The following is a 57,671-nucleotide window of genomic DNA, read 5'->3' on the forward strand; positions in this document are numbered from 1 at the left end:
GAGCCTGGCCAGGGAGTCGTCGAGGGACTCTCCGCGGCGTTCGATCAGGCCGTCGGTGAACAGCAGCAGGGTGGAGTGGGCCGGCAGCGGATCGCGTGCGGACGGGCGTGGCAGGTCGGGGTCCATGCCGATCAGCAGCCCGGCGCCTTCTTCGAGGTAGCGGGTGTCGCCCTCGGCGGTGGTCAGCAGCGGCGGCAGGTGCCCGGCGGACGCGTGGTGCAGGTGCCACGGACCGCCCGTAGGTCCCTTGACCAGGGCGTAGATGCAGGTGGCGGTGGCCCGCGGGTACAGGGTCTGACTCGCCAGATCCAGGCGGCGCAGAACGTCCCCGGGCGGTTGCCGGCGGTCGACGGCGATACCGCGGAGCATGTTCCGCAGCGCGCTCATGGCGACGGCCGCCCGCAGGTCGTGGCCGGTCACGTCGCCGATCACCAGCACGGTGTCGCCGCCCGGCAGGACGAACGCGTCGTACCAGTCCCCGCCGACCTGAGCGGTGGTGGTGGAGGGCGCGTAGCGGGCGGCCAGCTGAAGGTGCTCGATGCGCGGCAGGTCCGGCAGCAAAGAGCGCTGGAGGCGTTCGGCGGTGTGCCGGGTCTCCTGGTACAGGCGGGCGTTGTCCACGCCCAGCGCGATGCCGCGGACCAGGTCGGAGATCAGGGGGAGGTCCGCTTCGGTGAAGGGGCGCTCGGCATCGGTACGGACCACGGTCAGGGCCCCGAGGACCTCCCGGCGGGCCCGCAGCGGCGCGATGATGGCGCTGTTCCCGCCCAGTTGCTCGAACAGCTCCAGTTTGCGGGCGTCCAGGGGACTCGCCGCCCGGCTCGGCGGGGGGAAGTCGGTGAGCAGCAGCGGACCCGCGCCGCGCAGCACCCGGGGGAGGGGGCCCCGCGAGGCTTCGGACACCGGCGGGAGGCGGCCCATGTACACCCCGGAGGCCAGCGCCGTCGGGTCGCGGTGGACGACGCACACGCGTTCCACGTGACCGTGCTCGGCCAGCAGGTCCACCACGCACCAGTCGGCCAGCCGCTGAGCCAGGACCTTGCACACCCGGAGCAGCCCCTCCTTGAGATTCAGGGTGCTGCTCAGCGCGCTTCCGGTGTCGGCCAGCAGGGACAGCCGCTCCATCGCCGCTCTGCCCGTCTCGTCATCGCCTGTTCGGCCCGCCCGCTTCGGAGCGGCCGACACGTACCGCGCGCCGAACTCCGGTCGCGCCGCGTGCCGGTGTTCCCGCGGAGTGCGTGGCGCGGCCGGTACGGCCGTCCTCGGGATGAGCTGGGCGACGAACACGGTGCGGCCGTCGACCGCCTCCTGGGTCTGGATGTTGACGCGGACGGGGATCAGCCGGCCGTCGTGGTGCAGCGCCGGAAGCGGTATGGAATGGCCTAGGACGCGGGGTTGGCCGGTCAGCAGCAGCGAACTGAACGCCCGAATATGGCGCTCCCTCAGGTGCTCGGGGATCAGTACGGTGATCCGCCGCCCGACGAGGTCGTCCGCCTGCCAGCCCAGCAGGTCCGCCGCGGGACCGTTGACCGCGATGATCCGGTTCCCGTCGTCGGCCGCGATCGTCGGGACGGCGCTGGTCTGCAGGTCACTCACGTCCCACGGAGCCAGCTCGAGAGGCCTGGCACTCGGCGTGCCGGGGGTCAGCGTCCACGCGGTGGGGTGCTCACCCGCGACCTGGTCGGCGATCTGATCGAGCAGCCACCGCCGGAAGGCGCGGATCTGCGGAAGAGCCGGGAGCGTGAGCAGGCTCTCCTGCTGGGCCGCCCCGTCGGCGATCTCGAGCACTCGGCGCAAGGCGGCCAGATCCCCGGCGGAGTCCGCCGGGATCGCCACGAGGAGGGAGATCGTGTCGGCGTCGGAGAACCTTCTGCCCATCGCGGCGCCCATGCCCGCACTGATCGCGTTGCTCATGTCGTGCGCGGCGAGAAGGTCCTCCGTCCGCACGGGCATCCCGATCCGATCTCCGGCGGAGCTCATGAGCAGCAGCTCGCGCAGGAGCGCGTCCCGGTGCTGCCGCCCCGCCGAGTACAGCGCGTACGGCAGGTCGATCAGCCGCACGGTCACCGTCGGGCCGGAGCACGACGTGGTGTCCCATTCGGAGGTCGGTGGTGGCGGGGTCTCGGGCCACAGTTCGAACCAGACCGTCTTGCGGTCCTCTCCGATCTGCACGCCGTGACTGGAGGCCAGGCTCTCGACCAGTGCCAGGCCCCATCCGGTGCCGGCGTACGAATGGCGCTGGTGCGGCACCAGCCCGCGGCTGGGCCGGTGATCGCTGACCCACACCTGGACCCGGCCCGCGATGCTGCGGGCCCGCACCTCGATCTCGGTCCGCGCGTGCATGACCACGTTGGTCACCAGCTCGCTGACCAGCAGTTGCGCGGTGTCCACCAGGTCCGGCGCGACACCCTGCAGCGCCGACCGTACGAATCGTCGGGCCATCGCGGCGCTTTCCGGGCGAGGGGGTAGTCGTCGCGACGGCACCCCCGGCGAACTGGGGCTGCCCATGCCCCCACCATGCCAAAGGCCGGGCGGACGGCCGAGGGCGCGGTCGATGTACTACGGCTTGTAGTTATTGTGAAGTCGTGCGCCCTCCAGCATGGTTCCGTCTGATGCGCGCCGGGGTCTTCGCCGCGGTGTGCGTCATGCTGTCCGTGGCGGCGCACGGCCTGATGCATCCGCGGCCGCTGCCCGCGTACGCCGGCCCGGGCGCCTTCGCGGCGCTGACCGGCGTCGGGTTCTTCCTGGCCGACCGGCGGCGATCGGTGTGGTGGCTCCTGCTCGCGGTCGAGGTCGTCCAGGGCGGCCTGCACCTGTGGTTCAGCGCGGTCTCGGCCGGACCCGCCGTGGAGTGGGACACCGCGCGGACGCACATGCCGGGCATGCACCACCTCGTTCCCGGACCCGGCCGGCCGGCCACGGCCCACGGCGGCTGGGGAATGCTGATCGCGCACCTCTTGGCCGGTGTACTGGTCGCGGTCTGGCTGTCGGCCGGTGAGCGGGCCGCGTGGCGCGCGCTCACCGCGGTGACCCGGCTGCTGCTCGCCCCCGCCCTGCGGATGCTCGCCCTGCTCCTGGGCGTCCCGATCACCCCGCGGCCCGGAGGAGCGCAGGCCGGCGGCGCCTCTCGAACGGGCCCGCGGCCGCAGATCGGCGCCCTGCGTCACACCGTGGTGCGCCGGGGGCCGCCCGCGTACGAGCGTCGTGAACCCACCCGTCTCGCTGTGACCGCGGCGGGTTGACGCCGGCCTGGAGATCGCTCGGAGGCGGAACGCGCAGCCGACATCGGCCGAGGCCGGGTCAGCCGTGGTCTCAGAGCCGATCTCGTCTGCCCTTCCCGAGGACCTGTCATGCCGTTTTCTGCCTTCACGCGGCGCGGTACGCGACCGCGCCGCGCCCGCGCCCGTACCCGGCCCTTCGCCCGTCCCTCCCGGCTGATCGCCGCGTCCCTCGTCCTGGCCGCGGCGGCCACCGGGTGCGCTGGAGCGTCGGGCGACCGGTCGTCACCGCCGGTCCGGATCTCCACGCCCGCCTCCGACCTGCACGCCGCGACGCTCGGCACCGCGCTGCGCGAGCCCGACGTGACCCTCACCGGCGTCTCCGGGGCGCCCGTGAACCTGAAGGAGGCCACCAAGGGCAAGCTGACCTTGGTGTACTTCGGCTACACCCACTGCCCCGACGTGTGCCCGACCACGATGGCGGACCTCGCCGGCGCGCTGCGGCTCCTCACGCCCGCGCAGCAGGCCCGCATCGCCGTCGTGTTCGTCAGCACGGACCCGTGGCGGGACACCCCGAAGGTGCTGCGGTCCTGGCTGGCCTCCTTCAACTCGTCCTTCATCGGCCTGACCGGCGACTACGCCAAGATCCAGGCGGCGGCGAAGTCGGTGGGGATCGCCATCGAACAGCCCAAGCGGACCGGCGCGGACTACGAGGTCGGCCACGGCGCGGAGGTGCTGCCGTTCGGGACCGACCACCTCGCCCACGTCCTCTGGACGGCGGGCGTGTCCTCCCGTGACTTCGCCGCGGACCTGACCAAGCTGCTGGCCCGCATGCCGGCCGCGACCACCCAGGGCGGCGGGGCGTGACCGCCGGTCCGCGCGCCGCGGCGGCCCTGCTGCTGACGGCCGTCACGGTGGCCGCCTGCTCGTCCGGGCCCAGCGGGCCCCGGCTGAAGGTCACCGGCGCGTACGTGCCCCGGCCCGCCTCGCCGGACGTCGCCGCCGCGTACTTCACCGTCACCGACTCCGGGGACACGGGCGACGAGCTCACCGGCGTCACCGCGGACGTCTCCGCCGAGGCGATGATGCACCAGAGCACCGGGCAGATGATGCGGATGGTCGACCGGGTGCCCGTCCCCGCCCACGGACGCCTGACGTTCGCGCCCGGCGGGTACCACGTGATGCTCGAGCACCCGGTGCGGACGCTGCGGGAGGGCGACCACGTACGGCTCACGCTGCGGTTCCGCCGGTCCCCGTCGATCACCGTCGAGGCTCCGGTCGAGCCGATGGGCCACCGGCCGGAGGCGGCGCGGTGACGGGTTCGCCTGACCGCCCGGGGAACGCCGGCGCGGACCGTACGGTGAGCCGGCGCCGGCTGCTCGCGGTGACCTCGCTGGTCGGCGCCGCCGCCGCGGCCACCGCGGGCGCCGGCGCCGCCTCGGCGGTCGCGGGGGAGGCCGCCCGGGAACGGGGCGAGCGCCGGATCCCGTTCGACGGCGACCACCAGGCCGGCGTCCTCGCCCCGTACGCGGCGCACGGCTGGTTCGCCGCCTTCGACGTCGAGCCGAAGGTGCGCGCGGCCGGCCTGACCTCCCTGCTGCGGGCGTGGACCGACGCGGCGAGGCGGCTGACCGCCGGCCGGCCGGCGCCCGGCGACGACGCGATGACGACCGGCTACGGACCCGCCTCGTTGACCGTCACGGTCGGGTTCGGCGCGTCCCTGCTCCGCCACCTCGGCGCGCCGGTGCCCGCCGCGCTCGCCCCGCTGCCGTCGTTCCCCCGGGACGAGATCGACGAGGGCCGCAGCGGCGGTGACCTCGGCGTCCTCTTCACCGCCGACGACGCGATCGTCGTCGCGCACGCCCTGCGGACCTTCACCCGGCTGGCCCGGGGGGCCGCGCACATCCGCTGGCAGATGAGCGGGTTCAGCACGAGCGACGGCGCGGTGACCGGCCGGGACGCCACCCCGCGCAACCTCATGGGCCAGCTCGACGGCAGCGGGAACCCCCGGCCGGGCGACGCCGGGTTCGACCGGAACATCCTCGTGGGCCCGGCCGGTGACCCGGCGTGGATGCGCGGCGGCAGCTACCTGGTCTTCCGCCGCATCCGCATGCTGCTCGACGAGTGGGACACGCTCTCCCGGAGCCGGCAGGAGCAGATCGTCGGGCGGCGGAAGGACACCGGGGCGCCCCTGTCGGGCGGGTCGGAGTTCACGCCGCTCGACCTGGCCGCGCAGCACCCCGACGGCGGGCTCGCCATCGGGCCCGGCGCCCACGTACGGCAGGCGGCTCCGGAGTCGAACGAGGGCGCCGTCATCCTGCGCAAGGGGTTCTCCTACTTCGACGGTGTGCTGCCGGACGGGAGTCCGGACGCGGGACTCCTGTTCATGGCGTTCCAGTCCGACCCCGGCTCGGGCTTCACCCGGATCCAGCAGCGTCTCGCGCTCGCCGACGACCTCAGCCGGTTCATCCGGCACACCTCCAGCGCCCTGTTCGCGGTCCCGCGCGGCTGCCGGCCGGGGCGCCACCTCGGCCAGGACCTCATGGAGTCACTCTGATGCACGACATGCACGGCATGCGCGACATGCTGGCGCCCCTCACGTGGGCGCGAGCCCTGACCACCTGGCGGTTCGCGCCGGTCACCGCCGTCCTCGTGGCGGTGGCCCTGGCCCTCTACCTCGCAGGGGTCCTCGCGGCACGGCGGAACGGCAGGGCGTGGCCGGTGGCCCGGACCACGGCGTTCACCGCCGGCCTGGCCGTGGCCGTCGCCGCCCTCATGGGCAGTCCCGCCGTGTACGGCGACGGGGGACTGTTCTGGGTGCACATGATCCAGCACCTCATGCTGATCATGGTCGTGCCGTGGCTGCTGTGCCTCGGGCACCCGCTGAGCCTGCTGCGGGCGGCCACCCGTGGCCGCGCCCACGAGCGCGTCGAGCGGATCCGCGAGTCGAAGGCCGCGGCGTTCCTGACCTCACCGCTCACCGGCCTCGTCGTCTACGCGGGCGTGCTGTTCGGCGTGCACCTGTCGGGGTTCATGGACGCGATGATGGGCTCCCCGGCCCTGATGGCGCTCGAGCACGTGCTGTACGTCGGCGGCGGGTACCTCTACTTCTCCCAGCTGCTGACCCAGGACGCGCCGCCCCGCGAGCTGTCCTACCCGCTGCGGCTGTTCGCCCTGTTCATGGGCATGTCGGCCGACACGATCGTCGGCATCGTCCTGCTGCAGGCGACCGAACCGCCCTTCCCCGCGTACGCCCGGATGCACCCCTCCTGGGGACCGGGCCCGCTCGCCGACATCCACGGCGGCGGCGCGGCCATGTGGATCGGCGGCGACGGCCTGATGTTCGTCATGATGATCATCGTGATGCTCCGCTGGCTGTTCGACCGGTCTCCGGAGGCGGCCAAGGCGGGCCGGTTCTTCGAGTCCGTCCGGCAGGCCACCCTCGCCGCCACTGGAGACGAGGCCGCGCCCGGTACGGGCGAGGCCGACCGGGCCCGCTTGCGGACCAGCGCGGACGTCGACGAGGACGACGCGGCCCTCCAGGCGTACAACGCGCTCCTGTCCCGGCTCAACGCCCCGGAGACCGGCCGGCCGCGTACGGGCTGAGGCGCCGCTCAGGACCGCCGCAGCGCGGCGGCCGCCGCGCCGGCGAGGCCGCTAGACGACGACTCTGCGCGAGATGACGCCGTGGCCCACCTTGTGGTGCTTCCACAGCTCGAAGTGCTCGCCGGGCGTCAGGAACTCCGTCGCCTCTTCGTCGGTCACCGTCAGGGTGACCCGGCGTTCCCCGGAAATCCGGCCCGTATCAGTGCCCGCTTCCACGACTGATCTCAGGAGTCACCTGGATGACATCAGTCTCTTTTTTCGCTTCGTCATGGGCGGAAACAGGGGTCACCGATATCGCGGTCGGGCTTGCTACCTTGCAATATGCGTTTTGGCGCGCCGGAGGTGGCGCGCCATTGTCGGCCAAGGCGCCCGCGGACGAACGAAGCGTGTCGCCTGAGGTGGAAGCCGCAAGGAGTTTCCCGTGTCCCCAGCCCCCCGATGCGGACGCATCCCTTTCCGAGGACGTCTCGTCAACCCTCTCGCAGGCGTCGCGGCGGTCGCCATGGCCGTGATCATTCTGCTCGCGGCGGTCCTGATCGGCCTCCGCCTGCACAGGTCGGCCACCGCCGACGACGCGCTGAAGGTCGCCCTGTCCCAGGTCGGCACCACCGAGGACGCCGCCGGCGGCAGCAAGTTCAACCAGTGGTTCATGGCCTCGCCGTACGCCAAGGCCGGGGTGGAGCGCGACGGCGGGTCGATCGGCGACTACGCCAATGCGTCCTGGTGCGACATGTTCGTCACGTGGGTCGGCGCCAAGGCGGGCGTCAAGGGCATCGGCGGTGACGCCTTCACCCCCGCGCACGCCAGGTGGTTCAAGGAGCAGGGCCGCTGGGGCGACGTTCCCAAGCCCGGCGCCGTCGTGTTCTTCTCCTGGAACGGCGGCAAGGACATCGGCAGCATCGACCACGTCGGCCTCGTCATCAAGGACGATCAGGATGGCACGATCCGGACCGTCGAGGGCAACACCGACGACGCCGTGAAGGTCCGGACCCGCAGCAAGGACTCCGTCGTCGGCTACGGCTACCCGCAGTACGGCCACTAGTCGCGTACGCCACAAGGTAAACCGGTTCTTAACTCAAAGCGTCACTTCTCTGCCGCGCGTTCTCTCCGGCGCGGCGGTTCTTAGGAGGCTCTTTGAGAACTGGTGTCACGCGTGCCCTGGCGGTGTCCGCCATCACGGCGATCGGAGCCGGGCTGGCCGGCGTCGCCCACGCGTCTCCACTCCCCAGGGCGGCAGCGCCCCTCAAGGTCGTCCGGCCGTACGATTTCAACGGCGACGGCTATCCCGATCTCGCGCTCGGCAACCCGTACGGCACGGTCAGCGGCCACGCCGGCGCCGGCTTCGTCACCATCGTGTACGGCTCCTCGTCCGGTCTGAACACGGGCAAGAAGCAGGTCTTCAGCCAGAACAGCAGCGGGGTGCCCGGCGCCGCCGAGGCCGGCGACCACTTCGGCTACTCGGTCACGTCACTGGACTTCGACCACGACGGCTACGCCGATCTCCTCGTCGGCGCGCCCGACGAGGACACCTCCGCGGGCGCGAACGCCGGCTCGGAGACGATCCTCTGGGGCTCGAAGTCCGGGCTGACCGGCTCGGGCTCGGACGCGATCTCCGAGCCGTCGGGGTACGCCGGCGCGAATCACCGCTTCGGGTACGCGCTGGCGGCGGGCGACCTCGACGGCGACGGTTACACCGACTGGGTCGACACGGCGCCCGGCGACCGTTACTTCTGGACCTACACCTCGGCCCCGAACACCGCGCAGGTCAAGGCGCAGCGCTTCCGCCCGTCCGGCAGGCCGCACCAGGTCCCGGCGGGGAAGAAGGGAACCGCCTCCGCGGCGGCGGCGCGCACCTTCACCGCGATGATCCCGGCCATCGGCGACATCAACGGCGACAACAAGGCCGAGCTGGCCCTGGGCTGGATCGCCACCGCCGCCCCGACGTCCGGCATCGACGTGTGGAACTTCACGTCGACGGACATCACGCTCGCCAACTCGGTCACCACCCGGGTGGACAGCCTCGCCGTGGCCGACTTCGACGGCGACGGGTACGCGGACATCGCCGCGGGTGGCGCCGACGAGAGCGCTGGTACGGGCGGTCACGTCACCATCTTCGCGGGCGACGCGAACGTCGGCCTGGCGACCGGCAAGACGATCACCCAGAGCACCTCGGGCGTGCCGGGCGCGGCGGTGGCCGGCGACCGGTTCGGCTACTCGCTGTCGGCGGGCGACGTGAACAAGGACGGCAAGTACGACCTCGCGGTCGGCGTGCCGTACCGCACCGTCAGCTCCCAGGCGCACGCCGGCGAGGCGGTCGTGCTGTACGGCTCCGCGTCCGGGCTCACCGGCACCGGCGCGCAGGCCGTGTCGCAGAGCTTCCCCGGCGTGCCCGGCGCAGCGGAGAAGAACGACGCGTTCGGCTGGACGGTCACCATGCTGAACGTCAACACCGACGGCTACGCCGACCTGATCGCCGGCGCGCCCAAGGAGAACGGCACCGACGGCGCGGTGAGCCTGCTGAAGGGCACCGCGAACGGTGTCACCGGAACGGGCTCGGCGACCATCGGGGCCTCGACCCTCGGAGTGAACGGCAAGGACGCGCAGGTGGGCGTCCGCCTCGGCCGCGTCGGCTGACTCATGCGGTGAACGGACCGGCCGCCGGACTCCCGGCGGCCGGTCCGGCGTCTCCTCGGCGAGCCCGGTTCAGGGGCGGGGCCAGGGCCGGCCGCTGAGGCGTTCGATGCTCGTGTTGAAACGGCGGAGGTACGCGGCGAAGGCGGCGATGTCCTCGTCCGGCCAGTCGGACATGACCTTGTCGAGGTTGCCGACGAGGCTCTCGCGCTCCTCGTTGAGCATCTGCTCGCCCTTGTCGGTGATGCGGAACTTGCGAGCCATGCCGCCTTCGGGGTCGGGGATGCGCTCCACCAGGCCGATGCGCATGGCCGCGGTGGTCTGGCGTTGCAGAGTCGAGAAGTCGAGCCCGAAGGCGTCGCTCAGCTCGCTGATCGACATCGGCCCCTGGACGCGGATGCGGCTGAGCAGGACGTAGGCGCTGCGGTCCAGCGTGCCGGCCCCATGCTTGCCCCTGCCGAGCCCGTGCCGGCTGAGCAACATGTGCTCGTACTCGATGTCGTACGTGGGCCTGCTCATCTGCCTCCGCCTCCTGGTTCATGCCCAGGCCGCTCGGCGCGCCACCTCCGGAGAGCGGCCCGTCACCATCCTCTCACAGTGACTTGCGCCATACACATCGTGTGTATCATGCAAGCAGTGTGCATGATGCACATACCGATGACGAGTGAACTCTGAGGAGCCCCCTTGGACGCCTCCCAGCCCGCGGGCCGCCCCGCGGTCGATACCCACGCGGCCCACGCGGGCGGCGTGGTCACCACGCTGGCCCTGGCCGGCATCACGGCAGCGATCATGCAGACGCTGGTCACGCCGCTCATCCAGGACCTGCCGAAGATCCTGCACACCACCTCCTCGAACGCCGCATGGGTGATCACCGTCACGCTGCTGGCGGGGGCCGTCTGCGTGCCGGTCTTCGGCCGCCTGGGCGACCTGGTGGGCAAGCGCCCGATGCTCCTGGTGTGCGCGGTGCCGCTGATCGCGGGCTCGGTGGTGTGCGCGCTGTCCTCCTCGGTCGTCCCAATGATCGTCGGGCGCGGCCTGCAGGGCATGGGCATGGGCATGGTGCCGCTCGGCATCGCGCTGCTGCGCGACGTGGTCCCGCGCGAGAAGCTCAGCTCCTCCATCGCGCTGGTCAGCGCGTCCATGGGGATCGGCGGCGGTCTGGGCCTGCCGATCGCCGCGGCCGTCGCCGAGTACACCAGCTGGCGCGTGCTGTTCTGGGCCTCGGCCGCGCTGGCCGCGCTCGTCGCGGTCCTGATCTGGTTCCTGATCCCGAACGTTCCGGCCGGCGCCAAGGGCCAGCACTTCGACGCCCCCGGTGCCATCGGACTCGGCATCGGGCTGGTCTGCCTGCTGCTGGCGGTCTCCAAGGGCGCCGACTGGGGCTGGACCTCCGGCACCACGCTCGGCCTGTTCGCCGCCGCCGTCGTGGTCCTGCTCGCCTGGGGGGTGTGGGAGGTGCGCAGCCGGGAGCCGCTCGTCGACCTGCGCACGACGGCCCGCCCCCGGGTCCTGCTCACGAACCTGGCCTCGATCTTCGTCGGGTTCGGCATGTACGCCTCGATGCTGGTCGTGCCGCAGTTGCTGCAGTTCCCGAAGGCCACCGGCTACGGTCTGGGCCAGTCGATGCTCGCGGCCGGTCTGTGGCTGGCGCCCGGCGGCATCATGATGATGATCGTGTCCCCGCTGGGCGGGAAGCTCACGAACGCCCGTGGCCCCAAGTTCACCCTGATCAGCGGCGTCCTCGTGCTGGCCATCGGGTACGGCGTGTCGCTGCTTCTGATGGGCTCGGCCTGGAGCCTCATGCTCGCCATGATGATCATCAACAGCGGGGTTGGCCTCGCGTACGGCGCGATGCCCGCCTTGATCATGAGCTCGGTCCCGCTCAACGAGACCGCCGCGGCCAACGGCTTCAACACCCTCATGCGGTCGCTGGGCACCTCGGTCGGCGCCGCCGTGATGGGCGTGGTCCTGTCCCAGCTGACCGTCACCATGGGCGGCTACACCTTCACCTCCGAGAACGGGTTCCGCGGCGGCCTGGCGATCGGTGGTTGCGTCGCTCTCGTGGCCGCGCTCGTCGCCGCCGCCATCCCGGCCGCCCGCGCCGCCGATCCCCGGCTCGCGGCCCCCGACACGGTGACCGACCGCCGCCCGGCCGAGATCGACAACTGACCCGTGACCCCCGCGCGCGAGCCGCTCGAGCCTGCGGTTCGCGCGCGGACGTCCACCCGCACGCAGTGCCTCGTCTCCGGAGGACTTTCCGGTGGGCCGCGACCTGAGGATCGAGCGCCGCACCGCGCCCCCGCCGAGTCCTGACAGCCGCCGCGACCACGCTGTGGGGGCCGCCTCGCCGGTACGCGCGGGGTGTTTCGCGTGTTCGAGGTCAGGTCAGCGCGGCGGATCGCAGTGGCGCGGGACTCGTCGTCCATGGCGTGTGCGGTGGATCACGTGCTGGTCGGTTTGTGACGGCGAGGGGTGCGTGCGGCGCCGGCCGGGCGGGGCGTCGTTTCTGGTGGTGTCCACTCAGAGGAGACGAATTCTCCTCTGCGTAGACGCGGGTGAAAGAGGCTGGGCGACCCTGGGTGTGATCTGTGGAGATCGTCCGTCATCTCCTTGGGGCGGCCGTGCGGGGTCGTGCCGGATGCTCGGCAAAGGCCCTACCCATGGCGCTGACATGCGGGCTTTGTCCCCGTCTTGCACCGCGGTCCCCGAGCCTTCGGTACGCCGTGGGCTGCGGACCGGGGCCGTGCCGCCCTGTACCTATCGGGGCCGATCACCGATCCAGCGCTGCGGCATCGGAAGCCGGGCATGCCGATGCGGGCGAGGTCGGGCCGCTGTCGGTGGTGGACGACGGTGGCCAGCCGCAGGTCGGCGGGGGTCGTCGACGTCGGTGAGGACATCCGCTGGCTTCCCCGCCGCCTCCTCCCGGAGGGGATCGCCTTCCCCGCCGATGGTGAAGACTGGTGGCTGCTCGAAGGCCGTGTCAGTACCGGACCTGCGGGCATGGCCACCATTGGCCGACGAAAGGTATGTAACCGGTCTTACGCCGAATAACGGACTAGACGGACAATTAGTTCTGGGGAGAACGATCTTGTTCGGCTTGATCGGGAGGACGGAGGTACGGATGTGACCATGGAGAACGCGCCCCCCGGTCCGCGCGGGTAGCCGGCGCCCCCGCATGGGTGAGCGACATTTGGACGGCGGCCCCGTCGAAGATCGTCATTACTTCCGGGACTTCGACGCCGTACCTTCGGTGCGCGATTCGCCGGCCGCGGGCGATCCTCGTCCGCGGCCCCGACGGCCGATAACCGGCCCCCTGCCCGCCTGCCCGAGCTGTGGAGCGTCCCTGCGGCCCGAACTGCCACAACCGCTGGCCGCGGCGCTGCTGCTGACGCGGACGCTCACACCCCGGGAACGCACGGTCTTCCGATTGCTCGGCCTGGGTTACGACAACCGGTCGATCGCCCGCGAGCTGAAGATCAGCGAACGTACCGTCAAGCGGTACGTCACCGCCATCCTCACGAAGCTGGAACTCCGGTCACGGCTGCAGGCCGGCCTGTCCGCTCTGATCTTCTCTTGGACCACGGCCATGGATGCCGCCTGGCCCGAAGGTCTCATGGATTCGGCCCCAGCCGCAGGTGACGATGTGGCCGCATACAACACAGGAGGGGACCATGACCTTTGACGCGCTCGCCGCCCTCCGGCAGGCCGGGAACCCGGTCGATCTGCTGACCACGGCCCAACGCGATGTCCTCGCCGGGCTCACCGAACAGGAAGTTGCCGTCCTCAACTCCGTCAAACAGCGTCTGGACGCCGTCTCGGACGCCGAAGTCGAAGGACACTCCCTCATCATCAAGATCGCGTGAGATGGGCCCCCGCTTCGGGATTCTCGGCTCCCTGCGGGTGCTGGAGAACGACCACCCCGTCGATCTCGGATCGCGGAAACAGCAGATCGTATTAGCCGCTCTGCTCTGCCACGCGAACTCACTGGTGTCGTTCGACTCTCTGGTGGAGGCGCTGTGGGACGACGCGCCGCCGCGGACGGCCCGCAAGAACATCCAGGTGTACGTCTCCGCGCTGCGCCGGCTCGTCGGCGGGGGCGCCGGGCGCATCAGTTTCCGGAACGGCGGATACGTGTTCCACGCGACCCCCGCCGAGCTCGACTCACTCGGCTTCGAGCAGCAGGCCCGGGCGGGCGCCCTGGCCGACGCCCTCGGCCTATGGCACGGGCCGGTCCTCGACGGGTTCCGCGGGGTTCCTCTCATCGAGGCCGCCGCGCACCGGCTGGAGCAGCGTTTCCTCGCCGTCTTCGAGGACTGGGCGGAGCGGGAGATCGCCGCGGGCGGCGGAGCGAAGGTGATCGAGCACGTCGGCGAGGTCGCGCGGCGCCATCCGCTCCGCGAGCGGCTGCGGATGACCCAGATGACCGCGCTGTGCCAGGTGGGGCGGCGCTCGGAGGCGCTGGCGGTCTACGACGAACTCCGCCAGTCGCTGGCGCGCGAGCTCGGGCTCTCCCCGAGCCCGGCGCTGGCCGGCTTCTACCAGTCGCTGCTGCGCGAGCAGGGCCCGGCCGCGTCGTCGCCGGCCGAACCTCCGGCACGCCGTACGGTGCCACTCAGCCTGCTGCCCTGGGACCTGCCGACGTTCACCGGTCGGGCGGCGGTCACCCGGCAACTGGCGGATGCCCTGACCAGCGGCGGGAATCGGCTGGCCGTCGTGACCGGGCCGCTCGGCGCGGGCAAGACCGCCATCGCGGTGCGCGTGGCCCACCGGCTCGGTGACCACTTCCCGGACGGCCGCGTGTTCGTCCGGCTGCGCGGCGAGGACGGGAGCCCGCGCCCGCTCGAGGACGTGGTGTCCCGGCTCCTGCCGACGGCTTCGCCCGGATCGCCGTCGGAGGCGCGGCGCGCCTGGCAGCTCTGGCTGGCCGGCCGCCGGGCGCTGGTGATCGTCGACGACGCCCGGCGGGAGTCGGAGGTCCGGCCGCTGCTGCCCGAGTCGGGGGACAGCGCGGTGATCGTGACCGCCCGGTCCCGCCTCGCCGGCCTGGACGCCGCCTACCGGCTCTGGATCTCGTCCTTCGCCATGCACGAGGCGGTGGGCCTCCTGGGACGGTTGATCGGCACGGAGCGGGTCACCGCGGACCGGCCCTCCGCGGAGCTGATCGTCGCGGCGGCCGGCTGGCTGCCGCTCGGGGTCCGGCTCGTCGCCGAGCGCCTGGCGCTGCTGCACCATGTGCCGCTGCGGGAGTACGCCGCGCGGATGGCGGGCACCCGGGCCCTGCTGGACGAACTGACCGCGGGGGACGTCGCGATCCGGGCGCGGCTGGCCGAGGCCATCGGCGAACTGCCCGAGCCGGCGCACCGCGCGGTGCCGCGGCTCGGCATGCTCCCCGAACCGGTCTTCACCCTGCAACAGGCCGCCGCCGTGCTGGGCGCCGACGAGGCCACGGCGGTACGGGTGCTGGAGAGCCTGCTGGAGGCCAGCATCATCACCGTCCCCCGTGTGGAGAGGATCGCGCACACCGTCCGTTACGAGATCCCCGTGCTGCCTTATGCCTATGCCCGGGAGATGGCCGCGCGCAGCACGCCCTTAACCGATATCGAACCGGCGCTCGGCCAATCCCATACTGCTCGTTCCTACGCTTCGACAGAAATGGCGTAGAGAGCGCGCGGAAAGGAGGGATTCCATGCCCGAGCCCGAGGAGAACATCCAGGGACTCGCCGAGACCGAGTCCGAAGAGATCGAGGTCGTCGCGCACGGCCGGCCCACCGATGGCCCGGACGGGTGCTGCATCCTCGACCTGGGGAACGACGGTCCGGACGGTTCCTGATCCTCCCTGTTTACCGCTATCGAACCGGTGACCAGCCGTCGCCATACCGCGTCGGCCTATCTTTCGAATCATCAGGCGTAACGGACGCCGTGCAGTTCAAGGAGGGACTCCCATGCCCGAGCCCGAGGAGACCGCGCACGCACCCGCCGAGACCGAGCCCGAAGAGGTCGAGGTCGTCGCGCACACCGACGCCGAGCCCGAGGAGAGCACCGACCCCGGCGCGGGCTGCGTCATCAACTGACCTGGTCGCGCGGATCTGAGACGGGCGGGATCATCCGAGTCTCCCGGCGAGCCACTTCGCCGGAGATCGGATGTCCCGCCCGTCTTTCGCGCGCACGGTCCGCGCCGCTCACCACTCGGCATCCGCGCCGTTTACCACTATCGAACCGGCGGCAAGCCGTCCCCATACCGCGCCTTCCTACCTTGTGGACAGTCGGGGCGTAACGGACGCCATGCGACGCGAGGAGGAACGCCATGCTTGAGCCCGAGGACAAGGCACCCGAGGCCGAGGACATCGAGGTCGTCGCGCACGGCGACGAGGACGAAGAGCTCAACGCCGGTTGCATCATCAACGGCAGCAGCCAGACCGACGGCTGACGACTCCACGACGTGACGACGGGCGGGACATTCGTCGCCTCCGGCGGTCTCCGCCGGCCGGCGGCCGGATGACCCGCCCGTCGTTCCCGGATCCGCCACCAGGGAGCCCGCCATCACGGAGCAGTCATTGGAAGCGGCCACCGCGCGAGCGCGTCGCCGGTACCCGGAGGCGCCGCGCGAGGGCGTGGTGCAGGAGCTCCACGGACAGCGCGTCCCCGACCCGTACCGCTGGCTGGAGGACCCCGCGGATCCCCGGACGGCGCGGTGGAGCGCCGAACAGGACACTCTCTACCAGGCGGAACGCGAGACCTGGCCCGGCCTGGACCGCTGGACGGCGGAGGTCGCGGCCCGCACCGCGACCGACCGGGTGCTGACGCCGAAGGTGCGCGGCGGCCGGACCTTCTGGCTGCGGCAACGCGCCGACCGGGATCACCCGGCCCTCTTCGTCGCCGACGGCGAGGCGGGGGAGCGGATGCTGCTCGACCCGTGCGTCCTGGATCCGACCGGACGGACCGTGCTGGACGCCTGGGAGCCGTCCGTCGAGGGCGACCTGCTCGCGTACCAGATCTCTCGGGACGGCACCGAGGACTCGCTCCTGTGGGTGCTCGACGTGGCCACCGGGTCGGTCGTCGACGGTCCGATCGATCGGGTGCGGAGGTCCTCGATCGGCTGGCTGCCCGGCGGCGCGATGTTCTACTACGTGCGGTACCTCGGGACGCGTTTCGGTGAGGAGCGTTACCACCGCCGGGTCTGCCTGCACCGCGTTGGCGCCGCACCGGACGAGGACGTCGTGGTGTTCGGCGACGGGTGGGACAAGACCCGGTTCTACAGCGTGGCCGTCACGGCGGACGGCCGCTGGCTCACCGTCACCGCGACGACCGGTACCGGGCGGGCCACCGACGTCCACCTGGCCGACCTGTCCGCCGGTCCGCCGGAGCGCCCGCGGCTGCGGCCGGTCCAGGAGGGGACGCGCGCCCGGACCCGGCTGCACATCGCGTCCGGCACCGGCCCGTACGACACGGTCTGGCTGCGCACCGACCACGGTGCCGCGCACGGTCGCGTCGTCGCGTGCCGTCCGGCGGACCTCGACCGTGGCCCCGACGGCTGGCGCGAGGTGATCGCCGAACGCGCCGACGCCGTGCTCACCGACCTCGCCGTGCTGACCGGCCCGGAACTCGCCCACCCCATCGGGCTGGTCACCTGGGTGCGCCACGCGGCGGCGGAGGTGACGGTGCACGACCTGACCGACGGCCGCCGGATGGACACCATCGCGCTGCCCGGTACGGGCTCGGTCGGCCTCTTCTCGGTACGGCCTGACGGGGGCCATGAGGCGTGGTTCACCTACACCGACTTCGCCACGCCACCGTACGTCCTCCGCTATGACGGGCGCACCGGCCGGGTCACGCCCTGGGCGCCGGGCGGGTCGGCCCCGGGGCCGGGAGTGGAGGGTGTCGCGTCCCGGCAGGTCGCCTTCCAGTCCCGCGACGGGACGACCGTACGGATGTTCGTGATCTCCGCGGCCGGTCGCCCGGACACGCCGCGGCCGACCCTGCTCACCGGGTACGGGGGCTTCGCCGCGTCGATGTCACCCCGGTACACCCCTCGGGTCCTCGCCTGGGTCAGGGCCGGCGGAGTGTTCGCCTGGGCGTGCCTGCGCGGCGGCGGCGAGGAGGGCGAACCGTGGCACCGCGCCGGCAGCCGGGAGCACAAGCAGAACACGTTCGACGACTTCGCCGCGGCCGCCGACCACCTGGTCGCGACCGGCTGGTCCCGGCCCGGCCGGCTCGCGGTCATGGGCGGCTCCAACGGCGGGCTGCTGGTGGGCGCGGCGCTCACCCAGCGTCCGGACAAGTACGCCGCGGTCGTGTGCATGTCGCCGCTGCTGGACATGGTCCGCTACGAGCTGTCCGGGCTGGGGCCGAGTTGGGTGCCCGAGTACGGCAGCGCGAGCGATCCGGCGCAGCTGCGCACGCTGCTCGGCTACTCCCCGTACCACCGCGTCACCTCTGGCACGGCGTACCCGCCGGTGCTGTTCACCGTCGCCGACGGGGATACCAGGACGGATCCGCTGCACGCGCGCAAGATGTGCGCCGCGCTGCAGCACGCCTCGTCCGGCGGGCCGGTGCTGCTCCGGCTCGAACGCGGGGTGGGTCACGGGGACCGCGCCACGTCCCGTACGGTCGCGCTGCACGGGGAGACCCTGGCCTTCCTCGCCGCCCACGTCGGCCTTGACGCGCCCGGCCATGTGAACTCTGCTGCGCTCGGCCAAGAGGGCCGCGAGGCGCCAGGCGAGGTAGGCCGCGCGGCGCTCGACCACCCGGCCGCGTCATGAGGATCCTGCTCTGCCCGCTCAGCGACGGAGGCTACCTCTACCCGACGATCGCGGCCGGCCTGGAGCTGCGCCGCCGAGGACACATCGTCAGCGTGCTGGGCCGGGCCACGGCGGCCTCGATCGCGGCCGAGGCCGGGCTGTCGTTCGCGGCGGCGGAGGACTTCGGCGGGCGGCGTGGATTCTCCGCGACGTGGTGGGGCCCCACCGGCCTCGCGCAGTACCGGGCGACGCTGCGCGCCGCCACGCAGGCGGGCGCCGACCTGCTGGTCACCTCGGTGCTGTGCAACGGTGCTCTGCTCGCGGCCGAGGTGCTGGACATCCCGGTGGCGGTGGTCGGGCTGTCGGTCCACCTGTGGACGTACCGCGCCGGCGGCGAGGGCGAACCGCCCCTGGGCCGGACCCGAGAGAACCGGACCGGCGAGTCGATGCGACTCTACGCCGCCGTACGCGAGCAGGCCGGCCTGGCCGCGCGCGGGTCCAGGGAGGATCCGCTGCTCGGCGACGCGCTCCTGCTCCGCGGCGATCCCGCGCTGGAGTACCCGGGCGCGGTGCTGCCCGAGCGGGTGCACCACGTCGGGCCGCTGGCCTGGGAGCCGGCGGCGGACGCGGCCGACCTTGCCGCGATCGAGGCCCACCTGCACAGGTCCGGCAAGCCCGTCGTGTACGCGCATCTGGGCCGTTTCTTCGGCGGCGCCGACAAGTGGCCGGCCCTGAACGCCGCCTTCACCGGCGGTCCGTTCCAGGCCGTGGTCGAGCAGGGCCGGTCGACGGATCCGCGCCCCGATCCCGGCGCCGACATCCTGCTCGTACGGAAGCGGTGGATGGGGCCGCTCATCGACCGGGCCGGGCTGGTGCTGACCAGCGGCACGTCGGCACCGGTGCTGGCGGCGCTGCTGCGCGGGCGGCCGCTCGGCGTCTCGCCCAACGGCTCCGAGCAGCCGCTGCTGGCGGGCGCGTGCGTCCGGGCCGGCGTGGCCGTACGGGTCCCGGGCGTGCCGACGCCGGAGCCGTCGGCGCTGCTGGCGTCGGCCTGGCGGGACCCGGTGCTGCGGAGGCGCGCCGGCGAGCTCGGCCGCAGGCTGGCCGCGGCGAACGGCGCCGCCCGCGCGGCCGACGTCATCGAACAGGTGGCTCACGGAGGCGAGAGGCGAGGGCATGGACACTCGATCGGTCGAGTCGGCGGAACCGGCCGCACTGTCGGCGAGCGCGTTGCGCTGGATACGGGCCAACGCGGGGTACCTCGACTCCGCCTCGGCGCGCACGGAAATACGGGCCACCCCACGAGCGAAGGCCTTCCTGCAACTGGCGCAGCTGCGTCACCACTGGGCGAAGGCCCGGCCGGGGGACTCGGGCCTGGATGAGGTGACCGCCCTCGTCGAACGCGTCTGGCGGAGCCCCGAATTCGTCCGGCTCCTCGCCCTCGATCCGCGCTACGCGCGGCAGTTCCAGGTGATGTACGCCGGGCTGGCGCCCGCCCCGGAGGGCCCGCACCGGGCCGTGCTCGCCCGGCTGGCGGCCGACGGCTACCTCGCACCGAACCGTAAGTCGCCGTACCTGCGCCTGGAGACGCGGTACTACGCCGATCTCGCCGGAGCGCCCCATCTGATCGAGTCGTACCGGGAGCTGTACGAGTCCAGCCTGCTGGCCCGGCGAGCGCTGCCGGTGGCCGACCTGGACGTGTGCAACGTCACGCACACCGTCTTCTACCTCAGCGACTTCGGCTTCCGCGACTCCGGTCTGACCTCCGAGGAACGCGAGCGAGCGCTGGGCGTCGTGGAGGAGCTGACGGAGCACAGCGTGCGGCGCGGGGAGTGGGATCTCGTCGGCAAGCTCCTGCTCGCGCAGTTCTGCCTCGGCGCCGACCCGGCGCGCACGCCGTCGGGAGCGGCCGGCCTACGACTGCTCGCGCGGGCGCAGCGGCCCGACGGCGCGATGCCCGGCCGATCGTCCACCGACCGGGCGGACGAGTCCGCGACGCCGGTCATGCTGTTCCGCAAGGCCTACCAGGCGACGCTCGTGACCGCGCTGGCGTCACTGATCATCTCGGCGTCACCCGCCTGACGGCTCTTCAGCAGGGCGACGAACGGCTCGGCGAGCCGCCGGAGCGCGGCGAGATCGGCGATGCCCCGATCCCAGGCGTGGCCCGTCAGGTCGCCGGGGTCACAGCCCCACTCTCCGGCGATCACCCGGTCGGCGACCTCCGCGCGGAACCGCCGGCGCGTCCCTCCGTCGGGCACGGGACCGAGCAACCGTTCACGGCATCGCCGCGCGGCGGCGACGACCTCGCGGCCCCAGGCCATCGCCGCCGGGGTCCGTAGCTCCGGTGGCAGGTCCCACTTGGTCCACGCCCTGCCGTGCGTCACACCGAACGCGCGGACCAGCAGGGTGGCGAGCGCCTCGTCCGCGGATCCCGCGAGGTCCTGCTCGGTGAGCCAGCCGTCCCGCCGCGGCGGCTCGAGTCCGCGCGCCCGCGCGACGGCGACGGCGTGCTCGGCCAGCGCCGGGTGGTCCGGGTCGAGGCCGGCGACCCTGGCCAGGACCTGACGGCGGTGCAGGCCCGGGAACGCGGGATGGACCAGGCGGAGTGCGGTGGCGGCGTCGGCGTCGGCGACCCACGCGCCGTCGGCCTCGGCGCCGTGGTAGCGGTGCTCCCACATCTCGAAGTCCCACGTGTGCACGTTGCGGACCGGCCGGTCGCCGAGGCCGGCCGGGCGCAACTCCGGGTCGCCGGCCGCGGCGGCCGCCAGCAGCAGCCGGGCGTCGGCCGCCTTGGCGTCCGGGTCGCGCGCCGACCGCCAGGACCGGAACGCCTCGATCACGTGAGCCGGGAGGTGACCGCGGGCGACCGTCTCCAGCGCGCGGAAGCCACGGGACCGGAACGGCATGGCGACGGCCAGGTCGACCATCAGCCGCGCGTCGTCCTGGCCGATGGCGCCGGCCGCCGCCGCGTCGCGGAGCGCGATCCGGATGCCGACCAGGGGGTCGCTGTAGGCGCGGTGGCCGTCCTCGGCCGTGCCGTGCACGATCGCCACCTCGTCGTCCCCGTCGATCTCACCGTCCCGGTAGAGCCGGAAGATCTCCCCGAAGCCGCGCATGCCGTACGGCCACAATTCCGCCGCGCGCAGCGCCCCCATGCTGGAGCTGCCGGCCACGGTGACCCCGCGCTGCAGCAGGTACATGATCTCCCGGTGCCGGACCGACGCGGTCTGGAGGAAGAGCCCGTCGATGATCAGGACGGCGTCTTCGGCGCCGACGTCCAGGCGCAGCAGGTCGCCGTGGCGTACCGGCGGCCGGATCTCCGCGTCCGGCAGGAGCGCGGCGACCTCCGCGCGCGGCAGCGACGGCCCGACGAACACCACGTACCGTCTCATGCCCGTACCTCCGGTCGAACGTGCGCTCGGCTCGCCGCGGTACCTCCGGTCGTCGCCCGGCTCATCGCGGTACCTCCGGTCCGGCGTGCGTGACGCTCATGCCGGGGGCGATGACCTTGACGGCGGGGATGCCGATGTCCTCGTGGTCCAGCCGGACCACGAACGGCTCGCAGCCGGTCACCGCGGCCACCCGGGACGCGCAGTGCCGGATCACCGAGCCGAGGTCGCCGTCGTCGGCCCAGGCGACCTCACCGGGGATGGGGACCGGATCGACGGGATCGGGCGGCGCGGACATCTCGTAGTACACCTCGCCGTCGATGTCGTCGCGCGCCCCGGAGATCACGGCCAGCCGGGTCAGCACGGCCTCCGCCATCGCCCGGCCCAGTGCGATCGACGGATCCACGTGACACGCGTACCCGGCGCACCGGATGGGGACGTCCTCGGACCAGACGGTCGCGGCGTAGCACGACAGCCCGGCCGGTCCGGTGATGTCGCGGACCAGGACGGAGCAGGCCGCCGCCCGCAGCGCGTCCAGGATCCGTCGCGTCACCGGGTCGGAACAGCTGTCCGGATCCACGTGGCGGCGCCGCGCGAGCGGCGCGTCACGGAGGGCGGCCACGGTCGCCCGCTCGACGAGTTCGTGCAGGGCGTGGAGTACGGCCTCGGCCTCCGTGTTCCCGGTCGCGAGGCCCGCGCTGGTCGGCCAGAAGAACACCGTGGCCCAGTCGTGCGCCCTGGTGCAGTCCAGCCGGATGCAGTCGACGGGGGCGAGAATCTCGCGGCCGGTCAGCAGGCCGCGCCCGCTCACCCAGTCCAGTACCACGGAGGAGGTCAGCGGGGACCGCGGAGCCAGATTCAGCGCCCGGACGTCGTAGCCGAGGTCGAGCGCCGCGGCGGGGGCCCGGGCGGCCGTCGGCAGGGTGAGGTTCTCCGCGTGCCAGGTCTCGATGCTCTCCATGACCGCGCTGACCCGGGACTGCGCGGCCGTGTCGCCGGTGCCGATGCTGACCGCGTAGGTGAGGCCGGCGGGCCGGTACGCCACGTGGACCGGAAGCCCGATGTCGTCCAGCCGGGTGATGTCGGCGACTCGGGTGATGCCGAAGCGCGACAGCCCCCGGTGTACCCGCTCCCAGGTCTCCTCCGGGTCGGCGGTCCGATAGGTGCCGGTCCGGTAGGCGATGGTGTCCGGCATCATCACTCCTCGATAGCCGGAGACCATGGTCACCTGCCGGTCGGAACGGCTCCATGCGACCTTCGGGCCAGCGCGTCGCCCTGGACGCCCGCACGCTGCGGTCATACCGGTTTCGAACCGGTGACCAATCGTCCTCATACCGCGAATCCCTAGCTTCGGATTGCCGGGCGTGACGAACGCCGTGTCCGGCCGGGGAGGGTGCAGTGGACCTGGACGAGGCCGACCGGGAGAGTGGTGCGCGACTCCTCAAGGGAGAGCGGAACTGGTGGTTTCTCGGCCCCGGCGGAGTGGCACGCCTCCGCCCCGGACACCTGGCTCCCGACGGAACGCTGCGGCCGGGCACGGAACGGCAGCTGGACGAGCGCGGGCTGCTGTCCACCGCGCCGAGGAAGGGCTACTCGCTGACCGTCCTGACGAGCACCGATTGCAATCTGGGCTGTGGCTACTGCTTCCAGAACGTCGGCCAGGACACGGCGGGCGGCACCCGCCCGCCGCGGATCACCCACGCGCGGCTGACGTCGGAGACCATCACGTCGATCCTGGAGTTCGCCGGCCGGCGGATGGCGGCGGCCGAGCTGGAGAGGCTCACGATCCTGCTGTTCGGCGGGGAACCCCTGCTCAACGCCCGCGGCTGCCTCGAACTGCTGGCCCGGGCCGCGGACTACGGTCTGGCGCGCGCCTGGATGATCTCCAACGCGACCCTGCTGACCCCGCGGTTGGCCCGGGAGCTGTCCGGCCTGGGGCTCGACACGATCCAGGTCACCTTCGACGGTGACCGCGCGGACCACGACCGGATCCGCGTACGGCGGTCGCACGGCGGGACCTTCGACACCATCGTTCGCAACATCGCCCGCGCGTCCGAGGCGTCGACGATCCACTGGCTCCTGCGGGTCAACGTCTCCCACCACAACCACCGGGGGATCGACGCGCTGATCGGACGTCTCTCGGCGGCGCTCGACCCCGCCCGGTGCTCGATCTACTTCGCCCGGGTCGGGGACGTCGGCGTCGGATACGGGAACGACCTGCTGCACACGGGCGAGCTGGCGGCGTCCTTCACCCGGTGGCACCGCCGGGCCCTCGAGCTGGGCTTCACCGTGGCCCGCCCGCAGGCGCGCCGGCAGTGCAACACCTGCGGTCACGCGGGCCGGTACGGCGCGGTGGTGAGCGCGGACGGGACGCTGTCGAGCTGCTGGGAGACCGCGGGCAAACCCGACTGGAAGGTCGGCACGGTCACCGAGGGGTACCTGCCCGCCGCCGTGACCGGGGAGCGCTGGATCGCGTGCGAGGACCTGTACCAGTACGGCGAGGACGATCGGACGCTCGCGGACTTCCACGACGCCGTGGACGCGGCCCTGCTCGATTCCCTGGACGAGATGGGGCGCCTGTGACCATGCCGTCGACTCTTGACCGACTGGCCGAGGGAACGCTCGACTGGCTGGGGCACAACCTGGAGTTCTTCGACCCGTGGTCCGCGAGCGCCCGGTCGGCGACGCACGGACCGGTGAAGGCCGTGCTGGAACTCGCGCTGCTCTGTCACTGCCAGAGCCGGTTCGACGCACGGGACGACCGCCTGAGCGAAGGCGCCGCGCTCATCCGGGCGCTCTGGCAGAGCCTCGAGTTCCAGCGGCTCATCGACTCCCAGCCCGAGTACGCCCCCCGGTACGGACTGATCTACGCCGCGCTGGCGCCCACCGGGATCGACGACCGGCTGTGCCGGGACACGATCGCGCGACTGGTCGCCGACGGCCACCTCTCCTCGCGCGGTCAGTCGCCGTACCAGCGGCTGGAGACCCGCTTCTACGCGGACAAGGCCGGCGCCGAGCACGACGTCGAACCGTACGAGGAACTCGTCGCGCTGAGTCCCCTGGTGACTCTGGTGGGCACGGCGGCCTCGGACGGCGCACCGCTGTCCACCGAGGACGCGTACGCCCTCACGCACTCGAGCTTCTTCCTCAGCGACTTCGGCCGCCAGAAGCCGGGGCCGGCCTACGCGCTGGAGCGGACCGACGACCTCGCCCGCCGGATGCTGGACCACTGCGTCGAGCACGACCGGTGGGACCTGGTCGGCGAACTCGTCATGACGCGGTTCTGCCTGGGCCACGACCCGCTGGACACACCGTCGGGAGTCGCCGCCGTCGAGTGCCTCGTGCGGGCTCAGGCCTCCGACGGCGCGATCCCCGCCCGATCGGCGGCGCTCCTCGCGACGACCCCCGTCTCGGCGGCCGAGTCCTTCCGGAAGGCGTACCACACGTCGATCGTCACGGCCCTCATGTCGTTGATGCTCACCTCGGCGCGCCCCTGATGGCCCGTCGGCTGACGCTGATCAACCCCGCCTACACCCGGCTGTGGGTCGGGCAGGTCGTCTCGTCGGTGGGGGACGCCGTCTTCAGCACCACTCTGGTGTTGTGGGTGGCGGCCGTCCTGGCCAAGGGGCGACCGTGGGGCCCGGAGGCGGTCAGCGGCGTCATGGTCGCGACCGGCGGCGCGGTGCTGCTCGTCGGCCCGCTCGCGGGGGTGTTCGTCGACCGGTGGAGCCGGCGCGGCGTCATGCTCCGTACGGAGGTGATCCGCGGCGCGCTGGTGGCCCTGCTGACCGTCATCTCGTTCCTGCCCGCCCGCGTTCTCCCGGTCGGGGTGTGGCTCGGCCTCATCTACGTGACCGTGTTCACGCTGAACGCCGCCGGCCAGTTCTTCATCCCGGCGCGGTTCGCGGTCATCGGGGACCACGTGACCGGAGAAGCCGACCGGGCCCGGGCGGCCGGCATCGCCCAGGCGACCGCGCAGACGGCCTGGATCATCGGGCCGCCGCTCGCCGCGCCACTGCTGTTCAGCGTCGGACTGCAGTGGGCGCTGCTGTTGAACGCGCTGTCGTACGCCGTGTCGTACGTCGCCATCCGGTCGGTCGCGCCCGGGCCGGACGACGTCCTGCGCAGGACCGAGGAGTCCGGGCGGATGGGGCTACGTCAGGAGTTCGTGGCCGGACTGCGCTTCTTCGCCGGCAACCGCTTCCTGATGGCGCTGCTGGCGCTCGCCGTGATCGGCCAGGTCGGTACCGGCTCCCTGAACACCCTGAACGTCTTCTTCGTGACCCGGAACCTGCACGCGTCCGCGCACCTGTACGGCTACCTCGGCATGGCGATGGGCCTCGGCGGCGTCGCCGGCGCGCTGTGTTCCGGCCGGGTGGTGGGGTGGATCGGGGCGCGCCGGACCACCTGGATCGGCCTGCTGGTCAGTGGCCTGATGCTGGTCGTCTACTCCCGCCAGGGCGGCTTCGTCGGCGGCGTCGCCTCGATCTTCGCCTTCGCGGTTCCGCTCACCATGCTGAACGCCGCGATGTCGCCGATGCTGCTCGACGCGGCGACCCGGGAGTACACGGGCCGGGTGATGGCCGTGTTCTATCCCGCCACGCGGTTGGCGTCGATGCTGGGCGCGCTCGCGGCCGGCTGGCTCGCCGGCTCCGGCCTACGGAACTTCGCGGGCTCGGCGGCCGGCCTGCGGTTCGGCCCCATCGACACGATCTTCGCGCTGGCCGGCGTCCTCGTCATGCTCGCCGGTGTCTACGCAAGCATCGCCCTCCCCACTTCCGAGCCAGAACCGGTCTCCGAGCCAGAACCGGCCTCGGAGCCCGAGGCGGCGTCCGCACCCGAGGCGACACCGGCGCCCGACGCGGTGCCCGGGCCCGACGCGGCGCGCGCCGCCCGGACGCCGGGTGGCACTCGGTGAGCTGCCCCGCCTGCGGACGGCACACCGGCGAGTCGGATCGGTTCTGCGCGGGCTGCGGCGCCCCGCTGGCGGCCGGGACGGCGCAGCAGGAGACGCGCAAGAAGGTGTCCATGCTGTTCCTGGACATCGTCGGCTCCACCGCGCTCGCGGAACGGCTGGACCCCGAGCCGTTGCGGCAGATCATGGACCGCTACTTCGCGGCCTGCGGAGCGTGCATCGCCGAGCACGGCGGGGCGGTGGAGAAGTTCATCGGCGACGCGATCCTCGCCGCCTTCGGCGCCACCGTCGCCCACGAGGACGACGCGGTCCGCGCGGCACGCGCCGCCGCCGGGGCGCTCGCGGCGCTGGAGGACGTCAGTGCCGAGCTGAGCGCTCACTACCAGGTGAGGCTGGAGGCGCGGGCCGGGATCTGCACCGGGGACGTCGTGGTGATCACGATGCCCGGCGAGGACTTCCGCGTCATCGGCGACTCGGTCAACACCGCGAGCCGGCTGCAGACCGCCGCCCAGCCGGGGGAGATCCTGCTCTGCGCCGACACCGCCGCCATGGTCCGCGGCAGGGTCGGCATCGATCCGGTCGCGCCGCTGCGGCTGAAGGGCAAGGCCCGCCCGGTTCCGGCCTGGCGCGTCACCGATGCGGTCCCGCGCGAGGACCGGCCCGCGCCGGCGACGCCGTTCATCGGCCGCGACGACGAACTGGACGAGCTGCGGCACGTCTTCCGGCGCGCCAGGCAGAGACGGCAGGTCTGCCTGGCCACGGTGCTCGGCGTGCCCGGGCTCGGCAAGTCGCGGCTGGTCCAGGAGTTCCTCGCCACGCTGGCGGACGACGAGGTGACCGTGCTGTTCGGGCGCTGCTCGGCGTACGGCCGGGGCATCACGTACAAGCCGCTGGCGGAGATGCTCGGCTCGTACCCGGGAGGCTGGCCGGCGATCACCAGGCTCCTCGACGGGGCCGCCGATCCGGCGGCCCGGAGGGCACACCGCTTGGCGGCGCGAACCCTGACCACGGTCGTGGGCGAGGACGCGGACCCCGGCCAGGACGAGGAGACCGACCGCGGCGGGGACATGGCCCGAGGCGCGGACGACCAGTGGGCCGGGGACGACGGCCGGGACGAGGAGGTCGGCCGGGGCGGGGACACCGGTCAGGTCGGGGTCGAGGACATCGCCTGGGCGGTACGGCACCTGCTGGACGTCCTCAGCCGGGAACGCCCCGTGATTCTGGTCTGGGAGGATCTGCACTGGGCGGAGGCGACCCTCCTGGACCTCATCGACGAGATCACGACCTGGCTGGACGACGTTCCCGTCCTGCTGCTGTGCGTCGCCCGTACCGAGCTGCTGGACGTCCGCCCGGCCTGGGGCGGCGGGAAGCCGTCCGCGATGACGCTGGAGCTCGGCGAGCTGACCTACGAGCAGAGCGCGGAGCTGGTCAGCCGCCTGGTCCTGCAGAGCGACGTGTACCCGCAGGAGTACCAGGACGTGTACGGCCGCGTCGCCGCGCAGTGCGACGGGAATCCGCTGTTCGCCGAGCTGCTGGTGGACGTGCTGGCCGAGACCGCCCCCGGCGCCCAGACGCCGCCCACGATCCAGGCGATGCTGGGCGCGCGGCTGGACCGGCTGCCCGCCACCGAACGCAGGCTGCTGGAGGTCGCCGCGGTCATCGGGCGGGAGTTCACCCGGGACCTGCTCCAGGTGATGGCCGACGCGGACGGAATCGGCGCCGCCGTGACCGACGAGCTGCTGGCGCGGCTGGTCCGGCGGCGGGTCTTCCAGCGCGGCCCGGCCGGCACGTTCCGGTTCGCCCAGGCGCTGTTGCGCGACACCGCGTACGACTTCACGCCCAAGACGCGGCGCGCGCACTGGCACGACCTCCTGGCCGAATGGCTGTCCGGACGGCATTCGCAGGACGCGATGGCCCTGGCGTACCACGTCGAGGCCGCCTGCCGGTTGCGCCGGGAGCTGCGGCCGGGCAGCCCGAGCCTGCCGCCGCTGGCGGAGACGGCGGCGAACACCCTGATCGCGGAGGGCATGAACGCGCTGAACCGCAAGGACCTGCCGGCGGCGGTCCAACTGCTGGAGCGCGGCCGCGACCTGCTCCCGGCCGGCGACGCGAGGCACACCCCGCTCGCGCTGCACATCTGCGACGCCGGACTGTGGCTGTGGGACGAGGCGCGGTGCCTGAGCGCGCTGGCCGCCGCCGAGGCCGCGCTGCCGGACGATCGGCGCAACTCGGCCACGTGCGCGATCCAGCGCGGCATCGTCATGCTCCGCCTCGGCCGGGCGCCGGCGGAGACGGTCACCGCGGACGCGGCCCTGATCACCGCGGCCCTGGAGGACGACCCCGAGGACCACCTCAGCTGGTGCCGGCTGCGGCAGCTCCTCTCCTACCTGGACCTGCTGACCGAACGGGCCGCGTCGGCGGAGGCGTCGCTGCGGCTCGGGCTGACACAGGCGCGCGCCATGGGGGACCGGTACGAGGAGGACCGGCTGCTCTGCGCCATCTGCGAGCTGGCGCAGTGGACGCGGACCCCGGCCGTTCCGGGACTGGACCTGTGCGCCATGCTGACCGACCGATTCGCCGCCAACCGCGCCCTGCTCGTCCCGGTCCTGGTGACCCGAGCGCACCTGGAGGCGCTCACCGGCGACATCGACGGCGCGCGGCGTACGCTCGCGGACGCGTTGGCGTACTCCCGCGACCTGCACGTCGACCTCGCCGCCGCGGCGGTCATGGACGCGCACGGCTTCGTCGAGTCGCTGGCCGGCGCGCACGACGCGGCCGAGGCGCGGTACCGCCAGAGCCTGAGCGTGCTGCGCGCGACCCGGAACACCATCGACGCCCAGACCACCGAGGTCGCGATCGCCCGGGAGCTCTTCCATCAGAACCAGTTCACCGCCGCCGCGTCCGCGCTGGACCGGGTCGAGCGGGAGGGCGGGCTCACGAGCCTGCGCGCGCGGATCGGCTCGGCCGCGCTGCGCGGCCGGATCGCGTCCGCGCAGGGGCGGCACGGTGAGGCGGTGACGGCGGCGACGGCCGCCCGGGACCTCAGCATCGACGCCGACGACCTCTGCCTCGCCGGGGAGACGCTCCTCGACCTCGCGATCGTGCTCAGAGCGGCCGGCCGGACCGACCAGGCGATGATCGAGGGCACCGCGGCCCTGCGCAGGTTCGAGACGAAGGGCGCCACGCTGCCGGCCGACCGGGTGCGCGCGTGGCTGCGGACCGGCGGACCGGGGGAGGCCTCATGATCGATCTTCCGCCGTGGCGGAAGCCGCCGCGGGACCACTTCCCGGGCGTGCCGGCCTGGAGCATGCCGGCGTCCGCCGTACCCGAGGAACGCTTCGAGGTCAGTCCGATCGGGTCCGTGACCCGGGAGTGGGCCTGGGGGGACGCCGACGGCTCCGGGATCCGGGTGTGCGTGCTCGACAGCGGCGTGGACGCGTCGCATCCCCTCGTCGGCGGGCTGGACCGTGCCATGGACGTGGTCCCCGGAGAGGACGGGCCGGTCGTCGTGCCGACCGAGCCCAGCGACGAGGCGGGTCACGGCACGGCGTGCGCGAGCGTGATCCGGTCCATCGCCCCCGCCGTGTCGCTCACCTCCGTACGCGTCCTGGCGGGCGGCAGGCACGGCACGGGCGCCGCCCTCCTGGCTGGGCTGGGCTGGGCGATCGACGAGGGCTACGACATCATCAACATGAGCCTGTCGACGACGAAGCCGCAGTTCTGCGACGCGCTGCGCGAGCTGTCGGACCGCGCGTACTTCCGGCGTTGCGTCATCGTCGCGTCCGCCCACAACATGCCGGTACGCAGCTATCCGTGGCCGTTCGCGGCGGTCATCTCGGTGGCCAGCCATGACGGGCCGGACCCGATGACCTACTACTACAACCCGTCGCCGCCGGTCGAGTTCTACGCGCGCGGAGTGCGGGTACGCGTGGCCTGGAGCGGTGGCCGGGAGATCCTCAGCACCGGCAACAGCTTCGCGACCCCGCACATCGCGGGCATCAGCGCGCTCATTCTCAGCAAGCACCGTTCGCTCACCCCGTTCCAGCTCAAGTCCGTCCTCTACTCGGCCGCCGAGAACGTCGCCGAACCCACTGGAGGCGCGCATGCCGACTGACCTGCCGGAGAGCGCCGACCTGACGCAGCAGAGGCTGCTCCAGTCCTTCGTGGAAGTGGCCCGCAGCATCTTCGGCGCCGCCGCCACGTCCGTGCTGCTGGTGGACCAGGCGACCGGCGAGCTGGTCTTCGAGGCGGTCGCGGGCGAGGGCGACGAGCACCTGCCGGGGACCCGCTTCCCGGCCGGCACGGGAATCGCCGGCTGGGCGGTGCTGGGCGGCCAGCCGCTCGTCGTCGACGACGTGTCGGAGAACCCGATGTTCGCCCGGGGAGCCGCCGAGTCCACCGGCTACGTGCCGCGCAGCATCATGGCCGCGCCGCTGATCGCGGACGGCGAGTGCATCGGCGTGCTCGAGGTGCTGGACCGCGACAGCCGCCCGCGCTGCGACCTCGGCGACATGAACTCGCTCGGCCTCCTGGCGACCGAGATGGCCAGTGTCCTGGAACTGCTCGTCCAGGTACGGGACACGGCTCCGCCCGCGCGGAGCCCGGAGTTCGACCTGCCGCTGCTGCGCCGCGTGGCCGAACGGCTCCCCACGGCGCCCGAGCACGTGACCGCCACGGTGACCAAGCTCCTGGTCATGGCCGACGAACTGCTGGCCGACGGCGATGCCTGACGGCGTCGCGGCCTTCTTCGACCAGCTCTCCGAACCCGCCCGCGTCCTCGACGTCCGGCCGCGGCCCGTACCCTGCGTCCTGCTCCTCAGCCGCTCCTGCGACGCCGACCTGGACTCGGTGCAGGACCTGCTCGCCGGCGCGGGGGTCCGCGCGCTCCGGCTGAACTCCGACGAACTGACCGCCGCCTGCCTGGTGGTCGACACGGACGGCCGCGCCGCCTGCGTGCGGGGCCGATGGATCGTCCCGACCGTGACCTGGACCAGGCACTTCGCGGTACGCGCGATCGAGGACGGCGGCGACCCGGCGCACCGGATGTTCCTCCAGGAGTCCTGGCAGGCCGCGGCCGGCGAACTGGCGGCGATCTCCCCGACCGGCATCGGCCCGTACGGGCCGGGGCCGCTGTCCCAGCTGCGCCTCGCCCGCCGCCACGAGGTCGCGGTGCCGCGGACGATGCTGACCACCGACCCGTCCCACGCGCGGGACGCGTTCACGTGCCCGCGGCTGGTCGTGAAGGCCGTCCACCGGCACTTCGTCGAGGCGGCGCCGGGGCGGCTGAGCGGGATCTTCCCCACGATCGTCGAGCGGGCCGCCCTGCCCGGCCGCCCCTGCCCCGGCCCGCCCGTCCTCGTGCAGGAGTACGTCGAGCACGAGGCCGAGTGGCGGGTCTACTACGTGGCCGGGCAGGTGCACGGATTCGAGGTCGGCAAGGAGTCGCCCGCCGATCCGTGGACCGCGGCGGACCGGGTCGAGGTCCGGTCCGCCGAACCGCCCGCGGCGGTGCTGTCCGCGACCACGCGTCTCGCCGCCGCGATGTCACTCCGCTACGGCGCGTTCGACTTCCTCCTCCGCGACGGCGTCCCGGTCTTCCTGGAGGCCAACCCGGACGGCGACTGGCGCTGGGCGGAGGAGAGGGCCGGCGTCACCGCGGTCACGACCGCGGTGACCCGCATGCTCACCGACCTGCACCGCGAAGCACTGACCGGCTCCTTCGACCTCCTCGGCTTCCTCACGCGCCCGACCCGCACCCGGTGACGCGGCGTACCGGGTGATCGCGGCGGCCCGGTGCCTCAGCAGTCGACCAGTTCGGGCTTCTGGTTGAGGATCTGGGCACGGGCGCTGATGAACTCCCGGTACGCGCGGCCGGCGCCGGGGCGGAAGACGGCGACGCGGTGGCAGTTCTGAAAGGCGAGCCGTACGCCGAAGTGGTCCTCGAGGGCGGCGCGCATGGCGTCGCTTGCCATCATCCGCAGGAGCTGGCCACGCGCGGCCTCGTCCGGCGGCGGGGTCTGGTTGTCGGCGAACTCGCCGTCGCCGTCCCGCAGCCGGTCGACGAGGCCGCTGACGACCTCCCAGCCGTAGGGCAGCGAGGTGCGGACGCAGTCGACGAACGCGGCGTCGTCGACGTCGCCGCGCTGGGCGTCCTGAAGGAGCTGCGGGGGCACGGTCAGCGACATGGGTTCTCCTGTCGGATCGATGGGTCGCAAGTGAAAACGAATGTCATGTTCACCCTAACGGTAATGGTTGTCAATGTCGTCAGTCGATGATCCGGCGGGTTGATACGGTCGGGAGGCGACCGATGATCAGACGAAGACCGGCCGGAGCGGCGCCCATGACCTCACCCTCGACCCCCAGCCCGACGCGGCCGACCTCCGCGGCCGGCAGGGGAACGCGCGTGCGAGGCACGCGGCAGGCCGAGGCGCTGGGTCAGGTTCTGGCCGACCTACCGGGGTTCCGCAGCGCCCAGGACATCCACGCCGAGCTGCGAAGCCGTGGTGAGCGCATCGGCCTGACCACCGTCTACCGGCAGCTTCAGGTCCTCAGCGCGGACGGCGCGGTCGACACCCTCCGCGACGAGAGCGGCGAGACGCTCTACCGCCGCTGTGCGACCAGCGCCCACCATCACCACGTGACCTGCCGCTCGTGCGGGCGCAGCGTCGAGGTCGAAGGACGCGCGATCGAGCACTGGGCCGCACGCGTCGCCGCCGAAGCGGGCTTCACCGATGTCGACCACACCGTGGAGATCTTCGGCCGCTGCCCCGACTGCGCGGCCGAAGGCCACTGACCGGGCTTAGGCGAGGCGCAGGAGCCGCTTGAGGAGGGACGGCGGCTTCAGCCCCTGGTCGGCGACGAGGGGAGTGGCCGCGGCGCCCGCCTTCACCACGCCGACGCGCGCGCCGGCGGAGGCCTGGCGCGGCGGGGCGCCGGTGACGCGGACCGGAACGGTGAGACCGCCCCAGCCGACCACCGTGACGGGGGCGGTGGCCCGCAGCGGGGTGTGTCCGCCCAGGCCGTCGTCGACCAGCGCGACCTCCGCACCCGTACGGGCCAGCGTGACCGAGGTCAGCGCCTGCTCCGCGGCGATGATCAGCGGCTGCGCGGCCTCGATCGCGCCCATCGCGCTGGGCGACCGCTGCCCCATGACCGCGCCGACGATCGTCGTCGTCACGCTCCCCTTCCGCTTGCGGACGGCGAAGACGAAGTTGCCGCCCGCCGCGTCGGTGTAGCCGGTCTTGCCGCCGACCACCCCGAAGCGTCCGAGCAGGGCGTTGCCGGCGGTACGCGACGGACGCCCGTCGTTGGGCACATAGGTGTGGTGGTTCACCACCTCGGCGAACGCCGGGATCCGCATCGCGGCGGTCAGCAGTTTGACCTGGTCGGCGGCCGTGCTGACGGTGGTCGAGTCGTACCCGCTCGGATCGGTGTAGGTGGTGCCGGTCATCCCCAGCGACCGCGCGGTCGCGTTCATCTTCGCGACGAACGCCTGCTCGTCGCCCACGTCCCAGCGGGCCAGTTCGTGCGCGATGTTGTTCGCCGACACGAGCAGCAGCGCCTCCAGCGCCTTGCGCTCGGTGAACGCCTGCCCCGCGACGACCTCGACGAGCGACTCGCCCCGCTCCTTGCGCGCCGGCAGCTGGGCGGCCTCCTCGCTGGAGATCCGGTACGTGGGGCCGTCCGTGCCCGACGCCAGCGGATGGTCGTTCAGGAAGACGTACGCGGTCATCACCTTGGCCACGCTGGCGGTGGGGATCGGTGTCTGTCCGCCGAACGACCCCATCGTTCCCAGCCCGTCGACGTACAAGGTCGCCTGCCCCTGCTGCGGCCAGGGCAGGTCGGGGGCGGCACCGTCGAAGGTGTGCCGGGTGGCCGCCAGGGTGAGACGCAGCGTGGGCCGGGGCGTCGGCCGTACCAGCTGTCCGGTCACGACCAGCGCCAGCAGCACCAGCAGGGCCACGGCGACGATCCAGCCGGTGCGCCGCCGCTTGCGTCGCGGCTCCGCCTCGGGGGCCTGGGCGGGCGCCTCGGCGGCAGGCGGCCGTACGGCCTGTGGCGGAGCCGCCGCCGGGGACGGCAGCGCCGGCGGCGGGAGCGGCGCGTACGCCGCCGTGGGGGCCGGAAGAGGAGCGGGCGCGGGGGCCGGAACAGGGGCGGGGGCGGGTGGGCCCGCCGCGGGGGCCGGGAGCCGGGTGGGCATGGGCAGGCCGTCCCGCTGGGTCGTGTCCGCGAGACTCCCGCGGGTGGGCGGACGGCGTACGGGAAGCGGCTCCTCGACCGTCCGCGGAGCCGTGGGGGAGGCGTAGGAGGAGGGGCCCTGCGCGGGCGCGAACCACCCGGGCGCCTCGGTACCCGGCGCGGATCCTTCGCGGTCCGGAGCGGGACGGGTGAGCGCGGTGTTCGCGCCCCTGTCACGCGGTGGCGCGGTCGGCTCCGTCTCCTCGCGAGTGCCGCCCGAACTCGGCCGAGGGGCCGGTTCGAAGACGGAACGTTCGGGTCGCGGCCGTTCCCTCGGAACCGTCGGGCGAGGCATGTCCATGACCGTGAGATCGCTGGACACGGCGGGCACCCGCACCGTGCGCGGAAGCTGGAACTCCGCGGTCGGGGTGCTCCCCTTCTCCCGGTCCGCCCCGTCTCTCTCGTCGACGGAAGGCCCGTGCCCAGGGTCGGGTTCGGGCTCGTCTCCGTATTCGGACTCGTCTTCGGGGCCGGGCTCGTCTTCGGGCTCGACCTTGTGTTCGTCTTCGGGCTCAGGGTCGTGCTCGACCTCGGGTTCGTCGCCGGGCTCGGGTCCCTCAGGCTCGTCCGCCTGCTCGGACCGTGCGTCAGCGGAGACCGCCGTATCGTCGTCGGCCTCGACTTCGAGCGGTTCGTCCTCGCCGGCCGCGGGCTGTTCGCCGGCCTCGGCGTCACCGGTTTCGGCGGATTCGGCGGACGGCTCCGGCGCCTCATGGTCGTCCCGCTGCTCGGCCACGGCGTCGGCGTCCGTCTCGTCCTTCTCCGCCGTCTCGCCGCTGAACGCCGCGGCCGGCCGGCCGAGCTCGGCCGTCGCTTCGGACTCCGGCTCGGACGCGCGTACGGGTTCCGCGGAGTCCTCTTGGCCGGAGGCGGGCGCGCCGGACTCGGCGTCGGCGTCCGCGACGCCTGCTGAGCCGGTGTCCGGCTCCTCCTGTGGTTCGGTGCCGGGGCCGGGATCCTCCCGTTGCGGCGTCCCAGCGGCCTCGTTCCGCGCGTCGTCGGGCTCACGGGACACAGCGCGACCTCCTCGGCTTCGTGACCAGGAAAGACGGACAAGGAGAGAGCGCCGGGCGGGTGCGTGATCTTGCCGTCGTGCCTGATAAAGACGCGCGGGCGGGCCGGAAGGTTCGCATCGGCGTCCAGCGTCCGCGTCCGCGCCCGAACGATCGGGTCGAGGAGCTCACGGTCGGTGAGCGCGGCCGGGTGAATTAAGACCGGTAAGTGGGTTGGTACCAGATATGTCGGAAGCTGCGCAAGAATTCACTGGGGATAAGCGGCGTTTTTTCTAGCCGAAGCCTATGACGCCGACTAGTGTCGGCGTTTTCGTGCCGTCGATGAACTAAGCAGGATATCGCAGCCTTGGATGTCCGCTTAAGTGGATATTAGTGGCTCACGCGAGAATAAGGGGATTTACTAATGATCAACCAATTAATCGCGTTCCGGTGGCGGTATCGTCCGGGGCGGCGTGGGCCGGTGCCCCGGGTGCGCGTCCGGCCTTCGAACGCCCGGCGGGCGACCATCCGGGCGACGGCGATCACGGCGACGATCGCCATGGCGCTCGGCCTGGCGCCGGTCGCCGCCGAGGCGGCATCCGTCACCCGGCCCGCCACGGGTTCCCCGGCACGGGCGACCGCCGGCGGATCCGGAGGGCTCACGGTGTCCGCGCCACGCAAGACCCGGTCCGCCGGCGTCCTGCTGCGCGGGCACGCCGCCCCGCGGAGCGTGGTGACGGTCCGCGGAGGCGTCCTGCCGGCCATGGCCATCGCCGGGCGGGGAGGCACGTTCTCGGTGGAGGTGCTGCTGCGCCCCTCTCGCCGTAACCACCTGACGGTCACGGCGTACTCCGGCAAGCGGCGGTCGGCCAAGCGGCTGACCGTCGAGCAGCGGTCGGGCAAGGCCCACGGCCAGGTGACCGGCCGGGTGCTCGACGCCGCCACGCACCGGCCGGTCGCCGGCGCCGTGGCGAGCTACGGGTCACGGACCGCCAGGACCGACGGCAGCGGCCGGTACACACTCACCGGACTGCCCGACGGCGGCGTCGCCGTCTCGGTCCGCGCGCCCGGGCGCCTCGGCGGTCTGACCGTCGCCACCATGTCCGCCGGGCGCGGCCAGGTCATCGACACGCCCGTGCAGAGCCTCGCCGAGCCCGTACGAGTCGGTCCGCGCGGCGGTTCGTACGCCGGGAAGGGCTGGCGGGTGACCGTACCGGCCGGCGCGGTGCGCAGGCCGACCCGCCTGAACCTGACGCCACTGCGGGCCGCCGGGATGAAAGAGGTGTTCGGCACCGGCGTCCTCGATCTGTCACCGAACGGCCTGCGCTTCGCCAAGCCGATCACCGTGGCCGTCGAGCCCGGCGCGATCGGGCTTGAACCGGCCAAGACGGTGATCAAGGGTTTCGATCCCGATCACCTGACCGTCACGACGCCGCGTACCAAGGTCGTCGGGAAGGACGTGGTGTTCCAGGTCGACCGGCTGCGGGGGCTGGAGGTACGGGCCACGCTGCCCGAGACCCCGGCCGCCTGGTGCAAGCCGCTCAAGGCGTCCGACGTCTGGCTCGCCAGGTCGGACCTGCGCCGGACCTTGATCCCCTTCCTGATGGCCACGAGCGGTTCTCCGCCGGACGGCAGCCAGACCTCGGCGAACATGATCGAGGAGTTCGTCGCGGGCGGGCAGCGCACGCACAACCGGACCGAGGTCACCGACGCCGGCGCGCTCGCGCAGTTCCGCGACGCGCCGGAGACCGCGGCGGCGACCAAGGAGGTGATGAGCGACCTGATCAACGCGATCAATGCCGCGCCCCCGCCCCTCGCGGCACCGCAGACGCCCACGACCAAGCGGTTCTCGGACTACGGCCAGGTCGGCCGGTCGGTCGACATCACCTGGGCGAACGTGATGCGGGTTCCCGGGATCATCGCGGGTGGGCCCGGGCAGGTCACCCTGCCCCCCGGGCCGACGACCTTCCCTGACCAGCGGAACTACTCCGGACCGATGCGGTTCATCCCCACGGCGGACGACCGGGGCGTGCTGAAACGGGTGGACCTCGAGGTCGAGCCGAGCCTCGAGGTACTCGACTCGATCGACTTCTGCGACGGCAACCCCGGTGGGATCGCCGCTCAGATCGGTGGCACGATCCTGCTCAGCCAGCTCGAGGCGACTCCTCAGCCGGGCGGCCGCCCCGGCGAAGTGGCCGGAAAACCGTACCTTTTCCGCGCCGAGACAAAGCTCAAGAAGGAAAAGTGGAACATCACCGCGATCTACCCCCGCAATGACAGGGACAAGGACGGAATTCCGGATGCCCAACCGTGGGCCGGGGCGTCCTTCAAACTCGACAACTGCCCCGTCGACCCCAACCCGGACCAGGCCGACCGGAACGGTGACGGGATCGGTGACGCGTGTCAGAACTGCCCCCGGCCTCAGCTCGCGGGCGGCAGAAGCGCCGCCGCGGACCCCGACAAGTGCGAACTGCCGCCGGGCGGCGTGCCCGGCGGCGGTGGCGGTAGCGACGGCGGCACCACCCGGGACGACGGGCCGCTGCCACCGGCGACCGGCGGATCGTACGGCGACCCGCACTTCGTCACCTTCGACGGCGGCTCGCTCGATTTCCAGGGCGCGGGCGACTATGTCCTGGCCGAGTCGACGACCGACGACTTCCTGGTCCAGGGGCGGTACACCCGGCTGCCGCACAGGTCGTCGTCGATGTCGGTCAACCGCGGCGTGGCCGCGCGGGTGGGCAACTCGGTGATCGCCTTCGGCGACGACACGACGTCGGAGCCGCTCGACCCACAGGTGGCCACCCTCGACGGCAGGCGGCTGCCCCTCAAGGATGGGGCCACGACCAAGCTCCCCGGCGGCGCCGTGCTGACGTTCGGCAAGGTGCGCGGCGCGGTGGTCCGGTGGCCGGACGGCACCGAGCTGATGGCCGGCCGTTGGATCGCCGACAACGCGTTCCTTACGCCGGCGAAGAGCCGCTGGGGGAAGATCCGGGGCCTGTTGGGCAACGCGAACAGCGATCCGAACGACGACCTCACCGCCCGGGACGGCACGCCGGTCAAGGATCCGCTCGACCTCCGGCAGCTGTACGGGACGTTCGGCGCGAGCTGGCGGGTCCAGGGGAGCGCGTCGTTCTTCCGCAGCACGATCCCACCGGACGGCGCGCTGCCGATCGAGCCGCCGCAGCGGGCGTCGGTGTCCGGGCTCCCGGCGGCCGACCGGGCCGCGGCGGAGAAGGAGTGCCGGGACAAGGGCGTGGCGCCCGGTGCCGCGCTGGAGCAGTGCGTCCTGGACGTCGCCCTCACCGGTGACCGGCGGTTCGCCGACAACGCGGCGGTCGTCGCCCAGCGGATGCGGTCCACCGTCGACCTCACCGCGCTCGGCGGCCCCGTCGAGGACACCGCCGACCTCCAGCTCGGCCGGCGGGTGTCGGGCTCGCTGGACAAGCCGTACGTCACCGATCGCTACCTGGTCGATCTGAGGGCCGGGCAGTCGGTGCGGATCACCACGCCGGGCGCCTGTCCCGGTGCCGGCACCTTCGTGATCACCCTGGTCGCGCCCAGCGGCCGGCCGCTCGGCCGTACCCGCGGCCCGGGATGCGGCTCGGTGGGCTTCACCGGGCTCCGCGAGTCAGGGCGATACCAGGTCCGGGTCTTCGACCCGGGCGGTTTCACCGGCCGGTACGAGTTCCAGGCCGACGGCGACCAGGCCGACGTGAGCTGCGACGCGAACCGCGTCGTGCCGAACGACGACCAGTCGGGTCCTGAGGTGAGCCTGCCGTTCACGCTGAACTTCAAGGGGCGGCGGTTCTCCGGGCTCTGGGTGAACAACAACGGCAACGTCAGCTTCGGCGACAGGCCGTTCTCGGACTTCACCCCCGAGCCCTTCAAGGACCTGACGGAACCGATCATCGCGCCGTGGTGGGCCGACGTCGACACGCGGGCTCCGGGAACGCAGCCGGTCCGGTACGGGATGGGCACGGTGCAGGGGCGGCGGGCGTTCTGCGTCCTGTACGACGGGGTCGGCTACTACGACGCCCACGCCGACCCGCTGAACTCGTTCGAGCTCTACCTCGTCGATCGGGGCGACGCCGGCGACGGCGCGTTCGACATCGTGTTCCGGTACCGGCGGTTGCGCTGGGAGAGCGGCGACCTCAGCGGCGGCCGGGGCGGTCTCGGCGGCACCTCGGCGGGTGTCGGCTACGCCAACGGGTCCGGCGAGCCGGGCACGTTCCTCGAGGTCCCTGGATCCCGCGTCCCCGGATCCTTCCTCGACACGTCGTCGAACGGCCTGTCGCACACGTCGACCGGCAACGATCAGGTCGGCGTCCACGTCTATCCGATCCGTTCCTGACCCGGACGACGGTGTCCGGCCCGCACGCGCCGGCGGGCCGGGCACCGTTCGGTGTCGCGAAGTACGGTGTGAATCGTGGCCGACGTGGTGATCCGTGGTGGATGGGTGGTCGACGGGACCGGCGCGCCCGCCTTCCGGGCCGACGTCGCGATCTCCGGTGACCGGATCACCGAGGTCGGCCCGCTGCCCGGGGCGAGTGCGGCGACCGAGATCGACGCGACCGGCCGGTACGTCATGCCCGGCTTCATCGACACCCACGTCCACGGCGACGCGGCCGTCTTCGACCCCGAGGTCCAGCTCGCCGCGCTCCGCCAGGGCGTCACCACCTTCGTGCTCGGCCAGGACGGCGTCTCCTTCGCCCCGGCCGACCCGGCGACGCTGGCGTACGTCTCGCGGTACTTCGCCCCGGTCAACGGGCGGCATCCCGGACTCGACGACGGCCCGGTGACCGTCGCCGGCCTGCTCGCCGGCTACGACCGCCGTCTTCCCCTCCACACCGTCTACCTGCTCCCGCACGGGACCCTCCGGCGCAACGCGCTCGGCGCCGCCCGCCGCGCGCCCGACGCCGACGAACTGGCCGCCATGCTCCGCCAGGTCGAACGCGGCCTGGAAGAGGGCGCGGCGGGCCTGTCCACCGGCCTGGAGTACTTCCCCGGCGCGTACGCCGACGCCGACGAGCTGGCCGCGCTCTGCGCGCCGGTCGCCGCCGCCGGCCTGCCGTACGTGACGCACATGCGGGGGTACGAGGCCAAGGCCGGTGACGGGATGGCCGAGGTGCTGCGGATCGCGCGGGCCGGCGGGGTCGCGCCGCACGTCTCGCACTATCACGGCCCCCGCGAACACCTGATCGCGATGGTGGACGACGCGCGGGCCGAGGGCGTCGACCTGACCTTCGACAACTACCCGTACCTGCGCGGTTCCAGCACCCTCACGCTCGTCACCCTGCCCGACCGGCTTCCCGTCGCCGACCTGGACGCGACCCTGTCGGCCCTGGCCGACCCCGCCGTACGCCGGCGGCTGGAGAGCGAGTGGACGGCCGACCTGTGGCCCCGCATCACGCTGTCGCACGTGCCGGCCGACGACCTGCGCTGGACCGAGGGCCTGACGCTGCCCGAGGCCGCCGAGCGGGCGGGCCGCTCCCCGGGTCAGTTCTGCTGCGACCTGCTCGTGGCGACCCGCCTGGAGGCCGGCTGCGTGTTCGGGCAGCCGCCGACCAACACCGAGGAGTCGGTACGGGCCCTGCTGCGGCACCCGGCGCAGACCGCCGGCTCCGACGCCATCTACCAGGGCGGGCACCCGCACCCGCGCGGCTGGGGTGCCTTCGCCCGGCTCCTGGCCCGGCACGTGCGCGAGCTCGGCGACTGGACCTGGGAACAGGCGGCGGTCCACATGGCCGCGCACGCCGCGCGGCGGTTCCGCCTGCTGGACCGGGGCGTCGTCCGCCGGGGCTTCGCGGCCGACCTCGTCGTCCTCGACCCTCATGCGGTCACCGACCGCGCGACCTACGAGTCCCCGCGTACGCCTGCCGACGGCGTCGACCACGTCCTGGTGGGCGGGGTACCCGTCCTGGCCGGGGGAGCCCTGACCGGCGCGCTGCCCGGCCGCGCCCTCACCCCGAACTGACCGATCCGTCTCCTCCGTGGAAGGAAACCGACACATGACCGAGGCTTCATGACCACCAGAGTCGGCCCCGGCCCGGTGCTGCTCGCCTGCGGTGTCGTCGCCATCGTGCGGGGCAGCAGCGGGGACCGGACGGACGCGGTGCTCGACACGCTCGCCGCCGCCGGCGTGCGCTGCCTGGAGGTGACCCTCAACACCCCCGGAGCGCTGGACTCCCTCCGGGCCGCGCGCCGCCGGCTGCCCGACGACGTCGAGCTCGGCGCGGGCACCGTGCTCACCGCCGCGCAGGTCGACGCGGCCGCCGACGCCGGCGCGTCGTTCATCGTCGCGCCCGACGCCCGCCCGGTCGTCGCCGAGCGCGCCGCCGCGCACGGTCTCGGCTACTACCCGGGCGCCCTCACGCCCACCGAGATCGGCGCGGCCTGGGAGCTCGGGGCGTCCGCCGTGAAGGTCTTCCCGGCGGGCGCGTTCGGCCCCGGCTACCTGCGCGATGTACGCGGGCCGTTCCGCGACGTGCCGCTCCTGCCCACCGGTGGCGTCGGCATCGACGTGGCCGGCGACTACATCAGGGCCGGCGCCATCGCGGTCGGCGTCGGCGGTCCCCTCCTCGGCGACGCGCTCGACGGCGGGTCGCTGGACGCCCTCACCGACCGCGCCCGCCGCCTCGTCGCGGCCGTCGCGGGAGCACGCGGGTGACCGTCCAGGGCGACCGGGTGGGCGGCTTCGTCCGCACTGCCGGAGTAGGGCCGATCGACTTCATGGTGAACAAGGGCTGATGGACTCCACCGTCTACACCTTCGTCGAGGACCTGCGCGGAGAGGGCGCCGCACCGGTCCTCGACCGGGTCCTCGGCTATGGCTGCACCGGGCTGACCGTCGCGGCGGCCTACCACCGGGCCCGTGACGTCACCCCGCACGGCGCGTCCCGGGTGACCTTCCGGCACGACGGCGTGCACTTCCCACCTGGCGACCTGTTCGGGCGGCTGGCGCCGCCGGTGCAGGCCGGCGCGGAGGACGACCCGCTCCGATCGCTGCGGGCGCTGACCCGCTCGCGCGGCGCGTCCCTGTACGCGTGGGGCGTCTTCCTGCACAACACCACGATCGGCCTGGCACACCCCGACGTGACGCAGGAGAACTGCTTCGGCGACCGCGCGGCCCCGGCGGACCTGTGCCCGTCCAACCCCGACGTCCGCGCGTACGCCGTGGCGCTGGCCCGCTCCCTGGCCCGGTACGGCGTCGACGGCGTCGTCGCCGAGTCGCTGCACTTCGGGTTCTTCGGCCACGGCTACCACCACGAACGGTCCTTCGTCGAACTCGGCCCGGTCGCCGAGTACGCCCTCGGCCTGTGCTTCTGCCCGCACTGCCGGCGCGTCGAGGGCGCCGAGGCGGCACGGGCGGAGGCCACGCGCCTGGTGGAGGAGGCGTTCGAGGGCGGCGGCGCGCGGCAGGCGGAGACCGGTCTACCGGCGGCGATCGTGGAGTTCGCGATGGCCCGCCGGGCGACGGTCACCTCGCTCGCCGCCGAGGTCGCCGAGGCCGTCGCGGCAGAGGGATCCCGCCTGATCTTCCTCGACCTCACGGGCGCGGTGAAGGGGTACGCGGACGGCCGGCCGGCGGACGGCCCCGCGGCGTCCGACGCGTGGCGGATCGGCATCGACCCCGCCGCCGTCGCGGGCGTCGTCCACGGCTACGCCGTCACCGCGTACGCGCGCGACACGGGTCGCGTCGCCACTGACCTGGAGGCCTACCGCGCCGCCCTCGGACCGGACCGGGAACTGCGCGCGCTGCTGCGCCCGGGCCCGCCGGACACCACCTCGGCGGCCGACCTGGCCACCAAGATCGGCTCGGTCGCGTCGGTGGCCGACGCGGTCGACTTCTACGCCTACGGGCTGCAGCCGTACCGCGTCCTGGACCGCCTGTCGGCCCTGCGCTGAGCCGCGTGGCGCGCCGCCCGGCCGACCGGCGCGCCACGCGGTTCAGTGGGGCGGCGTGTCCCATGATCGCGAAGGTGGGGGAGGGGAATTGTCGGTCCGCCTCGCTAGCTTCACCACGGTCGGTAATCACTCGACCGCAAGGAGGAAGTGTGACGGATCGGGACCTCGCTCGGGAGCGGCGTCAGGCCAGGCAGAAAGAGTCACGCAGGCTGCGCGGCCTGGAGCGGGAGGCGGCGGCACGGGCCCGGGTCCGCCTCGCCGCACGGACGACTCCGCCGGAGCGGGTGGTCCTGCGCCTGGGGCCCACCAACTCCGGAAAGACCCACGACGGGATCGAGTTCCTCATCGCGCAGGCCCGACTGGGGCTGTCGGGCACGTACGCCGCTCCGCTGCGGATGCTCGCCCGGGAGGTCTATGAGAGGCTGCGCGCGCATCTCCCCGACGAGCGCGTCGGTCTCGTGACCGGTGAAGAGCGGATCAACCCGCAGGCCGACGTCGTCTCCTGTACCGCCGAGTCCGCGCGCACCTGCGGCGACGTGCTCGTGCTCGATGAGGCGCACTGGGTCGCCGATCACGATCGAGGCCATGCCTGGACCCGGCTCCTGCTGACCGGTTCCCACCGTTACATCCACGTCGCGGCCGCCCCCGAAGCCGGCGCCCTGCTGCGCACCGCCTTCGTCCAGGCGGGTCACCTCGAGATCGCGCAGCACTCGCGCTGTACGGAGCTCACCCACGCACCCGCGATGGGCCCTCGAACGATCCCCGCCGGCTCGGCCGTGGTCGCGTTCAGCCGCAGGGCGGTGCTGGCCCTGCACCGGGAGCTGATCGACCACGGTCGCAGCGCCACCGTCCTGTACGGAGCCATGCCTCCCGGGGCGCGCCGGGAGCAGATCCAGCGACTGGTCACCGGCGAGGTCGAAGTGATCGTCACAACGGACGTCATCGGACACGGGGTCAATCTGCCGCTGCGCGCGGTGGCCTTCGCCGAGACCGGCAAGTTCGACGGCAAGGAGCGCCGTCGGCTGCGACTGTGGGAGGCGGCCCAGATCGCGGGACGGGCCGGACGGCGTGGCTTCGCCGCAGGGGAGGGCCTCGTCGCGACGTACGCCGGCGGCATCCCGGGGTTCTCGCCGGACGCCGGGCTCGTGCGTGCCGCCGTCGCCGTGGCGAACGGCGCGCCCTCCGACCTCTCGATCATCAAGGCGAGCCTTCGCCCGGACTGGGGTGAGCTGGGCGACCCCACCCCGGCCGAGATCCCGCATGCCCTGCGCGGTTGGCGGAAGGCGGCTCGCCGCGAGGCCTCGGCCCGTCCCTGGTTGCGTCCCGCGTCGATCGAGACCTTACTCACGATGTGGGAGACGGCCCGTGCCACGGTCCGCGCCCCCGTGACAGTGGACGCTCCGTGGCCCGGCGACGGACCCACGGTGTGGCGGCTCATCACCCTCCCCGTGGACGCGGACGGCGCCTTTCCCGAGATAGCCGCCGCGGTGCTGACGGGCCGCTCTCTGCGGACGATCCTTCGTCCCGACTCCGTGATCTCCCGGATGAGCCTCGACGAGGCGGAGCGTCATGCCGCCCTCATGCGCGACCTGAGTTCGGCCGGCCGGTCCTTCGGGGCCGTCGGCGGCGTGGATCACGAAGAGGCCGCGGCCGGAGAGGAAGCGGCGTCCCGGCGCATCGTCGAATTGGTCGCCCAACGTAGACCCCTCGTCAACGCGTCGCTCTGCGTATCGTGCGCTCGGCCGTGCGCCCCGTGGTTCCAGCGATGCGACGACTGTCACCGAGCCAGGTTCGACTGGTACGACGGTGATGATCCATTCGCGTGGTGAGCACTTTCGGGCGCCGGTCCGCGGGCCGCCGCCCCCTCTTCCCGCGACCCGTCTGCGAGGCCGACGCACCCGCCCTGAGAGAGCGTCGTTGTACTCGGATCCTCCGATGAGAGGGGCACTCCGGCTCCGGCCCGGAGGTGCCCCCCGCATCGGTCGCGCCCGAACGGATGATCAGGCGCGGCGCCGGTAATCCTCGAGCCTCGTGACCGGGTCGTAAGGGTGCTCCGCGACGCCCTTGGACGCGTCGATGACCCGGACCCATGCCGAACGCACCGGGTGCGAGGTACGCGGCAGCATCAGCCGGCAGAACGCCTTCGGGTCGATGCCGTCGTAGTCGTGCCGTACGACGCAGCGGTACACGTCGTCGGAGACCACGAGCACCATCGGGGCGTCACTGCCGCCCAGTATCCGCTTCACCGGGCCGGCGTTCAGGAGCCGGAACGCGACGTCGAGGGCTTCGCCGAAGCACCCGTTGTCGTCGAAGGTCACCTCCCCGGCGTGCACGACCACGCGCAGCCGGAACTGCCGCTCGGGGTGACGCCGGTTGTGCTGGGCGAGGAGGGTGCCCAGGGTCGGGACGACGGTGTCGAGTAGCACCGTCTTGGGAGCCTGGTCGACGGGGTGGATCAGGGCGAGCACGCCGTCGCCCCGGTCGAGGAAGGAGTCACGGTACGGCTCCGTGACCCCGCCCGCGGCCAGGGCCTGCTCGAAGAGGTCGTACATCGCCCTGCGCAGGTACCCCTTGGCCGGGTCGGTCAGACGGGTCGATCCTTCGGCGTCGATCGCGATGATAGTTCGATGGAGAGGGGGAATCACGAGATCCTTTCGAATCGATCTGAATCAAACTGAATCACCATCGTCGGACGGGGAGTGTCCGACGGAGGGTGATCGACGAGCAGGTTATACCGAGAGGGGCGAGCTGTCCGCGCGTTGACGGGATCCCGGTTGGGTGGTTGACTCTCCCGCGAGCATCTAGGGCATCCCTGGCTTGCTGGGACATACTTCGCATCGTCCTGAATCTCCGTCGAACTCCGGGTTGAGGTGATGGCCGTGGCCGGTGACAGACGTGACCCGGTGTACGACAAGCGACGGCGACTGGCCGGCGAGCTGCGCGTCCTTCGCGACATGAGCGGGGTCAGCGGGAGGGATCTGGCGAAGCGGATCGGCATCAGCCAGTCCAAGGTGTCGCGGATCGAGGCCGGCACCGCCCAGCCGTCCGCCGCGGAGATCACCGCCTGGGCCCGTGCGGTCGGCGCGTCCGACGAGACCGAGCGACTGCTCGCCACCCTCGACGAGGTCGCTCGCACCGGCGTCGAGGCCTGGCAGGCGGCGCTCGAGGGCCGGCCCCATCTTCAGGACGAGATACGCGAGCGCGAGGAGACGGCCCGGCGCATACGCAATTTCCAGCCGGCGTTCGTTCCCGGCCTGCTGCAGACGTCCGGTTACGCGCAGCGGGTGTTCGCGATGTTCAAGTCGAGCGTTCCGGGGACGAGCGTCGCCGCCGCGGTGGCCGCCAGACTGGACCGCCAGCTCGCTCTGTACGAAGGCGACAGGGAATACGAGTTCCTCATCACCGAGGCGGCACTTCGGTGGCGTCCCGGTCCGCCGCGGCTCGCGATCGCACAGCTGGATCGGGTTGCGACGGTGAGCACACTGGACAATGTCTCGGTCGGGCTGATCCCCCTGTCGGCCGAGGCGGAGGCGCCGTACCTCCAGGGATTCTCGATCCTCGACGACGGGGACGCCGGCGACAACGCCCTGGTCCTGATCGAACTCGACCACGCCCCTCTTACCGTCACCGACGCCGACGACGTGGCGATCTACCAGAACCGCTGGTCGACACTGTGGAAGACCGCGGTCTTCGGTGACGAGGCGCAGGCGCTCCTGCGTGAGCTGACGGTCCAGATGCGGACCCTCGAGGGCTGAGCATGGTTTCGACCGTTCAGACCCGGGTGCGGCGGCCGGCGACCGTCGGCGTCCGCACCCAGGTTCCGACAGCGCGCGCGTCAGCCGACGCTGAATCGGCCGGCCTTCACCGCGGCCACGAAGGCCTCCCACTCCGAGCGGCTGAACCACAGAACCGGCCCGTCCTGCCCGGCCTTCGAGTCACGGACCGCCACCACCTCGGTGATGGCGACCTCCACGCACGCGCCGTAGTCGCAGGCGCTCTGGAACTCGGCCGGCTCCGGCATCATCCGCTGCATGGCCTCGCTCATGGTGCCCCCTTTCTCGTCGAGGCGATCCCTCACCGCCTCGCGAGTCGACCGTCGGACACGTCGCTGGCAGGAAACGGGGCGGGAATCTGGCCGCGAACCGGTGATGTGGCGATGGGAAGAGGCCCGGTAAGGCGCGTTGACCAAGGTTGGACAGCCACCCCCCCGTTTCATGTAAGAGAAGGAGGAAAAAGTAAATGGCACAGGGGAAGAAACGCGTGGGGGGTTCCGGTGGAATTCCGGATGCTCGGGCCAATCGAATTCTGGTTGACCGGAATTCGGGTGGATCTCGGGACTGCCAAGGAGCGCCTGCTCCTCGCCGCTCTCTTGCTCGCCGAGGGGCGCCCGGTCTCCGTGGAGACCTTGATCGATCGCGTGTGGGGACGGAATCCACCGGCTGAAGTACGGCAGAGCCTGCAGACCGATCTGTCGCGTCTGCGCAGGAGGTTCAAGAAGTACGGCGTCGCCGAGACCGTCCGCCTGGCCGCGACGCCTGGAGCGTACGCGTTGGAGGTGTCTCCTGAGCACGTCGACCTCTTCCGGTCTCGTATGCTCCACGACCAGGCCATTTCCAGGCGGCAAAGCGGCAACACACGAGACGCGATCAAACTGCTCCGCGAAGGCGTGAACCTGTGGCGGGCGGAACCGCTGACCGGTATTTCCGGTGAGTGGGTCGACCAGATGCGGGTGAGTCTCGACGGAGACTATCGAGCGATGACCCGTGAACTGATCGAGATGGAGCTCGCCGTTGGGAACCACGCCGAGATCGTCGGTTCCCTGGTGAACTTGATCGGAAGATATCCGCTGGACGAATCCTTCGTCGGACAGTTGATGATCGCCTATTACCGCTGCGGTCGGCAGGCCGACGCGCTCGGGCTGTACCAGACCACCGCCCGACGGCTACGTGAGGATGCCGGTGCGGCGCCGTCGCCTCGCCTTCAGACTCTGTTCCGCGGCATCCGGCAGCACGATTCGGCGGTCGCCGCGCCCCAGCGTGCGGCGTCGGAACCGATACCGGGGCTCGACCAGCTGCCGCCACCGGTGCCGGAGTTCACCGGGCGCGCCGAAGAACTCGCCGCGCTGGCCGCCCGCACAGGCACGGCGGACGATGTGGTGCTGATCGAGGGCATGCCCAGCGTCGGGAAGACGGCCCTCGCGGTCAGGGCCGCCCATGACCTCGCCGAACACTTCCCCGACGGGTGCTTCTTCCTGCCGCTTCACGGCCACGACGCGCACCACCTACCGGAGAGCCCGGCCGGCGCACTGTCCAAACTTCTCCAGTTGGCCGGCATCGCGCCTACGAGCATTCCGCAGGATACGGCCGCACGGATCAGGCTGTGGCGTGACGTGATGGAGGGGCGCCGGGCCATGGTCGTACTCGATGATGCCGTCAACGAGGACCAGGTTCGACCGCTCCTGCCGGGCACCTCGGACTGCCGCGTGATCATCACCAGCCGCCGCCACCTGGCCGGGATCAACGGCCGCCATCATCGGCTCGGCGTGCTGCCGATGGCGGACGCCATCGCCCTGTTCACGCGGATCGCGGAACCGGAGGCCGTCGTCGCGCCCGACTCGGTCGCCGGCGCGGTCCGGCTGTGCGGCGGATTGCCGCTGGCGATCCGCCTGGCCGCGACGCGATGGCGCGATCGACAGGTCTCCTCGATCGAGACCCTGGCCGAGGACCTGCGCGGGCCGCACGAGAACATCGCCGACCTGCAGGATCCGGCACTGGCGGCCACCTTCGCCCTCTCCTACCGTGACCTGTCGGTCACGCAACGGCGAATCTTCCGGCGCATGGGCATCAGTCCGGTCGCCGAGTTGACGGCCGCTGCCGTCGCCGTCCTCGCCGGCATACCGGTGGGTGAGGCCGAGCGAAGCCTCGCCGACTTCGCCGACCACTACCTGATCGAGGAGATTTCCGCGGGCAGGTTCCAGCTCCACGATCTGGTCCGGCAGTACGCCACGGCCCTTCCGGCCCGAGAAGATCCACAGTTCGACGTTCGGCGTGCTGTCGGCCGAGTGCTCGACTATTACCTGCTCAAGGCCGACATGGCCGACAGCACGCTGTTTCCGCACCACATCCGTGCCGGGGTGGCCGCCGCTGACCGATCCGTGTCGGTCGAGCCGTTCGCGGACGAGGAGGCGGCGACGAACTGGCTGTCGGTCGAGCGGAAGAACCTGGTTCGCCTGATTCAGTACGCCGCTGATCACGCCTGGAACGCTCACGCCATCGACTACGCCAAGACGGTGGCCCGCTACTTCGACTCCGCCTCCCAGTGGGAGGAGGCGGAGATGATCCACCGACGTGTGCTGAACATCGCCCTCGAACTCGAGCTCCCCAAGGCCGCCGCCCAGGCGCAATTCGACCTGGCGGTCGTGCAGTGGAGGCTGGGAAGGATGGAAGAGGCGCTCGCGAACGCCACCAAGGCCGAGCAGATCGCGCACCGTGCGGGCGACGCGGCTCTCAGAGCCGCCGCACTGGACCAGATAGGCCTGGTGGCGTGGTCGTCGTCGAATTATCGGGAGGCGCTCGCCTATTTCGGTGAGTCCCTCGATATCTATCGCGACGCCGAGTACCCCCGTGGGAAGGGGGAGTGCCTCAATCACCTCGGAATGATGCTGGCGCAGGTCGGGCGGCATCAGGAAGCGCTGCGTAGCTTCCATGACGCACTTGAGAGCTTCCGCTCCATCGGCGACGTGCGCGGCGAGGCGACAACGCTGAGCAACCTCGCCCATACCCATCTGCTGCTCGGCTACCATCGCGACGCTTATGAGCTGTATCAGAAGTCGCGCGACATCTATCGGACTCTGACGGGGCGGCGTAACAAGGCGATCCTGGACAATAATCTCGGCGACGTGGCACGCTATCGCGGCCGCCATGACACCGCCCTGAAGTACTACAGCGAGGCCCTCGCCGAGTTCTCGGCGACCGGGGACCGGATCAATGAGTCGAACGTTCTGAACAATATGGGGCTCGCGCTCACCGGCCTGGAGCAGTACAACGAGGCGCTGATCCGCCATCGCTCCGCGGTGGCCGTGGCCAGAACGATCAACAACACGAGCGAGAAGATCCGGGGGACGCTCGGCATCGCGGACGTACGCGTCTGCACGGGCCAGTACCCGGTCGCCACCGATGACTATCGAGCCGCGCGCCGCCTCGCCCAGCAGATAGGCGACCCCTATCTCGAGGCTCAGGCGCTGAATGGGCTCGGCCACGTGACGAGCCTGACCAAGGGGCATGACGCCGCGCGCATCTACTGGCGCCAGGCTTACGACCTGTTCTTACAACTGAACATCGTTCCAGAGATCGAAGCGGTGAAGATTCGCCTGGATATCATCGACCTGGCCGACTGATAAGCGTATTCACTCCGCCTCGCCGTCGTATGCGGTGAGGCTATTAAGCGTGGCAGAAAACTCTGGCGGGCGCGAGATTTCGGTCCGATCTTTTTTCTATTTTCGCTCCTCAGGTTCCGCGTGATCGTCTAGGGTTGAGGCAGTTCGATCGAAGGGCGATCGAATCGTCGAATTAGAGAGACTTTGAATGTTCAAGCACGAAAAGATATTGAAGGCCGTTCTGGTTGCCGCCACCGTGATGGGTGCTCTTCAGTGGATGCCGAATTCGTTCCACGGATAGGCGTGCGGGTGTAGCGAGAACGCGCTCGTGAGGGGTTCCGGCGAAGTAGCGCCGGAACCCCTCACGCTTGTATGTCCCCCGTCTGTGGTTGCGACCGAGGCGGGGTCGGTCGCTCAGCGCGTGGCCTGGGCGGTGACGCGCTGGATGGCCTGGACGGCGACATCAGGCCGGTCGAGGTAGATGTAGTGCTCGCTGTTGGCGGCGATGCTCAGCCTGCTGCGCCTGGAGACCGCGAGCCACTTGTGCTCGCCTGCGGTCCACGCCCGCTCCAGAGCGGGACCGTACTGGGGGAAGGCCGCGAGGTACGGCTTTCCATGCTTGATCACCTGCACCGGGATGTTCCCGGCAGAGCGCACCTTCTCGTCGGTGATGACGAGCTTCTCCGGGCTCTCCCCCCGGTCCACCGCGAGAGTCTGGGCGCGCAGCTCGGCCGCCGGGCCGGTGGCGGACGCGGGGATCGTCTGGGTGATGTCGGCGACCGAGGTCGGTGACGTGGCGTCCATCAGGACGAGCCCCTTGACCTGGTGGTGGCCGGGAGCGTACCTGGCGGCGATCATCCCGCCCAGCGAGTGCCCGGCCAGGACGACCGGGCCGTCACCGGCGACCCGATCCAGCACCGCGGTGAGGATCCTCCCGGTGTCGGCGAAGCTCTGCGGGCCGTCCGGCTGATCGCTCGCCCCTTCGCCGAGCCGGTCGTAGGCGCAGACCCGGTCGTTCTTGCTCAGGGTCTTCTGAAGGGCGGCCATCTTGTCCAGCCCATCACCCAGTCCGGGCAGCAGGACGATGACGGGGCGGTGTTTCACCGGGCCGCCCGAGCAGGACACGTTCACCGACTTGCCGCCGACGTCGATCTTCTTCGTCCCAGAGAACAGGTCCTTTTCGGCTTTTCGCCCATGGGTGCCGGTGAATGGGTTCGAAACCGCATTCGCGTCGACCTTGCAGCCGGCGAGTCCCACACCGGCCACGGTGCAGCACAGTGCCATGACAGCGGATGCCTTGATCTTGCGAAGCATGATGTCCTCCGAGAAGAAAGTGGCGGCCGAAGCGCCGTGGCCACATCGAGAACGCTATGGATTCGCCGGCTCGGAATCGTCACCACGCGGTGGACACTCGCGCGTAGCTCACATGGGGGACAGCGCGCTGCGTCCCCCATGCGAGCTACCGGCGAATGTCCACCGCGCGGTGACGATTTGCAGACCGCTGAATCCGTAGCGTTCTCGCCATCGCCGCGGCGCTCCGGCCGCGCAATCTCCCGAAGGAACCATCATGCGATTGTTGAAGCAGCTCGTGGCCGTCGCGGCCGTCGCCTTCGTGGGCGGACAGGCCGTGGCAGCGGTGAACGGGAACACGCTTCTCACGCTCATTCTCGGCGTCGTGACGGCCGTGCTCGCGGTACTGGTCTACGCCCGGGTGGTGCGGTGGTCCGAGCGCCGCGCGCCGGTGGAGGTGGCCAGGGAAGGCGCCGTCGCCGCCGTCGGCCGGGGGCTGCTGATCGGCGTCGGGATGTTCGCGGCCGTCATCGTGAACCTCGTCTTCCTGGGCGACTACCGGGTCGACGGCTGGGGATCGGTGATGGGTGCGCTCGGGCTGTTCGGCTTCATGGCCGCCGCCGCCGTGACGGAGGAGCTGCTGTTCCGCGGCGTCCTGTTCCGGATCGTCGAGGAACGCACCGGCACCTGGGTGGCGCTGACACTGACCGGCCTGCTGTTCGGCCTGTCGCACCTGGCGAACAAGGACGCCACCCTGTGGGGCGCGATCTCCATCGCCATCGAGGCCGGCTTCATGCTCGCCGCCTGCTACGCCGCCACCCGCAACCTGTGGGTGCCGATCGGCCTGCACTTCGGCTGGAACTTCGCGGAGGCCGGCATCTTCGGCACCGAGGTCTCCGGCAACGGCAAGACAGAGGGGCTGCTGCACGGTGTGACGTCGGGCCAGGCCCTGCTCAGCGGCGGCAAGTTCGGGCCGGAGGCGAGCGTGTACTCGGTCCTGTTCGGCGCGCTGCTGACGATCGTGTTCCTGTGGCTGGCCCACCGGCGTGGCAACCTGGTCCCTCTCCGGCGCAGCGCCCGGGCCGCCACGACCGCTACGCTCGCCCAGTGATCGACCTCCGGCGCGTCCCGGACCTGTGGCGGCGGTGTGATGTCACGGTCCGGGATCTCCCGTTCGCGCTGCTGATGGTCGCCCTGGCGTTCCTGCCGGCGTTCCGCGACCAGCAGACCCAGGTCGGCGGCCTGCCGACCCGCCCCTCCGACGCGCTGACCTTCGTCGTGATCGCCCTCGAGTGCCTCCCGCTCGCCGCGCGCCGGCGGTGGCCGGCCGCCTGTCTCTCCCTGGTCTCGCTCGGCTTCGTCCTCGACCAGCTCCGCGCCTACCACACGGTCACGGGCGCCGGACTGGCCTTCGCGCTGGTGAGCGCGGGCGCCCATCTGGAGCGCCACCGGCGCGTCACCGTGGTGCTGCTCTCCGCGGCGTATGTGCCGCTGGCGGTCGCGCTGAGCCGGCTCGGTGGGACCGAGGGGCCGGGCGAGTACATGACGTTCTACCTGGTGCTGGTCTTCGCATGGGGCGTCGGGTCCTGGCTGCGGGCCACCCGGGCCGCCGAGGCCGAACGCCGCCGCCACGTCGCCGAGGCGACCCGCGCCGCCGAACGCACCCGCATCGCCCGCGAACTCCACGACGTCGTGACCCACCACGTGACGGCGATGGTCGTGCAGGCCGAGGCGGCGCGTTACCTGACCGCCGCGCCCGATCGCCTCGAGGCGACACTGAGCGCCGTCGCCGACACCGGCCGACGCGCCATCACCGACCTGCGGCACCTGCTCGACCTGCTCAACCCCGACCACGACAGCGACGGCAGGACGCCGTCCGTCGGCGAACTTCACACGCTCGTGGAGCAGACGCGCAGTGCCGGACAGCCGGTGGAGTTCACCGAGGAGGGCAGTCCGGCGGAGTCGGCCGGCAGCGCCGAGTTCGTGGCCTATCGGGTCGTACAGGAGGCGCTCACGAACGCCCTCAAGTACGCCCACGGCAGTCGTACCGGCGTCCATGTGCGCTATGGCGAAAGAGAGATCACCGTGCAGGTCAGCACCGATGGTTCCGGCTCGCGGACCGGTTCTCCCGGCGGCAGCGGGCGGGGCCTCGCCGGTCTCCGCGAGCGGGTCGACGCCCTGGGCGGTGAGTTCAGCGCGGACCCCCGGGCGGGCGGTGGCTTCGTCGTCCGGGCGCGCATCCCCGCGGGGAGCCCGTCATGACCGCGCCGGTCCGGGTCCTGGTCTGCGACGACCAGGCGCTGATCCGTACGGGGTTCGCGACGATCATCGATGCGCAACCCGACCTGGAGGTGGTGGGCGAGTGCGGGGACGGGCGCGCCGCGGTCGACCTCGCCCGCCGGCTGAATCCGGACCTGGTGGTGATGGACGTACGGATGCCGGTGCTCGACGGCATCGCGGCGACCCGCCTGCTGGCCGGGCCCGGGGTGGCGAATCCCATCAAGGTGCTCGTGGTGACGACGTTCAACCTGGACGAGTACGTGTACGAGGCGCTGCGCGCGGGGGCGAGCGGGTTCCTGCTCAAGGACGCCCCACCGGCGCAACTGCTGCACGGCATCCGCACCGTCGCGACCGGTGCCGCGCTCCTGGCGCCCGAGGTGACGCGGCGGCTCGTCGGCAGGTACGCGGCGCGGATCCGTCCCACCGAGGGCACGCCGGACGGCGTCCCGCTGACCCGGCGCGAACTGGAGGTTCTGCGCCTCATCGCGAGCGGTCTGTCCAACAGCGAGATCGCCGCGACGTTGGTGATCAGCCAGGAGACCGTCAAGACGTACGTGTCGCGCATCCTCACCAAACTCGATCTGCGGGACCGCGTGCAGGCCGTGGTCTACGCCTACCGCAACGGCCTGGTGACCTGATCACCGAGTTCTCATGCGGTCAGCCGTGTGCCACGGTCAGGGCGTAGAACTTCACCTTCGCGCCCTTGCTGGTGCTGTCCGACGCGGACTGGTTGTAGTCGCCGGCCTTGAAATACTGGTGGTAGGAGCCGAAGCCGGAGGCGATCGGGTAGCTGGTCGTGCTGCCGTTGACGGTGATCTGGATCCGGCCGCCGACGATCGCGATGACGTAGCTCCACTGGGTGCCGAGCGCCACGTTGGCCAGGGTGTGGAGGGCCTGCCCACCGTCGGGGGAGTTCTCCAGGCCGAGGACGATGTCCCCGTTGCTGTGGTAGTAGAGCTCGAGCAGCGGTTTGGTCGAGGAGCCGCCGCTGCCGAGGTGGATCTGCCCGACGCAGACGTTCGAGGTCACCGAGACGATCCGCAGCCTCGCCGACAGCCGGTGGGTGCCGGACAGCGACCAGTCGGCGGCGCTGCCGTCGGCGTTCATCTCACGAAGCTCGGAGCGCGGGTAGTTGGAGTTCGGCGTGGTGACCCCGGACTCGGGGTCCCAGAAGGTCATCGAGCCGTCGTTCTTGTCGGTCCAGAAGTACGCGGGGTTCGTGTACCCGTTGGCGCCCTTCAACTGTGCGGGCGGGATCGTCGTCGGAGAGCCGGGCGACCCGATCGGGAGCTGGAGCTCCCACACCGACAGGTCGAAGTTGCCGCCCGGTGGGACGCTCGGATCGAGCGCGGTGGAGGAGGCGGCCGCGGTACGGGCCGTCGTAGTGCCGACGACACCGGACAGGGCTGCCGCGATCACCATGGCGCCGACCGTGGTGATCATCTTCCCGTGGATACGCCGCGGCGTGCCGTTCTCTGCTGTCACGCACGTTCTCCTTCACGGTGCGCACGCCTGTCCGGCGGCGCGGAGCTCCGAAGGCGACCGGGAACGCAGCCGGATCGGTCTCCTGACGGGGGTCAGACTCGGGCGATGACGCCATGGTAAGTACGTGGTCAGATTTTGTAAAGATAGTTAACAGTAACTGCCGGGCTCACCCCATGGGACCCCGAACAACGGCGGGGCCGGTGGAGGAGCGGACGATGAGCTCGGTCGCGAGCTCGACGTGGAGTGCCTCGTGCTCGTGCTGGTCGAGCAGTCGGGTGTAGAGCGTGACGGCCATGCGGCCCATCTCGGCCAGCGGCTGCCGGACGGTGGTCAACTGCGGGTGCGTCGCGCGGCTGAGGTCGATGTCGTCGAAGCCGGCGATCGAGAGGTCGTCCGGCACCCGCAGGCCGCGCTCGGCGGCGGCGCGCAGGGCGCCGACGGCCATCTTGTCGTTGAAGCCGACCAGTGCCGTGGGCGGGTCGGGCCGGTCGAGCAGTTCGCCGGCTGCCCGGTGGCCGTGGTCGACGGTGGGCTCGGGGACGTGCCGCATGAGGTCCGGGGTGGGCAGGACACCGACGTCGGCGAGCGCGGCGAGATGACCGGCGGTGCGGGCGTCGGTGACCAGCCAGTCGCGCGGGCCGGCGATGATGCCGACGCGGCGGTGTCCAAGGGTGACCAGATGGGACATGAGCGCGCGGGCCCCGGTGAAGTGGGCGGCCGAGACCGCCGCGATGTCGCGCGGGGGAGTCGTGCGGGGGTCGACGACGACGAAGGGGAAGCCGCTGTCGCGCAGCCGGACGAGGTCGTCGGCGGGTTCGGGCGGCAGGATGAGGATGGCCCCGCCGACCCCGGATCGTGCGGGCAGGCCGCGCAGCGCGTCGGTGCGCTGGGCGGACTCGCCGGCGTTGAGGAGCACTTCCAGCCGCTGGGTGGCGGCGGCTTCGGCGATCGAGGAGACGATGAGGCCGAAGTAGTCGCTCAGGACGTACGGGCAACGGACGTAGATGACGGGTGAGCGCCGGTGCGGCGGTCGGCGGCCGAGCCTCCCGGCCGCCTCCAGCACCACCTCGCGGGTGCGCGGGGCGACGTTGTCCTGGCCGTTGAGCACGCGGGAGACGGTGGCGATCGACAGCCCGGTCTCCTCGGCGACCTGCCGGACGGTTGCTCGCTGTCGCACAGGCTGATCCTCTTTCATCGCCCGTTACATGCGGCCTCCTTTCCCGAGGGTAGTCGAGGGCCCCATGCCACCTCGAACCCATGATCCGAGGACGCGAGAGCTGTGTCCAGGATGAGGACGTTACTTTCTTCACGCCGAGAAAAAAGATCCGTCATCTGATTGACACGTTGTTGCGTTCGGTGTTTCCTTCCAGTTGCCGCCGCTGCGACGTCCGGGTCGGTAGCCGGCGGTGGCACCGCACGTATCGGACCTTCGAGGACCGTCACGCAGTGACGGGGTCCGGCCCCGCCCGTCCCCGCCGACGCCGGCGTCCGCCTGGCGCGACGGGCCGTCTCGAACAGGGAGCTCCGGCATGCCTCGACCTGGTCACCCGTTGCCGCGCGGTAACGCCCTCATATCCCCTCGTACGGCGCACCGCGGCCGGAGCCTC

45 protein-coding genes (1 of these 45 running past the window's edge) are annotated in these 57,671 nt (G+C 71.9%); 34 read left to right on the top strand and 11 right to left on the bottom strand.

Features of this window, described 5'->3' with window-relative positions; all coding sequences use genetic code 11:
• A protein-coding gene (locus ABD978_RS08745) for a SpoIIE family protein phosphatase (protein ID WP_345351262.1) crosses the window boundary here: on the bottom strand, nucleotides 1-2,508 show its 5' portion. It extends 129 nt beyond the left edge of the window; only the first 2,508 of its 2,637 coding nucleotides appear in the window; it begins with the start codon at nucleotides 2,506-2,508; its stop codon lies beyond the left edge, outside the window.
• Between the two features lie 77 nt (nucleotides 2,509-2,585).
• Here ABD978_RS08745 and ABD978_RS08750 point away from each other — a divergent pair, with 77 nt between their 5' ends.
• From ABD978_RS08750 to ABD978_RS08780, 7 genes are all read left to right on the top strand, one after another.
• On the top strand, nucleotides 2,586-3,242 hold the full coding sequence (locus tag ABD978_RS08750; protein ID WP_345351265.1) for a hypothetical protein: 657 nt from the start codon (nucleotides 2,586-2,588) through the stop codon (nucleotides 3,240-3,242).
• A 108-nt stretch (nucleotides 3,243-3,350) separates the two neighbouring features.
• The gene (locus tag ABD978_RS08755) at nucleotides 3,351-4,085 is read left to right on the top strand and encodes an SCO family protein (RefSeq protein WP_345351268.1); all 735 of its coding nucleotides are present in this window, start codon (nucleotides 3,351-3,353) and stop codon (nucleotides 4,083-4,085) included.
• Nucleotides 4,082-4,534, top strand: coding sequence for a copper chaperone PCu(A)C (locus tag ABD978_RS08760; RefSeq protein ID WP_345351271.1), 453 nt, complete (start codon nucleotides 4,082-4,084; stop codon nucleotides 4,532-4,534). The genes ABD978_RS08755 and ABD978_RS08760 overlap by 4 nt, the downstream gene beginning before the upstream one ends.
• Nucleotides 4,531-5,775: a Dyp-type peroxidase gene (locus ABD978_RS08765; protein ID WP_345351274.1), complete on the top strand. Its 1,245-nt coding sequence runs from the start codon at nucleotides 4,531-4,533 to the stop codon at nucleotides 5,773-5,775. The genes ABD978_RS08760 and ABD978_RS08765 overlap by 4 nt, the downstream gene beginning before the upstream one ends.
• Nucleotides 5,775-6,824 carry a cytochrome c oxidase assembly protein gene (locus tag ABD978_RS08770; protein ID WP_345351277.1) on the top strand — a complete coding sequence of 350 codons (1,050 nt, stop codon included), beginning with the start codon at nucleotides 5,775-5,777 and terminating at the stop codon, nucleotides 6,822-6,824. The genes ABD978_RS08765 and ABD978_RS08770 overlap by 1 nt, the downstream gene beginning before the upstream one ends.
• A gap of 502 nt (nucleotides 6,825-7,326) precedes the next feature.
• Nucleotides 7,327-7,866, top strand: coding sequence for a CHAP domain-containing protein (locus tag ABD978_RS08775; RefSeq protein ID WP_345351280.1), 540 nt, complete (start codon nucleotides 7,327-7,329; stop codon nucleotides 7,864-7,866).
• 92 nt (nucleotides 7,867-7,958) lie between these two features.
• Nucleotides 7,959-9,458 carry a hypothetical protein gene (locus tag ABD978_RS08780; RefSeq protein ID WP_345351283.1) on the top strand — a complete coding sequence of 500 codons (1,500 nt, stop codon included), beginning with the start codon at nucleotides 7,959-7,961 and terminating at the stop codon, nucleotides 9,456-9,458.
• Nucleotides 9,459-9,527: 69 nt separating this feature from the next.
• On the opposite strand, the gene ABD978_RS08785 is transcribed toward ABD978_RS08780, so the two are convergent.
• Complete coding sequence (locus ABD978_RS08785) at nucleotides 9,528-9,974, bottom strand: MarR family winged helix-turn-helix transcriptional regulator (protein ID WP_345351286.1); 447 nt, start codon at nucleotides 9,972-9,974, stop codon at nucleotides 9,528-9,530.
• 165 nt (nucleotides 9,975-10,139) lie between these two features.
• Here ABD978_RS08785 and ABD978_RS08790 point away from each other — a divergent pair, with 165 nt between their 5' ends.
• The 9 genes from ABD978_RS08790 to ABD978_RS08835 all read left to right on the top strand — a co-directional run bounded on the left by ABD978_RS08790 (nucleotide 10,140) and on the right by ABD978_RS08835 (nucleotide 20,275).
• Nucleotides 10,140-11,624 carry an MFS transporter gene (locus ABD978_RS08790; protein ID WP_345351289.1) on the top strand — a complete coding sequence of 495 codons (1,485 nt, stop codon included), beginning with the start codon at nucleotides 10,140-10,142 and terminating at the stop codon, nucleotides 11,622-11,624.
• A gap of 1,006 nt (nucleotides 11,625-12,630) precedes the next feature.
• Nucleotides 12,631-13,137, top strand: coding sequence for a helix-turn-helix domain-containing protein (locus ABD978_RS08795; protein ID WP_345351291.1), 507 nt, complete (start codon nucleotides 12,631-12,633; stop codon nucleotides 13,135-13,137).
• Nucleotides 13,127-13,318: an aroma-sacti cluster domain-containing protein gene (locus ABD978_RS08800; RefSeq protein ID WP_345351294.1), complete on the top strand. Its 192-nt coding sequence runs from the start codon at nucleotides 13,127-13,129 to the stop codon at nucleotides 13,316-13,318. The genes ABD978_RS08795 and ABD978_RS08800 overlap by 11 nt, the downstream gene beginning before the upstream one ends.
• A 1-nt stretch (nucleotide 13,319) precedes the next feature.
• A complete protein-coding gene (locus ABD978_RS08805) occupies nucleotides 13,320-15,116 on the top strand; it encodes an AfsR/SARP family transcriptional regulator (protein ID WP_345351297.1) in 1,797 nt (598 codons plus the stop codon).
• 25 nt (nucleotides 15,117-15,141) lie between these two features.
• Complete coding sequence (locus ABD978_RS08810) at nucleotides 15,142-15,285, top strand: hypothetical protein (protein ID WP_345351300.1); 144 nt, start codon at nucleotides 15,142-15,144, stop codon at nucleotides 15,283-15,285.
• Nucleotides 15,286-15,397: 112 nt separating this feature from the next.
• Nucleotides 15,398-15,526 carry a hypothetical protein gene (locus tag ABD978_RS08815; RefSeq protein ID WP_345351303.1) on the top strand — a complete coding sequence of 43 codons (129 nt, stop codon included), beginning with the start codon at nucleotides 15,398-15,400 and terminating at the stop codon, nucleotides 15,524-15,526.
• 233 nt (nucleotides 15,527-15,759) lie between these two features.
• Nucleotides 15,760-15,882, top strand: coding sequence for a hypothetical protein (locus ABD978_RS08820; protein WP_345351306.1), 123 nt, complete (start codon nucleotides 15,760-15,762; stop codon nucleotides 15,880-15,882).
• Between the two features lie 127 nt (nucleotides 15,883-16,009).
• Nucleotides 16,010-18,214 carry a prolyl oligopeptidase family serine peptidase gene (locus ABD978_RS08825; protein WP_345351309.1) on the top strand — a complete coding sequence of 735 codons (2,205 nt, stop codon included), beginning with the start codon at nucleotides 16,010-16,012 and terminating at the stop codon, nucleotides 18,212-18,214.
• Nucleotides 18,215-19,369: 1,155 nt separating this feature from the next.
• The gene (locus ABD978_RS08835; protein ID WP_425550687.1) at nucleotides 19,370-20,275 is read left to right on the top strand and encodes a DUF6895 family protein; all 906 of its coding nucleotides are present in this window, start codon (nucleotides 19,370-19,372) and stop codon (nucleotides 20,273-20,275) included.
• Here ABD978_RS08835 and ABD978_RS08840 read toward each other — a convergent pair.
• Together ABD978_RS08840 and ABD978_RS08845 are read right to left on the bottom strand one after the other, a co-directional pair.
• Complete coding sequence (locus ABD978_RS08840; RefSeq protein ID WP_345351318.1) at nucleotides 20,215-21,585, bottom strand: TfuA-like protein; 1,371 nt, start codon at nucleotides 21,583-21,585, stop codon at nucleotides 20,215-20,217. The two genes, ABD978_RS08835 and ABD978_RS08840, sit on opposite strands and share 61 nt — an antisense overlap.
• A gap of 61 nt (nucleotides 21,586-21,646) precedes the next feature.
• Complete coding sequence (locus ABD978_RS08845) at nucleotides 21,647-22,777, bottom strand: YcaO-like family protein (RefSeq protein WP_345351321.1); 1,131 nt, start codon at nucleotides 22,775-22,777, stop codon at nucleotides 21,647-21,649.
• Between the two features lie 203 nt (nucleotides 22,778-22,980).
• On the opposite strand from ABD978_RS08845, the gene ABD978_RS08850 reads away from it, so the two are divergent.
• Genes ABD978_RS08850 through ABD978_RS08880 form a run of 7 tightly spaced genes read left to right on the top strand, consistent with a single transcriptional unit; the run spans nucleotide 22,981 to nucleotide 32,260 of the window.
• Nucleotides 22,981-24,165, top strand: coding sequence for a radical SAM protein (locus ABD978_RS08850; RefSeq protein WP_345351324.1), 1,185 nt, complete (start codon nucleotides 22,981-22,983; stop codon nucleotides 24,163-24,165).
• Nucleotides 24,166-24,167: 2 nt separating this feature from the next.
• Nucleotides 24,168-25,079: a DUF6895 family protein gene (locus tag ABD978_RS08855; RefSeq protein WP_345351327.1), complete on the top strand. Its 912-nt coding sequence runs from the start codon at nucleotides 24,168-24,170 to the stop codon at nucleotides 25,077-25,079.
• The gene (locus tag ABD978_RS08860; protein WP_345351330.1) at nucleotides 25,079-26,500 is read left to right on the top strand and encodes an MFS transporter; all 1,422 of its coding nucleotides are present in this window, start codon (nucleotides 25,079-25,081) and stop codon (nucleotides 26,498-26,500) included. The genes ABD978_RS08855 and ABD978_RS08860 overlap by 1 nt, the downstream gene beginning before the upstream one ends.
• Nucleotides 26,497-29,742 carry an AAA family ATPase gene (locus tag ABD978_RS08865; RefSeq protein WP_345351333.1) on the top strand — a complete coding sequence of 1,082 codons (3,246 nt, stop codon included), beginning with the start codon at nucleotides 26,497-26,499 and terminating at the stop codon, nucleotides 29,740-29,742. The genes ABD978_RS08860 and ABD978_RS08865 overlap by 4 nt, the downstream gene beginning before the upstream one ends.
• Complete coding sequence (locus ABD978_RS08870) at nucleotides 29,739-30,611, top strand: S8 family serine peptidase (RefSeq protein WP_345351336.1); 873 nt, start codon at nucleotides 29,739-29,741, stop codon at nucleotides 30,609-30,611. The genes ABD978_RS08865 and ABD978_RS08870 overlap by 4 nt, the downstream gene beginning before the upstream one ends.
• The gene (locus tag ABD978_RS08875; RefSeq protein WP_345351339.1) at nucleotides 30,601-31,227 is read left to right on the top strand and encodes a GAF domain-containing protein; all 627 of its coding nucleotides are present in this window, start codon (nucleotides 30,601-30,603) and stop codon (nucleotides 31,225-31,227) included. Before ABD978_RS08870 ends, ABD978_RS08875 begins: the two co-directional genes overlap by 11 nt.
• The gene (locus tag ABD978_RS08880; RefSeq protein WP_345351342.1) at nucleotides 31,220-32,260 is read left to right on the top strand and encodes an ATP-grasp domain-containing protein; all 1,041 of its coding nucleotides are present in this window, start codon (nucleotides 31,220-31,222) and stop codon (nucleotides 32,258-32,260) included. Before ABD978_RS08875 ends, ABD978_RS08880 begins: the two co-directional genes overlap by 8 nt.
• Nucleotides 32,261-32,295: 35 nt before the next feature.
• On the opposite strand, the gene ABD978_RS08885 is transcribed toward ABD978_RS08880, so the two are convergent.
• The gene (locus tag ABD978_RS08885; RefSeq protein ID WP_345351345.1) at nucleotides 32,296-32,682 is read right to left on the bottom strand and encodes an SCO5389 family protein; all 387 of its coding nucleotides are present in this window, start codon (nucleotides 32,680-32,682) and stop codon (nucleotides 32,296-32,298) included.
• Between the two features lie 218 nt (nucleotides 32,683-32,900).
• On the opposite strand from ABD978_RS08885, the gene ABD978_RS08890 reads away from it, so the two are divergent.
• Nucleotides 32,901-33,290: a Fur family transcriptional regulator gene (locus tag ABD978_RS08890; RefSeq protein WP_345351348.1), complete on the top strand. Its 390-nt coding sequence runs from the start codon at nucleotides 32,901-32,903 to the stop codon at nucleotides 33,288-33,290.
• A gap of 6 nt (nucleotides 33,291-33,296) precedes the next feature.
• Here ABD978_RS08890 and ABD978_RS08895 read toward each other — a convergent pair whose 3' ends face one another.
• Nucleotides 33,297-35,753 (bottom strand): hypothetical protein, encoded by a 2,457-nt coding sequence (locus tag ABD978_RS08895; protein ID WP_345351350.1) that lies wholly within the window; start codon nucleotides 35,751-35,753, stop codon nucleotides 33,297-33,299.
• A gap of 467 nt (nucleotides 35,754-36,220) precedes the next feature.
• On the opposite strand from ABD978_RS08895, the gene ABD978_RS08900 reads away from it, so the two are divergent.
• From ABD978_RS08900 to ABD978_RS08920, 5 genes are all read left to right on the top strand, one after another.
• A complete protein-coding gene (locus ABD978_RS08900; RefSeq protein ID WP_345351352.1) occupies nucleotides 36,221-40,081 on the top strand; it encodes a nidogen-like domain-containing protein in 3,861 nt (1,286 codons plus the stop codon).
• A 75-nt stretch (nucleotides 40,082-40,156) separates the two neighbouring features.
• The gene (locus ABD978_RS08905) at nucleotides 40,157-41,704 is read left to right on the top strand and encodes an N-acyl-D-amino-acid deacylase family protein (protein ID WP_345351355.1); all 1,548 of its coding nucleotides are present in this window, start codon (nucleotides 40,157-40,159) and stop codon (nucleotides 41,702-41,704) included.
• 48 nt (nucleotides 41,705-41,752) lie between these two features.
• Complete coding sequence (locus ABD978_RS08910) at nucleotides 41,753-42,397, top strand: bifunctional 4-hydroxy-2-oxoglutarate aldolase/2-dehydro-3-deoxy-phosphogluconate aldolase (RefSeq protein WP_345351358.1); 645 nt, start codon at nucleotides 41,753-41,755, stop codon at nucleotides 42,395-42,397.
• Nucleotides 42,398-42,476: 79 nt separating this feature from the next.
• Entirely contained in the window at nucleotides 42,477-43,634 is a 1,158-nt protein-coding gene (locus tag ABD978_RS08915; protein WP_345351361.1) for a hypothetical protein, read from the top strand.
• A 149-nt stretch (nucleotides 43,635-43,783) separates the two neighbouring features.
• On the top strand, nucleotides 43,784-45,463 hold the full coding sequence (locus tag ABD978_RS08920) for a helicase-related protein (protein ID WP_345351364.1): 1,680 nt from the start codon (nucleotides 43,784-43,786) through the stop codon (nucleotides 45,461-45,463).
• 171 nt (nucleotides 45,464-45,634) lie between these two features.
• Here ABD978_RS08920 and ABD978_RS08925 read toward each other — a convergent pair whose 3' ends face one another.
• A complete protein-coding gene (locus ABD978_RS08925) occupies nucleotides 45,635-46,279 on the bottom strand; it encodes a nucleotidyl cyclase domain-containing protein (protein WP_345351367.1) in 645 nt (214 codons plus the stop codon).
• Nucleotides 46,280-46,513: 234 nt separating this feature from the next.
• On the opposite strand from ABD978_RS08925, the gene ABD978_RS08930 reads away from it, so the two are divergent.
• Nucleotides 46,514-47,389, top strand: a complete 876-nt coding sequence (locus ABD978_RS08930) for a helix-turn-helix domain-containing protein (RefSeq protein WP_345351370.1) — start codon at nucleotides 46,514-46,516, stop codon at nucleotides 47,387-47,389.
• Between the two features lie 80 nt (nucleotides 47,390-47,469).
• On the opposite strand, the gene ABD978_RS08935 is transcribed toward ABD978_RS08930, so the two are convergent.
• Complete coding sequence (locus ABD978_RS08935; RefSeq protein ID WP_345351373.1) at nucleotides 47,470-47,679, bottom strand: DUF397 domain-containing protein; 210 nt, start codon at nucleotides 47,677-47,679, stop codon at nucleotides 47,470-47,472.
• A gap of 228 nt (nucleotides 47,680-47,907) precedes the next feature.
• Between ABD978_RS08935 and ABD978_RS08940 the strand changes: the two genes are divergently transcribed.
• Nucleotides 47,908-51,030 carry an AfsR/SARP family transcriptional regulator gene (locus tag ABD978_RS08940; RefSeq protein WP_345351376.1) on the top strand — a complete coding sequence of 1,041 codons (3,123 nt, stop codon included), beginning with the start codon at nucleotides 47,908-47,910 and terminating at the stop codon, nucleotides 51,028-51,030.
• Nucleotides 51,031-51,423: 393 nt separating this feature from the next.
• On the opposite strand, the gene ABD978_RS08945 is transcribed toward ABD978_RS08940, so the two are convergent.
• The gene (locus ABD978_RS08945) at nucleotides 51,424-52,323 is read right to left on the bottom strand and encodes an alpha/beta fold hydrolase (RefSeq protein ID WP_345351379.1); all 900 of its coding nucleotides are present in this window, start codon (nucleotides 52,321-52,323) and stop codon (nucleotides 51,424-51,426) included.
• A gap of 253 nt (nucleotides 52,324-52,576) precedes the next feature.
• Here ABD978_RS08945 and ABD978_RS08950 point away from each other — a divergent pair, with 253 nt between their 5' ends.
• Genes ABD978_RS08950 through ABD978_RS08960 form a run of 3 tightly spaced genes read left to right on the top strand, consistent with a single transcriptional unit; the run spans nucleotide 52,577 to nucleotide 55,217 of the window.
• Nucleotides 52,577-53,410, top strand: a complete 834-nt coding sequence (locus ABD978_RS08950) for a CPBP family intramembrane glutamic endopeptidase (protein WP_345351382.1) — start codon at nucleotides 52,577-52,579, stop codon at nucleotides 53,408-53,410.
• Nucleotides 53,407-54,561 carry a sensor histidine kinase gene (locus ABD978_RS08955; RefSeq protein WP_345351385.1) on the top strand — a complete coding sequence of 385 codons (1,155 nt, stop codon included), beginning with the start codon at nucleotides 53,407-53,409 and terminating at the stop codon, nucleotides 54,559-54,561. Before ABD978_RS08950 ends, ABD978_RS08955 begins: the two co-directional genes overlap by 4 nt.
• Entirely contained in the window at nucleotides 54,558-55,217 is a 660-nt protein-coding gene (locus ABD978_RS08960) for a response regulator (RefSeq protein ID WP_345351387.1), read from the top strand. The genes ABD978_RS08955 and ABD978_RS08960 overlap by 4 nt, the downstream gene beginning before the upstream one ends.
• Nucleotides 55,218-55,236: 19 nt before the next feature.
• Here the strand turns inward: ABD978_RS08960 and ABD978_RS08965 are convergent, their stop codons facing one another.
• On the bottom strand, nucleotides 55,237-56,064 hold the full coding sequence (locus ABD978_RS08965; protein WP_345351390.1) for a polysaccharide lyase family 7 protein: 828 nt from the start codon (nucleotides 56,062-56,064) through the stop codon (nucleotides 55,237-55,239).
• 166 nt (nucleotides 56,065-56,230) lie between these two features.
• A complete protein-coding gene (locus ABD978_RS08970; protein WP_345351393.1) occupies nucleotides 56,231-57,241 on the bottom strand; it encodes a LacI family DNA-binding transcriptional regulator in 1,011 nt (336 codons plus the stop codon).
• Between the last annotated feature and the right edge of the window lie 430 nt (nucleotides 57,242-57,671).

Origin of the sequence: Actinoallomurus liliacearum (assembly GCF_039542035.1) — a bacterium.
GTDB lineage: Bacteria > Actinomycetota > Actinomycetes > Streptosporangiales > Streptosporangiaceae > Actinoallomurus > Actinoallomurus liliacearum.

Coding starts and splice junctions, on each gene's coding strand:
- ABD978_RS08820 (WP_345351306.1), top strand. CDS start 15,760: ATGCTTGAGCCCGAGGACAAGGCACCCGAGGCCGAGGACATCGAGGTC.
- ABD978_RS08815 (WP_345351303.1), top strand. CDS start 15,398: ATGCCCGAGCCCGAGGAGACCGCGCACGCACCCGCCGAGACCGAGCCC.
- ABD978_RS08795 (WP_345351291.1), top strand. CDS start 12,631: ATGGGTGAGCGACATTTGGACGGCGGCCCCGTCGAAGATCGTCATTAC.
- ABD978_RS08810 (WP_345351300.1), top strand. CDS start 15,142: ATGCCCGAGCCCGAGGAGAACATCCAGGGACTCGCCGAGACCGAGTCC.
- ABD978_RS08785 (WP_345351286.1), bottom strand. CDS start 9,974: ATGAGCAGGCCCACGTACGACATCGAGTACGAGCACATGTTGCTCAGC.
- ABD978_RS08805 (WP_345351297.1), top strand. CDS start 13,320: ATGGGCCCCCGCTTCGGGATTCTCGGCTCCCTGCGGGTGCTGGAGAAC.
- ABD978_RS08960 (WP_345351387.1), top strand. CDS start 54,558: ATGACCGCGCCGGTCCGGGTCCTGGTCTGCGACGACCAGGCGCTGATC.
- ABD978_RS08910 (WP_345351358.1), top strand. CDS start 41,753: ATGACCACCAGAGTCGGCCCCGGCCCGGTGCTGCTCGCCTGCGGTGTC.
- ABD978_RS08945 (WP_345351379.1), bottom strand. CDS start 52,323: ATGCTTCGCAAGATCAAGGCATCCGCTGTCATGGCACTGTGCTGCACC.
- ABD978_RS08800 (WP_345351294.1), top strand. CDS start 13,127: ATGACCTTTGACGCGCTCGCCGCCCTCCGGCAGGCCGGGAACCCGGTC.
- ABD978_RS08880 (WP_345351342.1), top strand. CDS start 31,220: ATGCCTGACGGCGTCGCGGCCTTCTTCGACCAGCTCTCCGAACCCGCC.
- ABD978_RS08870 (WP_345351336.1), top strand. CDS start 29,739: ATGATCGATCTTCCGCCGTGGCGGAAGCCGCCGCGGGACCACTTCCCG.
- ABD978_RS08935 (WP_345351373.1), bottom strand. CDS start 47,679: ATGAGCGAGGCCATGCAGCGGATGATGCCGGAGCCGGCCGAGTTCCAG.
- ABD978_RS08915 (WP_345351361.1), top strand. CDS start 42,477: ATGGACTCCACCGTCTACACCTTCGTCGAGGACCTGCGCGGAGAGGGC.
- ABD978_RS08875 (WP_345351339.1), top strand. CDS start 30,601: ATGCCGACTGACCTGCCGGAGAGCGCCGACCTGACGCAGCAGAGGCTG.
- ABD978_RS08845 (WP_345351321.1), bottom strand. CDS start 22,777: ATGCCGGACACCATCGCCTACCGGACCGGCACCTATCGGACCGCCGAC.
- ABD978_RS08840 (WP_345351318.1), bottom strand. CDS start 21,585: ATGAGACGGTACGTGGTGTTCGTCGGGCCGTCGCTGCCGCGCGCGGAG.
- ABD978_RS08950 (WP_345351382.1), top strand. CDS start 52,577: ATGCGATTGTTGAAGCAGCTCGTGGCCGTCGCGGCCGTCGCCTTCGTG.
- ABD978_RS08775 (WP_345351280.1), top strand. CDS start 7,327: ATGGCCGTGATCATTCTGCTCGCGGCGGTCCTGATCGGCCTCCGCCTG.
- ABD978_RS08860 (WP_345351330.1), top strand. CDS start 25,079: ATGGCCCGTCGGCTGACGCTGATCAACCCCGCCTACACCCGGCTGTGG.
- ABD978_RS08885 (WP_345351345.1), bottom strand. CDS start 32,682: ATGTCGCTGACCGTGCCCCCGCAGCTCCTTCAGGACGCCCAGCGCGGC.
- ABD978_RS08835 (WP_425550687.1), top strand. CDS start 19,370: ATGGACACTCGATCGGTCGAGTCGGCGGAACCGGCCGCACTGTCGGCG.
- ABD978_RS08770 (WP_345351277.1), top strand. CDS start 5,775: ATGCACGACATGCACGGCATGCGCGACATGCTGGCGCCCCTCACGTGG.
- ABD978_RS08855 (WP_345351327.1), top strand. CDS start 24,168: ATGCCGTCGACTCTTGACCGACTGGCCGAGGGAACGCTCGACTGGCTG.
- ABD978_RS08755 (WP_345351268.1), top strand. CDS start 3,351: ATGCCGTTTTCTGCCTTCACGCGGCGCGGTACGCGACCGCGCCGCGCC.